Origin of the sequence: Streptomyces sp. NPDC051320, from assembly GCF_040682175.1 — a bacterium.
In the GTDB taxonomy this organism is placed as follows: domain Bacteria; phylum Actinomycetota; class Actinomycetes; order Streptomycetales; family Streptomycetaceae; genus Streptomyces.
The window spans coordinates 1-57671 of sequence record NZ_JBFBAL010000020.1; the positions used below are offsets into that span (position 1 = coordinate 1).

Below are 57671 nucleotides of genomic sequence, written 5' to 3' on the forward strand. Positions count from 1 at the left end.
TCAGACGGCTCGACGGATTCGACCTCAGTCACGTTGTCACTGGTCATCGATGCATCTTCCATGATCGGGAGTTACACCGAACGTTTTACAGTCCCGCCGATCCCCGACAGCCAACGGCAGGGCGCTGGGTCCAGCAGCGATAGCGGTGCTGCCACGGGGCGCGGCCGCGACGTTCAGGCTGGGGTGAGGCCCTTCATGTGCGATGGTGCACGCGGACAGTCGGGGTGGTGCGCCGAGGTGCTGGGCGCCCAGATTCCCGAGCCGTGCCACGAAGGGCTCGACCGGTCCGCAGCGCGCCCGAATCGCGCGCCACACCCTGCGAGAAGCCCCCCGACGACTCAAGTGAACGATCACAATCGGCGTCAGGGAGCGGCCCGGGAATATCTCACACCGGAGTGAGGCGCATCACGCAGCTTCCTGACCGGACAGTGAACTGTCAACTGTTAGCGCCAAAAAAGCGCAATCCTCAGAAGTCCCCGGGAGGCGAACCGCGTACAGGCTCAGCGCCCTTCCCCCGGTGCACCGGCGATGACGCTCATCCGCTGACCGTCGGTCGGTTCGGTGACGGAAGCGAGAACAGCAGGCCGCCGATCCGGAGGCAGCGCCCCTGAGCGTCGCGGTCGGGCCGAACCTCAGGGGGCGCGGCGCCGTGGCTCTGAGAAGGCGCTCGGCGGTGCAAGGCGACCGCCGCGACGACCCGCATCCGTCGGTCCCGGCGACCAATATGACGCAGGCACAAACGGACTGTTCGGCGAGGCCGGTCTCGATCCGGTGGACGGCATCCCGGCATCTGGCGGTGGGCGCCGACCGATGGTCAGGTGTGACTCATCCCGGCACTCATGCTGGCAATCGTGTGGGCCCTTACGTCGGGATGCTGCCTGTCTGAGAAGTGGGCGACTACGGCGCGGACATGATCCTGGGCCGATTGGGCCAGCCCGTCGTACACCGCGACACATACCGCCCGCGCCCGCGCCCGCGGCCATCCTTGCGGCAGGAGCTCGAGGGGAAGTACGGGGTCCAGCGCTGGGAAATGACGGAAGGTGTTGATCACCTCGGTGCGCGCACGGACCGCTGCGGCTCCGGTGATGCTACCGGCGGTGATTGCGGGCAACAGGCTGCCATACCGCACTATGAAGGCCTCGTACTGTTCGGCGATGCCAGCGAGGTCCCACGCTTGGACGGGGTCACGGTTGACTTCCGACTCGAGTTGTACCTGTTGGGCACGGAACACGCTCATCGACCCCAACGCCAAGTCAGCCAGGCCACTCCGCACATCGGGCGCCAGGGGGCGCGGCGACGCCCAAACGGCGTCGTACAGCGGTGCGTATCCCCATGATCTCAACGCAGTTCGCAGGGCGCGCCGCCGTGTGCTTTCGTGTTCCGGAACCGAGAAGGCGATGAGAGTCCACCATCCGTCCCAGGAGTCGCTATTCGTGGTGAACGCGGCGATCGAGCCACCACCGTCCAACAAATAGCCAGCATGCCGCTGCGTCAGCCGGTACGAACTGTTCCGTCCCTGCCGACGACTCTCGAGCACACCCCGACGCGCCAACCTGCTGAGGGTCGTGCGGGCTGCGCCGCTGGTCATCCCGAACTCGCCGAGCAGGGCCACGACCGCCCCCGACGGCAACCATGCGCGATCGGGGAGCGTGTAGTCGGCGACCAATATCTCCGCCAGTCCCTGCTGCGGCTGACTGGCCCGGCGCATCAACCACGCCGACACGGCGTCGTCGCCTGACGAGGGTTCCTCGGGGTTGGACACGCTTGCCATGGTCTGCTCCGGCACGGTCGGGTGGGATCCCGACCCACCCTAACTGGCCACGCGGCACGGACCACGCCCCCGTATGCAGCGGCCACGACGGACTGAGGGGTGTGCTGTCTCCCCCGGGTCCTGTCCAGTCGGTCTTGTCGGATCAGCCCGGGGCGTCTGGTGCGGTGCGTCGCAAGGCGCCGACGTGTCCGCAGGGTTTACGCGTGCGGGCGAATGCGTTGCCCTGCTGCACCGAACGGGCAGACGGTCTCGGCATTGGCGCGGAGATGCGGCGTACGGCAAGCGATCGGGGGCTGCCGGCTCGCACGGAAAATTTCTCCGTAGCAGGTGTTGCGCTTCGATAATTCGACTGCCATCGTCGGGCCCATCACCCGACTACGAGCGCCCGGCCTACTTGTCATCGGCATCGAAGCGCTTCGACAGAGAGGCGGTCGGACGGTCCCGCCATGCCGGGATTCGCCCACCGCAGTAGTCACGGCAACGAAATGGAGCCCCCCATGCGCGCAACTCTCCGCAGAAAGCCTCGAGCGATCCTTCTCGGCCTCATCGCCTCCGCGACCGCAGCGATCGGGCTGACCGCGGCACCGGCGTACGCCGCGACTTGGGCGTCCAGCGCTCAGTACGGCACGTGGTCCAACGGCGGCTACACGCTCTACAACGACGTCTGGGGCGGCGGCGCCGGTCCGCAGACGATCTGGGCCAACTCGTACAGCAACTGGGGTGTGTGGGCGAACCACCCCAACACCGGCGGTATCAAGTCGTATCCCAATGCCACCCGTTACGTGGGCAAGAAGCTCAGCGCCCTGCGCTCGGTCAAGTCCAGTTTCAACGTCAGCGTGCCCTCCAGCGGCGCGTACGAGACCACGTATGACATCTGGGACACCAACCACGCCTACGAGATCATGCTCTGGATGAACAAGACCGGCGCTGTCGGCCCGCTCGGTACCTCCCAGGGCAACGTCTCGGTCGGCGGCAGCACATGGACGGTCTACAAGGGAAGCAACGGCAGCAACGCCGTCTTCTCCTTCGTCCGCACCTCCAACACCAACTCCTCGACCGTCGACGTTCTGGCCGTCATGAACTGGCTCAAGAACAGCAAGCACTGGCTCGGCGACGTCACCCTCGCCGAAGTCCAGTTCGGCTACGAGATCACATCCTCCTCCGGCGGGCTGAACTTCAACACGAACTCGTTCTCGGTCTCCTCCTCCTGAACAGAGGCCCGTCTGTCACCCGCGTGCCCGCACCGGGACCGGACGGCTCTCTCCGACACTTCGGAAAAGCCGTCCGGGGCCCGGGCCGGCACGACCCAACCCCCACGTCCTGCGACAACTGCATTCGGGTGACCCTGGAAACCGCAGGGCGTCAGGCGGACGGGCGGTGTCTCGCCTACGACTTCCCCGACTACCGCCGACTCGTCAATCTGCCATCCGGGCGCCGGACCCTGGTCGATGTACCGGCCTTCCGGCAGTCGCTGGAGACCGGCCCGGTCCGCGCCGGCGAGGTGCGCGAGCAGGATGGGCTGTCGTACGACCTCAGTGTGCTCAGGGTGGCCGACGACGGCACGGTCGCCCTGTGCGCAAACCGTTCTCGATGCTGATGCCGGTCCGCCTTGCCGACTGACCGCCATACGCTCAGCGCAGGTACACCGGGAGTGTTTCGATGCCGTACACGATCGACAGCTTGCGGAAGGCCAGATCCTGGGGAGGGGTCGCCAAGCGCATCTGAGGGAACCTGCGCAGCAGGGCCGGATAGGCCGCGCGGAGTTCCATACGCGCCAGTTCGGCGCCGATGCAGCGGTGAATTCCGTAACCGAAGGCGAGATGCCCCGTAGTGTCGCGGTGCGGGTCGAAGCGGCCGCCGGCCGCGCTGTACGACGGGTCGCGGTTCGCGCCGCTCAGGGAGCAGAGGACCATGTCACCACGGCGGACGACCTGCCCGGCCACCTCGATGTCCTGGCGGGCGAAACGGGGGAAGGCGATCTGCACCGCGGTGAGGTAACGCAGCGCCTCCTCGACGAACGGCGCAGTCATCGCGCTGTCGGTCCGTATTCGCTCGAAGAGGTCCTGGTCCCGCAGGAGTACGAGTGAGCCGAGGGCGAGTGTGCTCGCGGTCGTCTCGAACCCGCCGGTGAGCACGCCGTCGGCGAGGCCGGCGAGTTCCTCGTCGTCGACACTGTTGCCATGCTCGCGCACGATCATGCCGAGCAGACCGTCGCCCGGCTCCGCCCGCTGCTTCTTGACGACATCCCGGAAGTAGCCGAGCGACGCGGACATGGCCCCGAAGGGGGCGGTCGATCCGGCGGCGAGGTCGAAGCGGTCCATGGCCAGCCGCTGGAAGTCGTGACGGTCCTCGTAGGGCACGCCGAGCAGTTCACAGATCGTCAGGGACGGGACGGGCAACGCGAATTCCTGCACCAGGTCGACGGGGCCCGTCAGGACCTCCATCGCGTCCAGGCGCTCCTCCACGATGGCGTCGATTCTGGGAGTCAGTCGCCTCAGCCGGCGCATCGTGAACTCGGGGGTAAGGATCCGTCGCAGCCGGGTGTGTACCGGAGGATCACTGAACCCTAGCCCGCCGGGGGTCTGTTCCGCCGTCACTCCGGCGTTCGCAGCGAGATGGGCGAAGTCGGTACTGAAGGCGTCGGCCGCGCCCAGGACGGCTTTCGACTCCTCATAACCGGTGACTATCCAGGCGTCCATGCCGAACGGCAGCGAGACCTTGGACACCGGCGTCTTCGCCTGCACCTTGGCCAGCCTGTCCACCGGATCCGTGCCGTCTCGGCGCATCAGCATCAGCAGATCTGGTGGCAACAGCCTGATGGTGGAGGGCCCGAGCCCGCGCTGCTGGATCCTGGACAGATAGGCGCGCCCGATCCGGGCGGTCATACGAGAACGGAATGTCGTCCTCAACGTGCACTCCAAGGGCTGGGCAGAAAGCGGGGTATCGAACGTGGGCGGGTGCGAGAACGGCGGCTGCGAGTGGTGTTACGTCCCGAACAAGGGAGACAGCCGACGGTACACAGTGGCGTGGGCGCCCCCGTCCGCGGCCTCCACCAGCTCGTGGGCGGAGGGCCGCCCGGGAATCCCGGCGGGCCCGGCCGTTGTCAGCTCTTGACGTCGCTCCCGGCCTGCGGATGAATGGCGCTCCGGGACAGCGGTCACTTGGCGAGCCGGGGTACATATGGGTCGTATGAGTCGAAGGGCACTGATCGCGGGAGGAACCGTGGCCAAGGTGGTGGCTGACCACTACGGGAGCCGGGTGAGGCCACCGCGCTGATGCCGGCCCCAGCGGTGGCGCGGACCACAGCCTCATGGTGCCTTTGCGTCAGTCCGTGTGACGCTGACAGGAGATGACGACCAAGAAGGGCCACAGCGCCTGGACGAAAGTCAGCGCACGCTCGGCAACGCCGGGCGCCCTGCCGGTCTGCAGTTCCAGGACGAACCACATCGCGCTCGCGCACATCAGCGCGCTCGCCGTGAGCGACACGCCGAACCGCAACCCCCACGGCACTGCTCGCCCCCTGCGGTCGGCAGCCAGCAGGGGCCACAGCGCCAACAGTACGAAGCCGACGCCGGCCACGGCCCCGTGTTTCAGCGCCCCGCCGCTACTCGGCGCAGGCACCAGCGTCAGCGCCAGTGCAGCCAGTCCGCCACCGGCCAGGGCCGCACGCCCGGCGAATGCCGCCGCCCGCAGCCCGTGTGCCGTGGCCACGTAGCAGGTCCCCAGCCCGATCAGTATCGCCGTCATCAGCCAATAGCTGCTGGCTCCGTAGGATGCCAGCACGCTGATGGTCTGCTTCTCGGGGTCGTACTTCGGACCTTGCCGCAGTTGCGCAATCGTCCAGGCACCGACCAGCAGCACAGGGGCGCACCCGGAAGAGAGCAAGGTCCACCGGGGGGCAATTCGCATCACACCACCATAGACCGGACGCAACCGTCACTCTCGGGTCCAGGCGGCGAGGCCCGTCCGGCACGGACACACGTCCAGGCCGGCCCGCGCGGGCCGGCCTGGACGCTGTGACCAGGATGCCGTGATCAGGAGGTCGTGATCAGGAGGTCGTGATCAGGCGACCTCGAACCGGTCGAGGTTCATCACCTTGTCCCACGCCGCGACGAAGTCCTTCACGAACTTCTCCTTCGCGTCGTCGCTCGCGTAGACCTCGGCCAGCGCCCGCAGCTCGGAGTTCGAGCCGAAGACGAGGTCGGCGCGGGTACCGGTCCACTTGACCTCGCCGGTGGCCGCGTCGCGGCCCTCGAACGTGGTGCTGTCCTCGGACGCCGGCTTCCACGTCGTGGCCATGTCGAGCAGGTTGACGAAGAAGTCGTTCGTCAGGGATCCGGGGGTCTCGGTGAGGACGCCCAGCGACGACTGCCCGTGGTTCGCGCCGAGGACGCGGAGACCGCCGAGGAGCACGGTCATCTCCGGCGCGCTCAGCGTGAGGAGGTTGGCCCGGTCGATCAGCAGGTACTCGGCAGGCAGCCGGCTGCCCTTGCCCAGGTAGTTGCGGAACCCGTCGGAGGCCGGCTCCATCTCGGCGAACGACTCGACGTCGGTCTGCTCCTGCGAGGCGTCCGTGCGGCCCGGGGTGAAGGGCACCTGCACCGCGAGACCGGCATCCTTGGCCGCCTGCTCGACCGCCGCGCAGCCGGCCAGCACGATCAGGTCGGCGAGCGAGATCTGCTTGCCGCCGGTCTGCTCGGCGTTGAACGACTTCTGCACGCCCTCGAGGGCGGTCAGCACGGTCGTCAGCACCTCGGGGTCATTGACCTTCCAGTCGCGCTGCGGCTCGAGGCGGACCCGGGCACCGTTGGCACCGCCGCGCTTGTCGCTACCGCGGAAGGACGCGGCCGAAGCCCACGCGGTGGACACCAGCTGGGCCACGGACAGCCCCGAGTCGAGGATCCGGGCCTTGAGCGACGCGATGTCCTGGGCGTCGACGAGCTCGTGCGTCACCGCCGGGACCGGGTCCTGCCACACCAGCGTCTCGGACGGGACCTCCGGGCCGAGGTAGCGGGAGATGGGGCCCATGTCACGGTGGGTCAGCTTGAACCAGGCGCGGGCGAAGGCGTCGGCGAACTGGTCGGGGTTCTCGAAGAAGCGCCGCGAGATCGGCTCGTAGACCGGGTCCATGCGCAGCGCGAGGTCGGTCGTCAGCATGGTCGGGGCCTGGCTCTTCGACGGGTCGTGGGCGTCGGGGATGGTGCCCGCGCCGGCGCCGTCCTTGGCCGTCCACTGCTTGGCTCCGGCGGGGCTCTCGGTCAGCTCCCACTCGTAGCCGAAGAGGGTCTCCCAGAAGGTGTTGTCCCACTTCGTCGGGGTGGGCGTCCAGGTGACCTCGACGCCGCTGGTGATCGCGTCGCCGCCCTTGCCCGAGTTGAAGGTGCTGCGCCAGCCGAGGCCCATCTCCTCCATGCCGGCCGCCTCGGGGTCGGCGCCCACGTGGTCCGCGGGGCCCGCGCCGTGGGTCTTGCCGAAGGTGTGGCCGCCGGCGATCAGGGCGACGGTCTCCTCGTCGTTCATCGCCATCCGGCGGAACGTCTCACGGATGTCGCGGGCCGAGGCGATCGGGTCCGGGTTGCCGTTCGGGCCCTCCGGGTTGACGTAGATGAGACCCATCTGGACCGCGCCGAGCGGGTTTTCCAGCTCGCGGTCACCGGTGTAGCGGTCATCGCCGAGCCAGGTGGACTCCGGGCCCCAGTAGACGTCCTCCTCGGGCTCCCAGACGTCCGCACGGCCACCGGCGAAGCCGAAGGTGGTGAAGCCCATCTCCTCCAGGGCGACGTTGCCGGCGAGGATCAGCAGGTCGGCCCACGAGATGTTCTGGCCGTACTTCTTCTTGACCGGCCACAGCAGGCGCCGTGCCTTGTCGAGGTTGCCATTGTCGGGCCAGCTGTTGAGCGGCGCGAACCGCTGCTGGCCGGCGCCGGCTCCGCCGCGGCCGTCGCTGACGCGGTAGGTGCCCGCGCTGTGCCAGGCCATCCGGACGATGAGCGGCCCGTAGTTGCCGAAGTCGGCGGGCCACCAGTCCTGCGAGGTGGTGAGCACCTCGGCGATGTCCCGCTTGACCGCGGGCAGGTCGAGGGACTTGAACGCCTCGGCGTAGTCGAAGTCCTCGCCGAGGGGGTTCGCCACGGCGGGGTTCTTGGCCAGGACCTTCAGGTTGAGCCGGTCCGGCCACCACTGGCGGTTACCGCCGCCCTGAGTCGGGTGCTGGGCGCGCACGTGCGCAACCGGGCAGCCGCTTGTGCCCTCCGTCTTCGCGTCTGTGACGATTGCGTCGTGGTTCTCGGACATGGGAATCCTTCCGGACTGGGCGAATCACGGTGCTGTGGAACTGCGGGCGGTGGAACTGCGGGGGCACGTCCGGGACGGCGTGCCCGACCGCGCCCTGCTCAAGGGCGGCCGTCACCTGTAGGCCGACACCGCGCAGCTCGGCGGTGGTCCCGTCACGTCTGTGTCTCCTGCCGTACTGGAATCTTCCCGTCCCTTGGCTATTGCCGTAACCGATCCTACGATGGACACAGTCCAAGTCAAGAAGTAGGCCAATCCCCTGTGCGATCCCCCACCGAACCTGAACGGGTGAACCGATGTGAGTGACCTGCTGGAGCGACTGCGAGGACGTGGCTGGCGGATGACCTCACAGCGGCGGGTCGTTGCGGAGGTCTTCGACGGCGATCACGTGCACCTCACCGCCGACGAGGTGCTCGCCCGCGCGGCAGAGCGGCTGCCGGAGATCTCGCGGGCGACCGTCTACAACGCCCTGGGCGAGCTGGTCAGCCTCGGGGAGATCACGGAAGTCTCCACCGACGGCCGTGCCAAGCGCTACGACCCCAACGCCCACCACCCGCACCAGCACCTGGTGTGCTCCGGCTGCGGCACCATCCGAGATGTCCACCCGGCGGGTAATCCGCTGGCCGACCTGCCGACGGAGGAACGCTTCGGCTTCGCCGTGTCCGGGGTCGAGGTCACCTACCGCGGACTGTGCCCGTCCTGCGCCTGACGCCGCACTACGAAGCTGTCGGCGCCCGGCCACCCCAGGCAACGGCGAAGCCTCCGCCCCTTCCGGGACGGAGGCTTCGCCGGGTCGGTCCCGGAACGGCTCCGGACAGGACCTAGCCGCAGGTCAGCGTCGGTGCCGCCCAGTCGCCGTGGTCGCTGCCGTTGCCGTCACCGGCGTCGCCCACCTTGAGGTCGACCACCTGCACCCCGGTAAGATCGACATCGATCGGCACCGCGGACTGCTTGCCCCGGACCGGGTCGGTGGTGACCAGGGTTTTGCCGTCGGCGATCACCGAGAACGTGACCGTCCCCGCACCACGGGTCTCGTCGTCGACTCCGACGTCCGCAGTGAGCCGCGAGCACTTCCCTGCCAGGTAGAGCTCGACGTCGCTGACCGCGTTGGTGCCGAGACCCTTCGGGTAGCCGACGCCGGCGATGGTGAGGGGACGGCCGTCCCCGGCCGCCTGCTCGCCGACGCTGCTGTCGCGCTCCACCGGGCCCCATCCGTTGGTGGAGGACAGGAACGGCAGATCGCTCACGGCGTCCTTCCCGGCCGGCGGGGCCGGCGGGATCCCGGCCACGATGCGCTCGTCACCGGCGGCGGCCGGCCGGCCTCGCTGCACGTAGTGCACCGTGGCGGTGAGGGCCGAGGCGGAGGGCAGCGTGCCGGCCGGCGGCTGTACCTTCCAGCTGAAGGTGGCCGAGCCGCCGGGCGGCAGCAGTTTCACCGACGCGGGGCTCGGCTCGCTCGCGCTCCAGCCGTCGGGCAGCGCGAGCGACCCGGTCAGCCGGGCGGCCGCCGGGCTTCCCGCCGGGACGCGCACCGTTGCCTCGGCCGTGAAGGACTGTCCCGATTCAGCGGCGTTCGGCACGTCCAGAGCCACATCCACCCCTGGCCGCTTCGGCATCGCATAGGTCGCCCTCCGGTAGCCGGGGCTGTCGTTCTGCGCGACCCGAAGGGAGGACGAGTAGCTGCCGTAGTTGGTGAGCGACACCTTTCCGAGCCCGCCGGTGCTGCCGTCCAGGTTCCACACGGCGATGGCGATGGTGTTGTGGCCGTCCGGATTCAGGATCCCGTTCGGTACCGGGAAGGTGTGCTGCGGCCCGAGGTAGTTGACGTAGTTGCCGACCTGCCAGCCGTTCACGAAGATCGTGGCACGGTATTTGCGCGCCGGGTCGTCCGTGAACGTCAACCCGAGCGAGGTGTCCTGGCCCTGCGGCAGTTTCAGCCTCACGTCGGTGCGATACCAGGAGACCCCGGGGCGGGTGTCGCTCGTGGGCAGGGACGTGGTGCTCCACTTGGCGTCCGGGTAGCCCGGCAGGGACCAGCCGGCCCGCTCGCCGTACAGCCCGCCCGTCGACAGCGCGCCGCGCGCCGTGTCCAGCAGATCCTCGCCACCACGCACGCCCTGCAGCCGCCAGGTGACGGGGGTCAGCGGCGCCCCGACCAGGGAAGCGCTGGTCAGGCCGCGCGCGGTCTTGTTGCCGTTGGTCGAGTTGTAGTCCTCTTCATGCCCCATGTTCACGGTCAGTACGGAGATGACGTTGTCACCGTCCGATTTGACCGCATCGGCCGGGAAGGTGAAGTCGGCACTGCCGGTGGTGGAGCTGCCGAGGAAGGTGCCGTTGAGCCAGGCGGAGAACGCCTGCGCCTTGCCGCCGGAGTCCGACACCAGGTGGATGCCCTTCTCCTTGCCGGTGGCGCGGAAGCGGCCGCGGTACCAGGTGTTGCCGGTGTGGAATCCGTAGTCGTCGGCGTAGAGCACCGGCAGCGAGTTGATGCCGGACACGCTGTTGGTCGTGGTCTTGTCGGCCACCTGCCAGGCGGAGTCGTCGAAACCGGAGGCCGCTTCGGGTGATTCCTCGGCACGCTTCCAGTTCGTCAGCGCCGGCAGGTGGATCGGGGCCGCGACCGGGATGGTCCCGGTGAGGCCGCTGGTCTCGACGGCCCGGGAACCCAGCGCGTCGCCGTTCCAGGTGACGTGCTCGGCGGAGGTGAACACCTCGAAGTTCTTGTCATCGGCGTTGTCGCCGGTGAGCGCCACGGTGTGGCCGTCGTCCAGGCTGGTCGCCGTCCGCAGCAGGTGGCTGCCGCGTACGAGAACCGGGCCGGTCGCCGTGTCCTGGCGCCAGAAGGTCTCCGCCGTCGCCTTGTCGCCGACGAGCAGCATCAGCGGGCGCGATCCGCCGCCGTTGATGCTGACGCGGATCAGGCCCTTGTGCGTGTAGTTCAGCCGCAGGTCACCACTGTCCTCGTCCCAGGTGGTCGTGACCGGGCCGCCGCTGCTGGTCACGGTGGGCTTGGAGGAGTAGTGCAGGACGGTCTCGCCGTCGCTGCCGGGATCGCCGTAGAGGACCGCGACGTCCCGGTTGCCGATGGTCGCGTCGGTCATGATCTCCGACGTCGAGTACTGCAACTGCGAGTCCCCGACCCGGTAGTTCGCCACGATCACGTGCGAGTCGCGGCCATCGAGCGTGATCGCGGTGCCCGGCTGTTGCGGCACGACCGGGTAGGTCGGCTTAGAGGCCGCGTCCGTGGGCACGTCGATCGCGTCGATGGACACGAAGTTGTCCGACGACGCCGAGCTGTGGGTGCCACCGACGACGATCTTCAACGTGTGCGCTCCGGGTGACAGACCTGTCTTCTGGAAGATCACCGCCTGGTCTTCGCTGCCGGAGTCATCGACCGTCGCCGCCTTGGTGCCGTCGAGATAGACATCGGCGTACCCGTGGTTGTTGGTCTTGGGCCCGATCCAGCGAACGGCGGTGCCGTCGAACGGGACGGTGACCGAGTCACCGGCCTTGTTGGAGAACGACTCGGTCTTCTTGTAGTCGCCGCCGGTGTAGCTCTCGTTCGCCACATGCGACCACGACCCGGTGTACTGCAGCGCGGAGTCGGTGTCGTCCCAGGTGTAGCTGGTGTCCGCGGACGGCTGAGCGTTGAAGTCCAGCGAGATGTGGGTCTTGTCGACCGCCGTGGAGGTGGAGTCGCCGTGCCGCAGGACATGGAACTGGGTCTTGGTGTCCGGGTTCATCCGGGCCGTGTCGACGACCGCCGCGTCATCCGGCCGCGCCGCCTTGATCGCGTCCGTCTTGGTCAACGGCGTGACCGCCTGTGTGAAGTACCCGATCAGCTTGTCCTCGTAGTACTTCGGGTCCAGCTGGCGGTTCTCGCGAATCGCCGCGCCGTAGTCGTAGGACGTGTAGTTCTCCGGCATGCCCAGCCAGCCCCAGTTGGTGCCGCCGTAGGTCATGTAGAAGCTCTGCGCGGTCGCCCCGACGGCTATGTTCTGCTTGTAGAACACGTTTGCGAACTGATCGTTGATCAACTGGGCGCACTTGTCATAGCCGGGGCCGCCCCAGGGGTCGAAGGCGCCGCCTTGGAACTCCGGAGAGTACAGCGGCTTCCCGGCCGGGTGGTCGTAGCCGATGTTCGGGACGCCGTTCCACTTGGCGGGGTTCGAGCAGTTGAATCCCTGGGGGTAGGAGTCCGGGCCGTCCACGTCGAGGGCGCCGTCGCCGGAGTTGAAGGTGCCGTTGTTGTTACCGGTCAGCGGGACCGTGATGCCGTCCGCACGGGCCTTGTCCTCCAGATGCCGCATATAGGCGCGGGCCGCCGTCGAGCCGTCGTAGTACTCGTTCTCCACCTGATAGGCGATCACCGACCCGGTGCCGTCGGTCAGCTGATGCCGGGCGATGATCCGGTCGATCTGCGTCAGCCACTCGTCGGCGTACTTCAGGAACTTCGGGTCGTTGCTGCGGTTCTTCCCGGCCTTGGTGGTCATCCATCCGGGCAGGCCACCGCCGTCGACCTCCGCGTTGATGTAGGGCGCCGGGCGCGCGATCACGTAGAGACCGGCTTCCTCGGCCATGTCGAGCAGCTTGTCGACGTCGCGCACTCCGCTGAAGTCGTACACGCCAGGTTTCGGCGAGTGGTATCCCCAGTCGAAATACAGGGAGGTGGCATTGAAACCGGCTGCCTTCATCTTCTGGAAGATGTCGCGCCACAGGTCGGGACTGGGAAGCCGGAAATAGTGGAACTCCCCGGACCAGAGGTAGGTGCGCTTGCCGTCGACGAGGAACGAGTAGCCGTCGAAACTCACCTTGTGCGCCTGAGAGCTGACGGCCGGTGCGGTAGCGGGCGTCTGCCTCCCGGTGCTCTCTGCCACGGCGGGCGCGGTCAGGCCCGCGAAGAGGGCGAGGGTCAGGGCTGTCGCGAGGATCGCCCACCACCGTCGACGGCGGGCGGGTCTCGCGCCCCCCGAACTGTCCCGATTCCGACTACCTTGCACTGCGGCCTCCACACTGCCTGAGGAATCAACACCCAACAGATTCGAGCGAAGTCGAACACTAAGGGCGCCCGAGAGGCAGCACAAGGGGTGGGACGGAGGTAGTCGCGATACGCCGCCGCAGCGGGCGGTGGAGCGACAGAAGTGGCTGACTCCCCCTCATGCGATGGGCAGGGCACGGCACCGACGCCGGCGAGCCGCCATGTGACCAACTGTTGAGTTTCGTCGCATTGTGTGCCATCGCCTTCGCCGACCTCGTCTTCGGGCCGGCCGATGGGCGTCGGTGTGGCCGGGTGACCTTGTCCGTCGGTACTCCATCGGAGGGCAAAGTCGGGGACTCGCCGTCAGCAGCGCCCGCACCGCCTGCTCCCTGCCTAGGTTTCGGATAAGGGGCGGGGCCTGTTTCAACCGGACCAAAGGAGACGATGACCGTGGCAGACCGTGCGACACGTCGACGAGGTTATCGGGAGGGTATCGGCGGCGAAATGATCGCCGAATTCCTGGGAACCTTCGTTCTTATTCTGTTGGGCGTCGGTTCGGTGGCCGTCGCTGTTGCCGGGCTCCCCGGATCGGGCCGCCAAGCAGCCCCCTTCGGGGCCGCCGACTGGCTCATCATCGCCTGGGGCTGGGGCTTCGGTGTCACCTTCGGTGTGTACGTGGCCGGAGGTGTGACCGGCGCGCACCTCAACCCGGCGGTGACGCTCGCTTTCGCGGTCCGACGCACCCTGGCCTGGCGGAAGGTCATCCCCTACTGGTTCGCCCAGCTCGTGGGTGCCTTCGTGGCTGCCGCGCTGGTGTACGCGTCGTACCGGTGGGCGATCGACTTCTTCGATCACAAGGCGGGTCTGTCCCGGGACAAGTCGCTTTCCACCTATTCCATTTTCGCCACCTTCCCCGCCGAATACTTCGGGAATTCGTGGTGGGGCCCGCTGCTCGACCAGATCGTCGGCACCGGCGTTCTGCTGCTGCTGATCTGCGCGGTCACCGACACCCGGAACACAGCAGTGCTGTCGAATCTCGCCCCCTTCATCATCGGCCTCGTCGTCGTGGTGATCGGGCTGGCCTTCGGCACGAACGCGGGGTACGCGATCAACCCCGCCCGCGACTTCGGGCCGCGACTGTTCACGTTCTTCGAGGGCTGGGGGAAGATCGCACTGCCCGGGACATATCAGTGGTTCAGCGGCTACTGGTGGATCCCCATCGTCGGCCCGCTCATCGGCGGAGTGATCGGCATGGCGGTCTACGACCTGCTGATCTCCCCCTTGGTCAAGGCCCGGTTCGGCCCGGAGCAGGAGGGCCACGTCTCGGAGGAACAGACGACCCAGCGCTGACGATTACCGGGCCCGTCGGCGTGCGCCGACGGGCCCGGGGCCGCCCCGAATGGCCGCCCTCCGCAGGCGATCCGTCCGCCCCGCACAGATGGTGGTGAGGGCGGCATCAGCATCGCCCGAACCGGAACGTGCCGTGGCGGCCGTCAAGCCGCCACCATCCCGGTGAGCCGGTCCGTTCGCGGACGTGTAGAACCAGGAGAAGGGGCGGCAGCGATGCCCGAATTCGTCGGTGCTGTGGACCAAGGGACCACCAGCACGCGCTTCATGATCTTCGACCACGCCGGCAACGAAGTGGCCCGGCACCAGCTCGAACACAACCAGATCCTCCCCCGTTCGGGGTGGGTCGAACACGACCCCGTGGAGATCTGGGAGCGCACCAGCACGGTGATCCAGAACGCCGTCCGGGCCGGTGGCCTCAGCGCCTCGGACCTGAAGGCCATCGGCATCACCAACCAGCGGGAGACCACGGTCGTCTGGGACCCGCGCACCGGACACCCGTACTACAACGCCATCGTCTGGCAGGACACCCGCACGGACAGCATCGCCGCCGCACTGGAACGCGATGGCCACGGAGACGTCATCCGGCGCAAGGCGGGTCTGCCTCCGGCCACCTACTTCTCCGGCGGCAAGATCAAGTGGCTGCTGGAGAACGTGGACGGGCTGCGGGCGGCGGCCGAAGCGGGCCACGCCCTGTTCGGCAACACGGACGCGTGGGTGCTGTGGAACCTCACCGGCGGACCGAACGGCGGGGTGCACGCCACCGACGTCACCAACGCCAGCCGCACCATGCTGATGAACCTGGAGACGCTGGACTGGGACGACGAGTTGCTGGGCATCTTCGACATCCCGCGGGCGATGCTGCCCAGCATTCACCCCTCCTCCCACGCGGAGGCGTACGGGTCCACCCGCACCTCCCGGCCGCTGAACGCGGCCATCCCGATCGCCGGTGTCCTCGGTGACCAGCAGGCGGCCACGGTCGGCCAGGTCTGTTTCGCACCCGGTGAAGCCAAGAACACCTATGGCACCGGCAATTTCCTCGTCCTCAACACCGGTACCGAGCTGGTGCGTTCGCAGCACGGGCTGCTGACCACGGTGGCGTACCAGTTCGGCGACAGCCCGGCGATCTACGCGCTGGAGGGCTCCATCGCCGTCACCGGTGCCGCCGTGCAGTGGCTGCGCGACCAGCTGAAGATCATCGGCAGCGCCCCGGATAGCGAGCCACTGGCCCGGTCGGTGGCGGACAACGGCGGGATGTACTTCGTACCCGCCTTCTCCGGGCTGTTCGCCCCGTACTGGCGCTCGGACGCCCGCGGCGCGATGGTCGGGCTGGCCCGCTACAACACCAACGCGCACATCGCGCGCGCCACCCTTGAGGCCATCTGCTATCAGAGCCGCGACGTGGTCGACGCGATGGAGCAGGACTCGGGTGTGCACCTCGACGTGCTCAAGGTGGACGGCGGTGTGACCGCCAACGACCTGTGCATGCAGATCCAGGCGGATGTGCTCGGCGTGCCGGTCAGCCGTCCGGTGGTCGCCGAGACCACGGCGCTCGGCGCCGCCTACGCGGCCGGCCTCGCCACCGGCTTCTGGCGGGACACCGACGAACTGCGCTCCCACTGGCAGGAGTCGAAACGGTGGGAGCCGCAGTGGAGCGAGGACCAGCGCCAGGAGGGCTACCAAGGCTGGCAGCGGGCGGTGGAGCGCACTCTGGACTGGGTGCAGGTGGATGCCGGCTGACCTCAGCGAACGCCGTCACCGGCCATGGCGGGCGCGGTGGGTACGCCGGCATGGCGCAGGGACAGGTCGAGCAGGACGTCCCACTGGGCGTCGATCGTCGCTGCGGTGGCTCGTTCCTCGTCCAGGTGATGCCTGATGAGCCGGGCCGTGGTGTCGTCGTGCATGCGGTCGGCCAGGTGGCCCAGCATCTCGTAACCGGCGATGGCCAGGTGGATGAGCACGTAGGCATCGCGGGCGTTCTTGCCCGCGTGGTCCCTCCTGGCCTTCGCGAGCAGCCCCTCGCCGAACGCCGCCAGTGCGAGACCGGTGTCCTTGACGGCCGACGGCCGCGCCTCGTGCGCGTGCAGCCGGTCGGTCAGGGCGTTCAGATGTTCTCGTGTCATCGAACGGTGGTGTTCGAGCGGGATGCGCAGCTCGGGTGCGTCGGTCGTACGGATGAGGGCGCCCAGCGCCGTGTCGATGAGACGCTCCAGTGCGTGGGCGTCCCGGAGATAGGTGACGAAGACGTCTTGCAGCGTTCGCTCACTCATGAGACAGCGGCGTCCTTCGAGTCGGTCCTGCGGGTGCGGAGGGCGGTCGGTGTCATTTCGGCGGCCTTCGGATCGCGCAGCAGGTCGGCGGTCAAGGAGTCCAGGAGACGCACGGCTTCACCGACCGCGGTGCGTACCGGGGCGCTGAGGCCCGCTGCGACCTCGGGTTCGTCGCCTCGCATGCGGACCAGCGGCTCACAGCCGAGGACCAGCACACGGGGAAGCCGCGCCTGGTCCGCGTCGCTCAGAGTGCGGGCGAGCGCGAGCACCTTGACCGGGTCCATTCCGTGCGCTTCGGGGACCTGCCGGGGGTCACCGTCCTCGAGGTCGGGTTCGATGACGTACAAGGTGCCCGGCTCCTCGCCGCGCGGTGCCGCGTCGACCAGTACCGCCACGTCGTAGCCGTCCAGCAGCCGGTAGGCCAGGTCCATGCCGCGGATGCCGAAATCCGCCACATGCACCCCGTCCGGCACCGGGCGGCCGCTCATGGCGGTGATGACCTCGGGGCCGAAGGCGTCGTCGGCCAGGAAGATGTTGCCGATGCCGGCGATCAGGATGCGCGGGCCCGGCCGCTCGGCGTCCGTGACGGGTCGGGCCGCTGTCATGCGTCACCCGGCTCGGCGGACCGCATGGGCGCCGGCTGCTTGTGTACGAACGCGGCACGGAGCGCGTGATACGGCTCATCGGGCGAGAAGAACGTCCGGCGCATCCTGGCCAGTTCCTCGTCCCGGTACACCGAGAGCGGCCGGACGGCCTCGTCTCGCTCCCGGGCCGCCTTCTTGTCCGTGATCCGCCGGTCGGTGGCTGATGTGCCGGCGAGGCCGGTGGCCAGCCGGGCCACCTCATCGGTGAACTCCCGCGGTGAGCCGGCCATCACCCGGTCGGCCAGGCCGAGGTCCTGTGCTGCGGAGGCGCTCATCGGAGCGGCATCGCGCTGCAGCGCAGCGGCCACCTCCGCGCCCACCCGCCGGGGCAGGGTGTACGTCCAGAACTCCGAGCCGAACAGGCCCATGAGGCGGTAGTGCGGGTTCAGTACGGTGCCCGCCCTGCACCACACCTCGTCGGCGGCGAGCGCCAGCATCGCCCCGCCGGCCGCGGCATTCCCGGCCAGGGCCGCGACGACCAGCCGGTCGGTCGTGGTCAGGACCGCCTCGACGAGGTCGTCCATGGCCTGGATATTGGCCCATGACTCGGCGGCGGGGTCGGCCGCGGCCTCGATGACGTTCAGGTGGATCCCGTTGGAGAAGAAGTCGCGTTCGCCGCCCAGGACCACCACGCGGGTCGGCCTGGTGCAGGCGAACCGGAAGGCGGCGAGGAGGCGGCGGCACTGCGAGGTGCTCATCGCGCCGCCGGGGAAGGAGAAGCGCAGGAACCCCACGTCGGACCGCTCGTGGTAGCGGATGTCGCGCCAGGTGCGACGGCTCTTCGGCAGTTCCAGCGGCGCGGGCATCTCCGGTACTCCGGTCAGCCGGTCGCCGAGCGCCGACCCGGCCGGCAGTTTGATGGTGGGCGGCCCGCCGGGCGTACGGCGCAGTCGCGCCTGCGGAATCCAGACGGCGCCGTCGACAGTGGCCCGGCAGATCGCCTCGTCCCGCGTCGCCAGGATGCTCCCCGGCTCGCCGCGCAGCCGGTCCTCGGGATGACCGCCGTGCAGGAAGCATTCGACACCCAGCAGTTCGTCGAGGACCCCGGGCTGCGAGTCGGCCGCACGCAGCGAGCGCAGGACCGACTCGGTCGGCCAGGACGTCCAGTCGATGCGGCGCTCGGGCTGTCGCAGGAACGGCCGGGACCGTGCCGTCATGCCGCGCTGCGACATCGGCAGGTAGGTGCCGGAGGCGTACCGCTCGACCGCGACCCGTACCGCCGTGAGTGCCGCGTCCGCGACCTCCCCGCGGTACAGGTCGCTCTTGGCGACCGGCGGCAGCGCGCACGGCTCCCAGGCCCAGATGTCGCCCGCGTCCATCTCGGCGTCCGCCTGCAGCACCGTCACACCCCACCGGCTCTCGCCGTCCTGCACCGCGCGGTCCAGCGAGGAGGGGCCCCGGTCACCGGGCGGGCCCGGATGCACGATCAGGCACACGTGCTGGGACCAGATGTCCTCGGGGAGCGCCGTCCGGAGCATCGGCGCGATGATCAACTGTGGTGCGTGGCGTTGAACGGCGGTCCGCACCGAGGCGTCGTCGGCGGCGAGGACGACGGCCATGCTGTGGCCGTCGTCGCCGAGTTCTGCGCGAACCCGCTGCGTCAGACTGTTGAACGCGCTCGCGATGAGCAGGATGCGCACCACAACCTCCAGGCGATCGGACTGCGGCGGACGGTCGGCCGCACGGCGCCGGATCCGTCCCACGTCGCACGCGATCCCACCGGCGCTCCCAGCACGCCGATCGTCACCCGGCGCGAGCGGATCCGACCGCGGCCCGCCCGTGAACCGCCGCCGGTTTGCGCCGAACGGAGGAACACCGGCGCGCACGGAGACCGGCTGCCGGAGTCGGGGCGGCGACCTTCCTACAGTGACGGCCGGCAGGACAACGCCGTGGCGTCGCCCGGCCTCACACCGTGGACGGGAGCGGCATGCACGAACTGTCGATCGCCACCGCGATCGTCGAACGGGCCGAAGAGGTGGCCCGTCAACACGGCGTTCCGGCCGTTTCCGCGGTGCGGGTACGGGTCGGCGAAATGGCGGGTGTCGTAGCGGACGCTCTGCTGTTCTCCTTCGAGGTCGCCCGGGAGGGAACGGTGGCCGGCACGGCACGGCTGCTCGTCGAGGACGTGGCCGCCCTCGCCCGGTGCGAGCCGTGCGGCGCCGACTTCGCGGTCGGCACTCCCCCGTTCCTCTGGTGCCCGGCGTGCGACCGGCCCGCATCCGGTCTGCTGAGCGGCCGGGAGCTGGAAATCACCGCTATCGAGTTCGAGGAGACAGCCGGATGATGTGCCGAGTGGTGGACGTACGGCAGGCGGTGCTGGCCAAGAACGACACCCTGGCGGCGACGCTGCGCGCCGAATTGACGGCCCGCGGGACCATCCTGGTCAACCTGTTGTCGAGTCCCGGCAGCGGCAAGACCGCCTTGTTGGAACGGGTACTGGCACGGGCTGCCGAGCGCGGGATCGGCGTCGCGGCGCTGACGGCCGACCTGGCCACCGAGAACGACGCCCGGCGCCTCGCCCGGTCCGGCGCGCCCGTCAAGCAGATCCTCACCGGCGGACTGTGCCACCTGGAGTGCGACCAGCTCCGGGCGCAGATCGACGGATGGCTGCCTGACGGTACCGAGGTGCTCTTCGTGGAGAACGTCGGGAACCTCGTCTGCCCGGCCTCCTACGATCTCGGCGAAAGCCTGCGAGTGGCGATGATGTCGGTGACCGAGGGCGAGGACAAGCCGCTCAAATACCCGACGGCGTTCGGCCTGGCGAACCTGGTCGTCCTCACCAAGACGGACATGGCGGGCGCGGCAGCCTTCGCTGACGACGAGTTCCGCGCCCATGTGGCGGCCGTGAACCCCGGTGTCGAGGTCCTGCCGACCTCGGCCCGTACCGGTGACGGTGTCGACGCGCTGGTGGACCGGGTCATGGCGGTGCGTCGCGGGGCGGCGGCGCACCAGCCGTTGCTCGCCGACCGGCACATGAGCGAACACGGTCACGACCACGGTGACGACGGCGGGCACGGCCATGGCCAGGAGGGCGGTCACCGTCACACGACTCTGAGCGTCGGGCCGTGACGGTGCGTCCGCAGGTCACGGAGCAGCCGCAGCAGAGCACCGTCGTTGCACCCGGCGTACCTGACACCGTCCGGGCCCGGCTCACGGTGAGCGGCATCGTCCAAGGCGTCGGTTTCCGCCCTTTTGTTCACGGACTGGCCGGTGAGCTGCGCCTCGCCGGATACGTCACCAACACGCCCGCCGGCGTGGTCGCGGAGATCGAGGGCCCGGTCGGCCCGGTGGGTGCCTTCTGCGAGCGGCTGCGCAGCGAGGCCCCGCCACTGGCTACGGTCTCCTCGGTGTCCCGGCTGGACCTGACGCCCCTCGGAGTCACCGGCTTCGCCATTCGGCCGTCCGAACAGGGACCGGGGCACACCCTGCTGCCACCGGACACCGCGCAGTGCGCCGCATGTCTCGACGAACTCGGCGACCCCGGGGACCACCGGTACCGCCATCCGTTCATCACCTGCACGCACTGCGGCCCCCGCTTCACGATCGTCACCGGCCTGCCCTACGACCGGGCGACCACCACGCTGGCGGACTTCCCCCTGTGCGAGCGGTGCGCCGGTGAGTACACCGATCCGAACGACCGCCGCTTCCATGCCCAGCCGGTGTCCTGCCGCCGGTGCGGCCCGCGCCTCCGACTCACGTCCGACCGGCCGACCCCACCCGACGGCGATGACGCCGCTCTGGCGGAGGCCCGTCGGCTCCTCACCGCCGGCGCGGTGGTCGCCGTCAAGGGCGTCGGCGGCTACCACCTGGCCTGCGACGCGGAGAACGGCGAAGCGGTCAGGAGACTGCGGGAACGCAAGGAGCGCGGCAGCAAGCCGTTCGCCGTGATGGCACCCGACGTATCCACCGCCGTCGCCATCGCCCCGGCCGGCGCGGCCGAACGCCGACTGCTCGAAAGCGGCCGTCGCCCGATCGTGCTGCTGCGGCGCGCCGCGCACTCCCTGCGTGATGCGCCGTCCGGTGGGCCGGTCCTGGCCGCAGGCGTGTGTCCCGGCAGCCCGGACATCGGGGTCATGCTGCCGTCCACACCGTTGCACCGGCTGCTGTTGGGGCTGCCCGGTGATCCGCCCGGCCCCCGGGTGCTGGTGATGACCAGCGGCAACCGCTCCGGCGAACCCATCGCCATCGACGACGCCGACGCCCGTACCCGGCTGGACGGCATCGCCGACGCCTGGTTGTGGCACGACCGGGAGATCCGGGTGCCCTGCGACGACTCGGTGATCCGGGTGCGGCCGGGCGGCGACAGCCTGCCGCTGCGCCGCTCCCGCGGTTACGTTCCGGAAGCGGTCACCCTGCCGTTCGACGTTCCGGACACCCTCGCCGTCGGGGGTGACCTGAAGAACACGTTCTGCCTGGCCCGGGGACGGTCGGCGTGGCTGTCGCAGCACATCGGTGACCTGGACCACCTCGCCACCGGACAAGCCTTCGACCACGCCCTCGCCCATCTCACCAGCCTCACCGGGGTGCGCCCCGGCCTGCTGGCCGCCGACCGGCATCCCGCCTACCGTTCCACCCGATGGGCCGAACGGCAGGCCGGTGGCCGGCCGTTGCGACTGGTCCAGCACCACCACGCGCACATCGCCTCCGCCATGGGGGAAGCCGGTCTGGACGGGAGCACGCCCGTCATCGGGGTCGCCTTCGACGGCACCGGCTACGGGGACGACTCCGCCGTGTGGGGCGGCGAGGTGATGCTCGCCGATTACGACGGATACCAGCGCCTGGCCCACCTGGCCTACGTACCGCTGCCCGGAGGCGACGCCGCCGTACGAAACCCCTGCCGGATGGCGCTGTCGCACCTGCGCTCCGCCGGCATCGAGTGGGACCCGGACCTGCCGTGTGTGGCCAGTTGCCCACCTGCTGAGCTACGGGTACTGGACCAGCAGTTGAGCCGGAACGTGGCCTGTGTGCCGACGTCCAGCATGGGCCGGTTGTTCGACGCCGTCTCGTCACTGCTCGGCATCTGTCATCGGGTCGGTTACGAGGCGCAGGCGGCTGTCGAACTCGAGGCGTGCGCGGCGCCCGCGATGGCCGGCTGCGGCAGCGGTTACACCTTCGGGGACCCTGACGGCCTGCTGGATCCCGCGCCGGTGCTGCGTGCCGTGGTCGCCGATCTGCGCGCCGGGACCGAACCGGCAGTGATCGCCGCCCGGTTCCACCACGCCGTGGCCGGCGCCGTGACAGCGGCCTGCCGGGCCGCCCGGCACCGGACAGGGGTGAGCACGGTGGCCCTGACGGGCGGGGTGTTCACCAACGCCCTGCTCGACGAGGCGTGCACGCGGCAGCTGGGCGCCGAAGGGTTCACCGTGCTGCGTCACCGGATCGTGCCGTGCGGGGACGGAGGCCTGGCCCTCGGTCAGCTCCTGGTCGCCGCCCGGCTGCAGAACCAGGTCGGCCCGCTCCGGACCGGCCCGGTGGAATCCACCCAGGGAAGAGGAGGTGCCCATGTGCCTGGCAGTGCCCGGCAAAGTGGTCGCCGTTGAGGAACGCGACGGTACCCGTATGGCTCAGGTCGACTTCGGCGGCGCCGTCAAGGAGGTGTGCCTGGCCTACCTCCCGGACATCGAGGTGGGTGATTACGCGATTGTCCACGTCGGTTTCGCGCTGCAGCGACTCGACGAGAAGTCGGCGCTCGCCACCCTCGAACTCTTCGCGCAGATCGGCGCACTCGACGAGGAGTTCGGTGACCCCTGGCAACGCGCCGCGGCGGAGGCCGGTACCGCGGTGCCCGCCTCGGTCTCATCACAGCCGCACGTCGTCTCCGAGGAGGCCTAGGTGAAGTACATCGAGGAGTTCAACGACCCGGCGCTCGCCCAGCGGTTGCTGGACGACATCCACGCCACGGTGACGCGGCCGTGGGCCATGATGGAGGTCTGCGGCGGGCAGACCCACTCGATCATCCGCCACGGCATCGATCAGTTGCTGCCCGAGGGGGTGGAACTGATTCACGGCCCCGGCTGCCCGGTCTGTGTCACCCCGCTGGAGATGATCGACAAGGCACTGGCCATCGCATCGCTGCCGGACGTCATCTTCTGCTCGTTCGGCGACATGCTGCGGGTGCCCGGTACCGACCGCGACCTGTTCCGGGTCAAGAGCGCGGGCGGCGACGTGCGCGTGGTGTACTCGCCGCTGGACGCGGTGGAGATCGCCCGACAGAACCCGGAGCGTCAGGTCGTCTTCTTCGGCATCGGTTTCGAGACCACCGCTCCGGCCAACGTGATGGCCGTCCACCAGGCACGGCAGCGAGGTCTGCGCAACTTCAGCCTGCTCGTCTCCCATGTGCGCGTACCACCCGCGATCGAGGCGATCATGACCTCCCCCGACTGCCGGGTGCAGGCCTTTCTGGCCGCGGGACACGTCTGCAGCGTGATGGGCCTGGCCGAGTACCCGGAACTGGCCGAACGGCACAAGGTGCCCATCGTGGTCACCGGCTTCGAACCGCTCGACATCCTGGAAGGCATCCGTCGTACGGTCCATCAACTGGAACGCGGCGAGCACCGGGTCGACAACGCCTACCCCCGCGCGGTCCGCGACGAGGGCAACCCCGCAGCACTGCGCATGCTCGCCGAGGTGTTCGAGACCACCGACCGGGCGTGGCGCGGGATCGGCATCATCCCGGACAGTGGCTGGCGGCTGTCGGAGGCGTACCGGGAGTTCGACGCCGAGTACCGCTTCCAGGTCATGGACATCAGCACCGAGGAGTCCCCGCTCTGCCGCAGCGGTGATGTCCTGCAGGGGCTGATCAAGCCGCGCGAGTGCGCCGCGTTCGGCACCACGTGCACCCCCCGCACCCCGCTCGGCGCCACCATGGTCTCCAGCGAGGGCGCCTGCGCCGCGTACTACCTCTACCGCCGTCTGGAGCCGGCGGCAGCCGCCCGTACCCCTGAGGAGGCGACCCCGGTTGTCTGACACGACCCTCGACCTGTCCGGCTGGACCTGTCCCGCGCCGCTCCGCGACCAGCCGGTCGTCGTCATGGGGCACGGGGGTGGTGGCGCGCTCTCCGCGGAGCTCGTCGACCATCTGTTCGCCCCCGCTTACGGCAACGAGATCATGGGCGGTCTCGCCGACTCGGCTGCACTGAACCTGGGAGGCGCCCGGCTCGCCTTCTCCACCGACTCCTACGTGGTGCGGCCGCTGTTCTTCCCGGGCGGCAGTATCGGTGATCTGGCCGTCAACGGCACGGTCAACGACCTGGCCATGAGCGGCGCCCGGGCGGCCTACCTGTCGTGCGCCTTCATCCTGGAGGAGGGCACCGACCTGTCGACCGTGGGACGGGTCGCGCAGGCGGTCGGCGCGGCCGCCGAAATGGCCGGCGTCACGGTGGCCACCGGCGACACCAAGGTCGTCGACGCCGGACACGGTGACGGGGTGTACATCAACACCTCGGGTATCGGCCTGATCCCCGACGGTGTGGACATCCGCCCGCAGCGGGCTACTCCCGGCGACGTCGTCATCGTGAGCGGTCCGATCGGTATGCACGGCGTCGCCATCATGAGCGTGCGCGAGGGCATCGAGTTCGGCGTCGACATCTCGAGTGACACGGCCCCCCTCGGCGGGCTGGTGGAGACCATGCTCGGCGTCACCGCTGATCTGCATGTGCTCCGGGATCCCACCCGCGGGGGTGTGGCGACCACGCTCAACGAGATCGCATCGGCTTCCGGCACCGGAGTGGTCATCACCGAACACGCCCTGCCGGTGCCCGAACCGGTGGCCAACGCCTGTGGGTTCCTCGGGCTCGACCCCTTGTACGTGGCCAACGAGGGCCGGCTGGTCGCCTTCGTACCCCGTCAGCATGCGGAGGCCGTGCTGGCCGCGATGCGCGCGCACCCGCTGGGCGCCGGAGCGGTGGCCATCGGTGAGTGTGTGACGGAGCACCCGGGCATGGTGGTGTCCCGCACGAGGTTCGGAGGGACCCGGGTGGTCGATCTGCCGATCGGGGAGCAGTTGCCGCGGATCTGCTGAGCTCGCCGTACCGGGGCGGTGGAAGGGGAGGCGCAGTGGGCGCGGTACAGCGGATCGACGCCTTCCAGCAGCGGCACACCTGGGTCGGGCAGCCGCTGGCGGTGGCGTACAAGTTCTTCGACGACGAAGGGGTCTACCTGGCAGCGCTGCTCACCTACTACGGCTTCCTCTCGCTCTTCCCGCTCCTGCTGCTGCTCATCACGGCGCTCAGTGCGCTGCTGGAGAACGATCCCGGCCTGCAGCAGCAGGTGCTGCATTCGGCTCTGCGGCAGTTTCCGGTGATCGGGGATCAGCTCCAGAACAACATTCATTCCTTCCGCGTCAACGGTCTCGCCCTTGCCGCGGGCGTGGTCGGCAGCCTGTACGGCAGTCTGGGTGTGGCCCAGGCCGCGCAGCACGCGCTGAACGCGATCTGGGCCGTACCGCGGCACCTTCGGCCGAATCCGATCCGCTCGCGTATGAAGGGCCTGGTGTTCCTGGCGATGGTGGCCGTCGGACTCGGCGCTGCCACCGGGCTGTCGATCATGGCATCGGCGACCAGCGCCTTCGGGTTCAACCTCGGAGACGAGTTCCGATTTCTGGCGACCGTGCTGGCGATTCTGCTCAACGCGTCGTTGCTGCTGATGACTTATCGGATACTGACCCACCGCGAGGTCGCGTTCAGGAAGTTGTGGGCCGTGGCGCTGGGTGGCGCGTGTGTCTGGCAGGTGCTGCAGTGGGCCGGGGCCTACTACGTCAGGCACGCTCTGCGGGGGGCCAGTGCCACGTACGGGATGTTCGCGATCGTGCTCGGCCTGATCGCCTGGCTCTATCTGGGCGCCCTCATCTTCGTCACGGCCGCCGAGGTGAGCGCGGTGCGGGCGCACCGGCTGTGGCCCCGCAGCCTGCTGACGCCCTTCACCGACGACGTCCAGCTCACTCCGGCCGACCGGCGCGCGTACACCTCGTATGCCACCACCGCGGCGTTCAAGGGATTCGAGGAGGTCCGCGCCGTGTTCCACCAGGAGACCGGGGAAACCGGCGAGCCGGACACGTCCGAGGACGATTGACGGACCCACGGGTAGGGCGACCCGACACGGGGGCGGTCCTTCGATGTCGAGCAGATCGCCAAGGAAGCCGGTGTGCGCCAGGAGCTGTGACCGCCGGGTGGACGGTGTCATCGGTTCCCGGCGAAGAGGCGGGCGAGCTCCCGCAGGTCGCTCGCCGTGTGGTTCGGCGCGGACATAACAGCGGGGTAGCCGGTCGCGGACCGGCTGAGCCACGCGGCCTGCAGACCCGCGCGGCGCGCGCCGTCGATGTCCCACGGATGGACGGCGACCAGCAGCGTCTCGGCCGGCGCGACGCCGAGGAGATCAGTGGCGTACCGGTAGGCCGCGGCAGCCGGTTTCCACGCCCGCGGCGCGCTGACGTCGAGATGCGCCTCGAAGCAGCCGCCCAGCCCGGCCCGGGACACCAGGCCGTCGGTGGTGGCGGTGGACCCGTTGGTCAGGGTGGCCAGCCGCAGGCCCGCGGCGTGCAGCGCCGGTATCCCCTCGCGGACGTCCGGATGTACGTCGAGATCGCCGAAGCCGTCCAGTACGTGTGCAGCGGCGGCCCCGGGGTCGTCGCACCGGATGTCCGGACCGGCCAGCAGCCCCCGCAGCCCGGCCTCGCCCACTTCCCGGAAGTCGGCGTACCCGCCGGCTGCGGTCAAGGCGATTCCGTCCCGCAGCACACCGGCGAACCAGGTCGCCAGCAGGTGACCGGGGGCGCCGGCCTCCTCGAACCTGGCCCGCAGCGGGGCCAGGTCGCTCAGCGTCTCGTTGACGTCGAAGAGCACCAGCCGCACCGGCGCGGCAGCCGCATCGGACGTGTCGCCGATACTCAGGGCAGCCGCCGCTCGACTGCTTCCCGGCCCTTCTCGGCCAGTTTGCGGCGGGCCCAGTCCAGATTCACCGGTGTGACGTCCCGCCCACTGGCGAGGACGAGATCCTCTGCCGACACCTCTCCCTCGGCGCCGGTGTGCAGGTCGGAGTCCGGGGTGACATCGGAGGGTTTCGGGGTGAGCCGTCGGTCGCTCTCCTCCACGCCGCCACCGCCGAATCGCCGTTCGAACTTCTCGATCTGACCGGCGGAGTCGACGGCTCGCGCCTCCCCCGTGTAGAACGGGTGGCTCTCCGCGGAGATCTCCACGTCGATCACCGGGTAGCTCCGCCCCTCCTCCCAGTCGATCATCTCCTCACTCGTGGCGGTGGACCGGGTGAGAAAGGCGTACCCGGCGGCGCGGTCCCGGAAGACCACCGGCTGGTACGAGGGGTGCTTGTCCTGTCGCATACCTGCTCCTTGCTGCTGACCGGAGTGCGGCGCGTGCCCTGGGCTCCACGCCTCGCCCACGGCGTATGAGCGAGCGCGGCGGCGCACACGGGCGGCGGGAGGACCGGGGGCTGCGGGTCCGTGCACCTCGCGCCGCGACTTTCTGCGCTTCGGGTTCCGGCGATTCGGGTTCCGGCGATTCGGCTTTCCGCGATTCGGGTTCCCCCATCATCGCGCAGAGACACCTGGTCCGCCCGAGGAGACTTGCTCTGTCCCGTCCGGCCGGGCAACCGGTACCGTGACTCGTTTGCATCGCTCGACTGATCCCTGCCATTGACCACGGTCACGGACAGGTCATAGCGTAGAGACCGGTTTCCATACCGCTCTCTCAAGGACATCACCTGTGACCCAGCGACCGGTGGCGCTGTTCGCCATGCGTTCCCGTGATCTGCCAGACGTCTTCCCGCCCCACGTCCTGCGGCAGCTGCGCGAGGCGGTGACCATCGACCCGGACCTGATCGCCGAGCGCTTCGACGATCCGCGGGTGCTCGGGGTGCTCGCGTCGGCCGAGATCCTCATCACCGGCTGGGCCAGCCCGGTGATCGACGCGAAAGTGCTCGCGGCCGCGCCCCGGCTGCGTTCCGTCGTGCACTGGGCCGGGTCCGTGAAGGGCCACCTGTCCGACGACTGCTGGGACCGCGGGCTGCAGATCTCCTCAGCCGCGGAGGCCAACGGCGTACCGGTGGCCGAATACTCCCTCGCCGCGATTCTCTTCGCGGGCAAGGGCCTGTTCGCCCTCCGTGAGCGCTACCGCGCCGACCGGGCGTTCACCCTGGCCGCGGTCGAACCAGGCGTGGGGAACTTCCGCCGCCGGGTGGGCATCATCGGTGCCTCGCGCATCGGCCGCCGAGTGATCGAGCTGCTCCGCCCCTTCGACTTCGAGGTCTTCCTGGCCGATCCGTACGTCGAGGCATCCGAGGCGGCGGCGCTCGGCGTCACCCCGGTCGACCTCGACACCCTCCTGGCCTGCTGCGACGTGGTGAGCGTGCATGCCCCGGCCACCCCCGGCACCCGCAACATGCTCAACCGCGACCGGCTGGCGCTGATGCGCGAGGGTGCCACCCTCATCAACACCGCCCGCGGGGAACTGGTCGACACCGAGGCCCTCACCGACGAGGTGGCCCGGGGCAGGCTCTCCGCGGTGCTCGACGTGACGCATCCCGAGCCGCTGGACCCGGAGTCCCGGCTCTTCGATCTGCCCGGTGCGTTTCTGACCCCGCATGTCGCCGGCTCGCACGGCAACGAGCTGGAGCGCCTGGGCCGGAGCGCGGTCGGTGAGGTGGAACGACTCGTCTCGGGCCTGCCGCTCGCGTATCCCGTCCTCCGTGAGCAGCTCAGCCGCAGTGCGTGAACCCATGGCGGGCGTCAGGTCGTAAGCTGCGGGCTGTCCCGCCGGGGGACGCGAAGGAGAACGCGAGCCAGTGGCCAAGAAGCAGACACCGCAGAGCGGCGGGCGCGCCACCGTGCGGGATGTCGCGGCCCGCGCCGGGGTGTCCCCCGCGACCGTTTCCCGGGTGCTCGGCGGCACCTATCCGGTGGCCTCCGCCACCCGAACGAAGGTCCAGCGGGCCATGCGTGACCTCGACTACGTGGTCAACGCCCAGGCCAGGGCGCTGTCCGGCGGCACCACCAAGACGGTGGCCTTCATCGTCGACGACGTGACCGGAGCCTTCTACGCCCATATCGCACGCGGCGTGGAGGAACAGGCGGCGCAGGAGGGCCGGCTCTGTCTGCTCTGCACGACCCAGGGCGACCCGGAACGCGTGCTCGCCGTCGTCGAGTTGATGCGGGAGCAGCGTGCGGACGCGGTGATCGTGGTGGGCGGCGCCTGGGAGGACCCGGTCCACCACGAGCGGATGACCCGCTTCGCGTACGCACTCGAGCAGGCAGGCTCCCGGCTTGTCCTGGTGGGCCGTCCGCCGCTGGGCGAGGACGTGCCGGCGACGGTCGTGAACTATGACAACGAGGGCGGAGCCTACGCGGCGACCAGCCATCTGCTGGCGGCGGGCCACCGCAAGGTCGTGTACGCCGGCGCCATGGCGGGCCTGGTCACCAGCACCGAGCGGCTCCGGGGATTCCGGCGCGCGCACCGGGCGCACGGCTTCGAGGCCGACGCCTCGCTGATCGTGCCCGGCGACTTCAGCCGTGCGGACGGACGCCGGATGATACGCGAACTCCTGGCCCGGAACGCAGAGTTCACCGCCGTGATGGCCGCAACGGATGTGGTGGCGGCCGGTGTGCTGCTGGAACTGCGGGAGGCGGGCCTGCGGGTCCCAGCTGATGTCGCCGTGGTCGGCTATGACGACATTCCGCTGGCGTCGGATCTGTATCCGGCACTGACCACCGTCCATGTGCCGCAGGAGGAACTGGGTCGCACCGCGGTACGGCTCGCGCTGCAGCGGGATGCGCGGTCCGGAGCACGGGAGCAGCAGGTGACGCTGGGGACGCATGTGGTGGTACGGGAGTCCGCGCCTCCGCCGGGGAGCCTGCGCATCTGAGGCGCGCCAGGAGCGGAGACGACGCGCAGACGGAGTCGGGGCGACGGAAACTTTCGGTGTCGGGGGAATCCGGGCGCTGCGCTCGCCGGCCGGGCACGATCCGCACCATGAGCGCACTCACCGTCAACGGCGTCACGCTGTCCTTCACCGATCACCCGGGCCCTGCCGGGCCGCCGCCGCTGTTGCTGGTGCACGGCTGGGGCGGCAACGGGGCGGAGTGGCGGGAACAGGTCCGGTCGTGGGCCGGCCGGCGCCGGGTCGTGGTGCCCGATCTGCGCGGCCACGGGAAGTCCTCGGTACCTCGCGACGGGTACCGCCCGCGCGACCTCGCCGCTGATCTCGCGTGCCTGCTGCGGGAGTTGGGCACCGGCCCGGTGGTCGCTGTGGGGCACTCGATGGGCGGCCAGGTGACAACCGCACTGGCCGTGGAACACCCTCGTCTGGTAGCGGCGCTGGTGGTCCTGGACCCGGCGTACGGCGCCGATGAGGCGGAGGCGGCTCGGCTGCCCGCCGAACAGGAGGCACTCCGGCGTAAGGGGGCGCGGTGGGCCGTGCGGTTCGTGAACCGGGGGTTCGGCCCCGGCTCCCCCACCGATGCCCGCCACCGCCATACGGAGTTGATGGCCGCCATGTCCCCGGACGTGCTCCTGCGGTGCAGGGAAGGGATGTACCTGGCTCCGGACGCCTTCGGTTTCCAGCCCGCCGCCATGGAGTATCTGGCACGCCGCCGCTGCCCGGTGCTCGCGGTGTACTCCACGTCCGGCGCGGCGGACTGGGAGCGGAGCACCCGGCCGCCTGCCGGTTCACGCACGGTGGTGTGGACGGGCTGCGGTCACTACCTCCACGAGGAGCGGCCTTCGGAGCTGGCGGCACTGGTCGACGAGTGGAGTGGCCGCCTGCCGTGACCCCGCAGCAGGAATCGGTCTTTCACCGGGCGGGCGCCGTACTGCTGCGCTCGATGAGCCGGGTGGACAGCTCGGTCCGAACGCCGTCGGGACGCTCGCCGTCCATCATCCGGCCGAGCAACCGCAGCGCCGTGGCGGCCATTTCGGACAGCGGCTGCCGTACGGTCGTCAGTGCCGGTGTCGCCCAGCGGGCCTCGGGCAGGTCGTCGAAGCCGACCACGCTGATGTCGTCGGGTATCCGCAGACCCTGCTCGGCAATGGCCTCGTACACCCCCAGCGCCATGGGATCGGAGCAGACGAAGACGGCGGTCGGCCGGTCCGGGAGTGCAAGGAGGTCGCGCATCCGCTCACGCGCCGTGACCTGGTCGAAGTTGCCGTACCTGACGTAATCGGAGCGGTGCCGGACACCGGCCGCGGCCAGAGCGGACCGGTATCCGGCCACCCGCGCGCTGCTGCACATCTTGCGGCGGTAGCCGCCGATCACGGCGATCCGCTCGTGGCCGAGGGAGAGCAGGTGCTCGGTCGCGCTGACGCCGCCCTGCCAGTTGGCCGCGCCCACCGAGACCACGCCGGGCGACGGTTCGACGACCGGGTCGATCATGACGTACGGGATGCTGTGCTGGTCGAGCCAGGCGTACTGGGTGGCGGTGAGCTCGGCCAGGTTGAACAGGACGCCCGCGGAACCCCGCGCACAGAGTTTGTCCAGCCAGCCCCGCTCGGGCCGGCCGCCGCGGGTGCGGGTCAGGCCGGCGGAGACCACCACCTCCAGTCCCGCGTCGTGCGCGGCCATTTCCACCCCGTGCAGGATCGCTCCCGACCAGGAGCTGTCCAGCGAGTGCACCACCAGATCCACCAGCGCGGGCGGCTTGTTGGCCTGGAAGCGCGGCCTTCGTACGTAACCGAGCCGGTCCAGCACTTCGGTGACGCGGCGGCGTGTCTCGGGGGCGACGTCCTCACGGCCGTTGACCACCTTGGACGCCGTGGGCACCGAGACTCCCGCCTCGCGGGCGATCACGGACAGAGTGGGGCCCATCGCGGTTGCGGATCCGGCCATCGGTCTCCCCCTGGCGTTCGAAAATTTCGAGTAACGGCTGTAGCCCGGCAGAAACATTGACCCGGCAGCAACCGGTTCCTACATTAAACGCGCTGTGAACACGCAGGGAAGACCTGGGAATTCGCCGGACCGACCCAGCTAAAACTTTCGAAATATCGAACACGGAACCATCCCGGACTCCCTGAGAGGTGACCGCGCCATGCATGTCTCCACCCACCGGATACGCATCGCAGGAGCAGCGGTGGTGGCGGCGGCCATCACCTTCACGGCGAGCGGCTGCGGCAGCTCATCGGGCAGCGGCAACGGAGGGACCATCACGCTGAAGGTCACCACTCAGGTCGACTACGGCTATCGGAAGTCGCTCTACAAGGAGTACGAGAAGACCCACCCCGGCATCAAGATCAAGGAGGTCCTCATCGACGACCTTCCGAAGAAGCTGGTCACCCAGCTCGCCGCCGGGCGCGGGGCCTCCGACGTGGTGGGGCTGGGCGACGACACCATCACCAAGTTCATGCCCAGCCACGACAAGTTCCTGAACCTCGCCGACTACGGCGTCGACAACGTCAAGGACCCCTGGGTGGACTGGGCGTACAAGGCAGGCACGGCGGAGAACGGCAAGTTCGTCATGGGCCTGCGCACCGACATCGGCGGCATGGGCATCTGCTACCGCACCGACCTGTTCAAGAAGGCAGGACTGCCGACGGATCCGGCGAAGGTGGCGGCTCTCTGGCCCACCTGGCAGAAGTTCACCAGCGTCGGCGAGCAGTTCGGCACCAAGGTGAAGAACGCCTCCTTCACGGCCAACACCGGGGACGTCTGGGTGGCCATGGGCAACCAGATCAAGGAGACCTTCTTCGCCGAGTCGGACGACTCCTTCATCGCTGACAAGAACACCGCGCTGAAGGCCGACTTCATGGAGGCCGCCGCCATGTCGGTCAAGAAGGTCAGCGGTGGCTACCCGCCCTTCACCCCCGAGATGGCGAACGCGCTCAAGACCGGCAGGACCGCGACCGCGATCTGCCCGGCCTGGAAGCTCGACCGTACGAAGGAGGCCTCGGGCGCTGAGAACTCCGGCAAGTGGTCGGTGGCCGCAGCCCCGCTGGGCGGCAACTGGGGCGGCTCGTACCTGACCGTGCCCAAGCAGACCGCGCATCCGAAGGAGGCCGCCGCGCTGGCCCGCTGGCTGACCGCATCGGCGCAGCAGAAGAAGCTCTTCCTCGACGCCGGCTATCTCTCCAGCCACCCGTCGGTCTACAACGACCCGGCTGTGCAGGCCAAGAAGGACCCCTACTTCTCCAACGCTCCCACCGGCAAGATCTTCGCCCAGGCGGCCGACGCCATGAAACCGATCTATCGCGGCACCAAGGACAGTGACGTGCAGAGCGCGTTCATGAACGCGCTGCTCCGGGTCGAACAGGGCAAGCAACAGCCCGAAGCCGCCTGGAACCAGGCCGTCTCCGACGCCAAGAAGGCCATCGGCTGATGACCGTCACCGAGACCCGTCCCGCGGCGGAGGCCCCCGAGGCCCCCGCCGCGGGGCGCTCCCCCTGGCGCACCCGGCTCTCCCGCTTCGACCTGCGCTACACGCCGTATCTGTTCATCGTCCCGTTCTTCGTCGTCTTCGGCTTCTTCGGAGTCTGGCCGCTGCTCTACACCGGCTGGATCTCGTTCCACAAGTGGGCCATGATCGACGGCGACCAGGGCTGGGTCGGCCTCGACAACTACACGGCGCTGTTCAAGGACGCGTACTTCTGGAACGCCCTGCTGAACACGGTGCTGCTGTTCCTGCTCGGCACCGTCCCCCAGCTCTTCGCCGCGCTGGGGCTGGCCGCGCTGCTCAACCGCAAGCTGCGGGCCAGTTCGCTGTGGCGCGCCTCGGTGCTGCTCCCGCACGTGGTGTCGGTCGTCGCGGTGACGCTCGTCTTCGCGCAGCTCTTCGGCCACAACACCGGTCTGGTCAATGACGCGCTGGGACTATTCGGCATCGACCGCATCGACTGGCAGGCCAATCGCTGGTCCGCGATGATCGGCATCAGCACCATCATCATCTGGCGCTACACCGGCTACAACACCCTGATCTTCCTGGCGGCGATGCAGAGCGTCCCGCACGAACTCAAGGAAGCCGCGATGCTCGACGGCGCGTCACGGTGGCGCGTCTTCCGGTCGATCACCGTGCCGAGCATCCGGCCCACCATCATCTTCGTCGTCATGATGTCGTCCATCGGCGGCATGCAGATCTTCGCCGAACCACAGCTCTTCGACGTGGCGGGCACCGACGGTACGGGCGGCAGCGACCGTCAGTTCCAGACGCTGATGATGTACCTCTACGAGAAGGGCTTCCGGGACTTCAACGCGGGTTACTCCGCCACCCTCGCCTGGGTGATGTTCCTGCTCATCGCCGTGGTCTCCGGCATCAACTACGCACTGTCGCGGCGTATCGCGACCAAGGGGTGACCGCGTCATGTCCACCACCGCAACCGCCCGGCCGGAACGCCTCAAGCAGCAGACATCCCCGCTCAGCCGGCGGCCCGGCTTTCTCACCTACGCCGTACTGATCGCGGCGCTGCTCGCGTCCGTCTTCCCGCTCTACTACTCCTTCGTGGTGCCCACCCGGGACAACTCCGTCATCGGGGACTCGGCACTGAGCCTGACCCCCGGCGGCCACCTCTTCGAGAACATCCACCGGGTCTTCGACAAGGTCGACTTCTGGCTTGCGATCCGCAATTCGCTGATCATCTCCACCACGGTGACGGTCTGCTGCGTGCTGCTCGCCTCGCTCGCCGGCTTCGCCTTCGCCAAACTCCCGTTCCGGGGGCGGGGTGCGCTCTTCCTCATCGTGGTGATCACCGCGATGCTGCCGACCCAGCTCGGTGTCGTGCCGCTCTACATGCTGATGGGGCACCTCGGCTGGATCGCCACCCTGCCGGCCGTGATCGGCCCGGCGCTCGTCTCCGCGTTCGCGGTGTTCTGGATGCGCCAGGCGTGCGAGGAGTCGGTTCCGTACGAACTCGTCGAGGCGGCCCGGATCGACGGGTGCTCCACGCTCGGCACGTTCTGGCATGTCGCGCTGCCCGCCATCCGTCCGCAGGCGTCGGTGCTCGCCATGTTCACCTTCATGGGTGCGTGGAACGACTTCATGTGGCCGCTGATCGTGCTCGATCCCTCGGAGTCACCGACCGTGCAGACCGCCCTGTCCTCGCTGGCCGCCGGCTACTCACTGGACTACACGCTCATCCTGTCCGGCGCCGCGCTCGGTGTGCTGCCACTCATCGTCATCTTCATCCTGCTCTCCCGGCAGATCGTCGCCGGTGTGATGCAGGGAGCCGTGAAGGGCTGAGCCCTCCGGAGCACTCCTGAGCGCCTCTCCCCCGCACGCACTCGTACATACGAAAGGACCTGCATGTCCGCGGGCCAGATACACAACCCCGTGCTGCCCGGATTCCATCCGGATCCCAGCATCGCGCGGGCGGGCGACCACTACTACCTCGCCACCTCCACGTTCGAATGGTTCCCCGGGGTGCCGCTGCACCGCTCCGCGGACCTGGTGAACTGGGAGCTCATCGGTCATGCGCTGGACCGTACGGAGCTGATCGACCTGCGCGGGGTCCCCGATTCGGGCGGGGTCTGGGCGCCCTCGCTCTCGTACTCCGACGGTCAGTGGTGGCTGATCTACAGCATCGTGCGGACGGTCGGCGCCCCGTACAAGGACGTCGACAACTACCTGGTCACCGCTCCGGACATCGAAGGCCCCTGGTCGGAGCCGGTCTTCCTGAACTCGTCCGGCTTCGACCCGTCCCTCTTCCACGACGAGGACGGGCGGAAGTGGCTGGTCAATCTGCAGTGGGACCACCGGGCCGGCCGACAGGCCTTCGCCGGCATCGTGCTCCAGGAGTACGACGCGCGGAAGCAGACTCTCGTCGGGCAGCCGTGCAACATCCTGCGCCACGACGAGCTCATCGAGGGACCGAACCTCTACCGCAGGGACGGCTGGTACTACCTGATGCTGGCGGAAGGCGGTACCGGCTGGAACCACGGCGTCCTGATGGCCCGCTCGCGCCGGCTCACCGGCCCGTACGCGTTCGATCCGAACGGCTCCCTGCTGACCACCCGGGACGATCCCGACGGGCCGCTGCGCAAGGCAGGCCACGGCGAACTGGTGGAGACGCCCGACGGCGAGTGGTTCCTCGCGCATCTCGCCTCCCGGCCGGTGGACACCCCTGACGGGCCGCGGTGCATTCTGGGACGGGAGACCTGTCTGCAGCGGGTCGGCTGGACCGACGACGGCTGGTTGCGGCTGGTGGGCGGCGGCAACAAACCGCTGACCGAGGTGGCGGCGCCGCGCGGGACGCCGCACCCCGTACCGGAGCCGGCGGCGCGTGACGACTTCGGCTCGCTCGCGCTGGACCCGAGCTGGAACACCCTGCGGGTCCCGCTGGGTCCCGCACGGCTCACCCTCGCGGAGCGTCCCGGCTGGCTGCGACTGCGCGGGCGGCAGAGCTCGCACTCGGCGTTCCAGCAGAGCCTGGTCGCCAAGCGGCTGCGGTCGGTGCGCTGCGAGGCGACGACCGTACTGGACTTCCACCCCACGCACTTCTCGCAGATGGCCGGCCTCATCTGCTGGTACGACACCACCACCCATTTCTATCTGCGGGTGACCCATGAGGAGGGACGGGGCAGGGTCCTCGGCATCGACCTGACCGACGACGGCAGTTACCAGGAACTCACCTCGAGTGCCGTGCCCGTCGACGACTGGCCGCTGATTCACCTGCGGGCCCGTTTCCAGGGCGCCGAACTCCGGTTCTCCGCCTCCCCCGACGGCACGGCCTGGCAGCGGATCGGCCCGGTCCTGGACGCCGGCAAGCTCTCCGACGACTACGGAACGCGGCTGCGCTTCACGGGAGCGTTCGTCGGGGTCTGCGCCCAGGACCTCGGCGGCACGAGCGCACCCGCCGACTTCGACTGGTTCGAACTGCGGGACGTGTGACCACGGGTGGCCCCGGCGCGCCCCCGTTCGATGTCATCCCTTCAAGCCGGCCGACGCCATGCCTTCGACGAAGTAGCGCTGCGCGACGAGGAACAGGGCGATCATGGGGAGGGTGGCCAGGGCCGTGCCCGCCATGAGGTAGTTCCACTGCACCTCGATGTCTGCCTTGCTGAAGACGGCGAGGCCCAGCTGGATGGGCCGCATACGGTCGGTGCGGGTGGCGAGGAGCGGCCACAGGAAGTCGTTCCAGGACGACTGGAACTGGAAGACCGCGATGGTGATGACCGCCGGCTTGATCAGCGGGGTCATCACCCGTGCCCAGATGCCGATCTCGGAGAGACCGTCGACCCGCGCGGCGTCGGCCAGTTCGCCGGGCAGGTCGATATAGAACTGCCGGGCCAGGAAGACGTACAGCGGGGCCAGGGCTCCCGGGACGATCAGCGCCCACCAGCTGTCGAGCCAGCCGGTGCCGCCCTGGCCGAACCAGTTGTTGCCGCCGAAGAACGGAATCGAGCGGACGATGAGGAACTTCGGGACGAGGATGACGTATGCCGGGACCATGATCATGGCCACCGTGAAGCCGAAGACGATGCCGCGGCCGCGGATCGGGGTCCGGGCGAGCGCGTAACCGGCCGCGCAGGCGAAGACCACGGTGATCAGGGTCTGGCCGGCCGCCATGATCACACTGTTGCGGAAGTACAGGTCGAAGGGCGCTGCCTGGAACGCGTCGGCGAAGTTGCCCCACTGGATGTGCTTCGGCAGCCAACTGCCGCTGCTGAGCTCGGCCTTCGGCTTGAGGGCGGTGAGTACCATCCATCCGAAGGGAGCGAGCATGGCGAGCGCGCCCAGTGTCAGGACGGTGTAGAGCAGGCCACGCGCGGCAACCCCGTTCCTGGTCGCGGTCCTAGTCACGTCGGGCCCCCTTGTTGAGCAGCATCACCGCGGCCGTCACCATGCCGATGACCAGCAGGAAGACGATCGACTCCGCGCAGGCGTAGCCGAACTTCAGCCGGGTGAAGGCGTTCTGGTAGATGTCGTAGGTCAGGACGAGCGTGCTGTTGATGGGACCGCCCTGGGTCATCACGTAGACCTGCTCGAAGACCTGGAACGAAAAGATCACCGAGGTGACGAGGACGAAGAGATTGGCCGAGGAGATCGAGGGCCAGATGACATTGCGGAAGACCTGCACACGGTTCGCACCGTCGAGCTGCGCCGCCTCCTTCAGTTCCGGTGGCACGGTCTGCAGAGCGGCGAGGTAGATCACCATCTTGGTGCCGAGACCCTGCCAGATGCCCAGCACCATGATCGCCGGCAGCGACCACTGCGTACTGCCGAGCCAATTGACACGGGCGATGCCGAAGAGGGCGAGGAACTCGTTGACCGCACCTAGGTTGGGATCGAGAAGCCAGAGCCAGACCACGGCGATCGCCACGGTCGCGGTCATATGCGGCAGGTAGTAGGCGGTGCGGAAGAATCCGCGGAACCTGATCTTCTGGTCGAGGGCGAGCGCGATGAGCAGGGCCAGGCCCATGCCGACGGGCACCACCACGACGGTGTAGACGACGGTGTTCCACAGGGCGGTACGGAAACGGTCGTCTTCCAGCAGGGTCGAGTAGTTCTGCAGCCCGATCCACTGCGGGGCCTGCAGGAAGTCGTACCGGAAGAAGCTGAAGCCCAGCATCATCAGCACCGGTGCGGCGACGAAAAGCCCCATGTGCGCGAGACTCGGTGTGAGCAGGGTCCACCCTGCCCTGCGCTGGCCGCGGGTGAGACGGCGGGACGCCGGCGATGTGCCGACGGTCCGGCCCCGGGGTTTCGAACCGGCCGGGGTGCGGGGTGCGGTAATCGTGCTCATCACATCGCCCCCGCCTTCTTGGCGAGGATGTCCAGCCCCTGTTGCGGACTGCGACGGCCCATCAGCACCTCATCGAGCGCCGGGGTGAACGCGTTCTGCAGGTCGAGCCAGTTCGGTGCGCCGCCCGCATATGCGGAGGCCGCAGTGGACTTCGCGGCGAACTCGCTCGCCGGATTGGACTTCTCCACCGCGGATCCGACAGCCGCTTCCGCAGCGGGTATCGCGAGGTTGAGTCTCGCCAGGTCCTGTTCGGCCGCGGGCGAGGTGAGCACTTTCAGCAACTGGTAGGAGGCACCGGGGAGTTTGGTGCGTGAGGACAGGGAGACGATCTGTCCGCCCATGAACATCGACTCCTCGGAGCCAGTGATATTGAAGAACCCCAGGTCGTCACAGGTCTTCTTGCCGATTCCGGTCGTGTTGTCACAGTCCACGTAGGCACCGGCGAAGCCCATCGCCGCCCGGTCGGAGAGGACGAGCGGGCTGCCGTCGGCCGCTCCGGTGGCGAAGTCCGTGGCACGGTCCTTGCTGATCAGGTCGTCCATCACCTGGAGAGCCTCGACGCCCTTCGGTTCGTTGAAGGCCGCTGCCCCACCGCTGTCGTACATCCGGCCGCCGGTGGCCTTGAGGAAGGTGACGTAATCCTGGATGTACTGGTGCTGGACCGGGTTGACCCAGAAGTCGAAGCCCGAGCGGACCAGTTTGCCGCCCTTGCGGATCGTGAGCTTCCTGGCGTAGGAGCGAAGCTCGGCCAGGGTCCTCGGTGGCTTGTCGGGGTCGAGCCCGGCCGCCCTGAAGTCGCTCTTGCGGTACGCGATGACTTTGGCACCGCCGATGTTCGGTACCCCGTACACCTTGCCGTCGTACACGGCGGGCTGCACGAAGCCGGGCCGGACCTGTTGTGCGAGCGTCGTGGGGGTGAGGCCGAAAGCGGAGAGGTCGGCGAAGGCGCCCTTGTCCGCGAAGGGCGGGATCCAGCCGACGCCGGTGACCATCACGTCCGGCATGTCCCCCGCCGCGATGGAAGTGGTGACCTTCTCGCTCAGATGCGAGAAGGAGGCGAGGTCGGTCTCGACCCGCACCTTGGGATACGTCCGGTGAAAGGTGTCGATGACCTTCTTGAGGGCCGCCTTGCCCTCCGGCGTGGTCGGATAGCCGGGTGTCATGAAGTGCAGTGTTCCGCTGACCTGGGACGGGTCCTTGTCGAGCGAGAAGCTGCCGGCCGCCGATGTGCGGTCCGCGCATCCGGTCACGGACAGCAGGCCCATGAGGGCCAAGGCCGCAGCCAGACACCGCGCCGAGCTGCGCATGTCTGTCTCCCGGGATGGATAGAAACCGGTTGTCGGAGAGAGCATAGGTACGGCCTTGGAGTCCGACAAGACTCTGGGCAGAGGTAATGACAACCGGTTTCTACGCGTTCCTCCTCGACGCCGGCCGGCGGCTGCGTCTCAGGATCGACGGAACAGACGGTGGAGCAGCAGCGCGGGTGCGCTGATGCCGTACACCGGCGCCAGGCCCGGAAGCCGCCACAGCACCGCGGCCCAGGTCCCACAGGCGACCAGCGCGAGCAGGCAGCGACCCGGACGGGTGACGGCCGGCAGCAGCGCGGCGCGCACCAGACCCCCGAACGAGCCATCGGCCCTGTCCTCGTGCGATGCCACCTCGAAGAGGGTGAGGTGACCGATCAGCACCAGTACGGCCAAGGGCACGAGCGCGACTGCGGCCACGGCGAGCAGCGGACCGGGGGCGCCCAGCCAGAACGAGGCAGCGCACCACAGTCCTGCCAGCAGCGGCAGACCGGTGGCCGCGAGCGGCAGCGAACCGCGCAGCCGAGCCCGGAACTCGGTGACGAAACGCACGCTCGGACGGGTCTCACCCTCTTCGCGCCAGGCACGCAGGCTCGCATGCAGGGCGATTCCCGCCCCGTAGGAGGTGATCAGCGGTAGCGCGGCAAGCAGCCAGCACAGGTTCAGCACCGCCAGCTGGGCGGGGAATTCGAGCCACCTCAGGAGCCGGGCGCCGCCCGCCCTGTCAGCACCATCGGAGTCGGCGTTGCCGGCGGCTTCGGCCGTCACCGACGGCCCACCGGCGCTCATGTCACGCCGCCGCCCGGCCGAGTTCCGGCCGGCCGAGTTCCGACCGGCTGCTCGGCCGGCGGCTGCCCCGGCCGATCGACGCCCGCCGCCCCGCCCGAGTCCCGCAGGTCACGTACCGAGTCCCGCACCACCACGTGCGTGCCGAGGAGCCGGTGCTCATTCCGCGCCGTAGGACTGCGATCCAGTGCGGTGCTCACCGCGATCCGCCCCAGTTCTTCGTACGGCACATGCACCGTGGTCAGCGGCGGATACAGATCGCGGGCGAAGGCGATGTCGTCGTATCCCGCCAGCGAGACGTCCTCGGGCACCCTCAGTCCGGCCTCGCGCAGAGCCGTCAGGGCTCCCGCGGCCACCATGTCCGTCGTCGCGAAAACCGCCGTGAAGTCCAGCCCCGCGGCGAGCACTTCACGCACCCGCCGGTGCCCGCCGTCCCGGGTGAAATCGCCGGTCCTGATCAGTGCGGGATCCGGGTCGATGCCACGCGCCGCATACGCCCCGCGGTAACCGCGCTCGCGGCCGTCCGCGGTCATATGGCCGCGGATGCCGCCCAGGAAGAGGATCTTGCGGTGCCCCTGGGACAGCAGGTGGCTGCAGAGGGCGAACGCACCTCCTTCGTTGTCGTACTCGATCACCGTGCCCGGAACGTCCGGTCCCAACGGGGGCCTACCGCACAGGACGAGCCGTGATCCCGCGGACTGCAGGGATCGGGCGATCCCGGACATGCGCTCGTGGTATTCGGGGCTCTCGACCGTGCCGCCGACCAGGATGACGGCTGCCGCACGCTGCGCGCGCATCACTTCGACGACGGCGAGCTCGCGTTCGGGGTCGCCCTCCGTCGTGCACACCTGGCATAGGTGTCCGCGCCTGCTCGCTTCCCGCTCCACGCCGTGCGCCATCTGCGCGAAGGACGGGCCGGTGATGTCGTCGAGGACGAAGGCGACCGTGCTCGCCCCAGCGCCGGCGATGGCCCGGGCGCGGGCATCAGCCACATAGTCCAGTTCCTTCACGGCGTGCATCACGCGGGTGCGCGTCGCCGCGCTCACCGGGTAATGGCCGGCCAGGACCCGCGAGACGGTGGAGGCCGACACCCCGGCTCGGGCTGCGACATCGCGGATGGTGTGGCGCCCTGCGGCGTCGGCGCTCTTCCTGGTCAAGACCCTACCCCTGTCGGCAACCGGTTTCTGAGCGGAGGCTAGCAGTGCTGAGCTCAGGAAGGGAGAGGTTTCGCCGATGGGTCTGGACCACTTCTGCGGAGGTGGGCTGGGGGTGGGACGGCACGCGATATTCGAAAGTTTCCTGTCCGCACGGAGGGGTGTCGTGGCTGCCGGGCGGGCCTAACATCCGGGATGCACGAGCCGTGGCAACCGGTTGTCCGCTCTCACTCCGGCGGTTCCCGATTCAGTGAGCCTCCGGTCTTCCGACCTGTCAGACCAAGGCGCACCGATGCTTTCGAAGGTACGTCAAGGGTGTTGACGCACTGTGGGGACGGCAGCGGGATCCGGCCACTCAGGTTCCACCCCCGGGGGTGCCCTGCGGACCTTCGACGTGAAGAGGAAGAGAGGCGTTCATGCGCTCACCTGCCGGCGCTCCGATGAGTCGCCGCCGGTTCCTCGCGCTGTCGGCAGCCGGAGCCGCTGCCGGAGCGGCGACGCTCAACGGCTGCACCCTGCATACCCGCCGGAAACCGAACCGGTGACCTGCGAGGAGTGGCTGGAGAAGGCCGAACGTCTCGCCCAGCGCGAGAACGGCCCGACCCTACGTCAACGCCACCGGAGCCCCTCTCAACAAACTGGTGGCTGCCGGCGCCGTGATGTACGTCGTGCTCCTCCCGCTGATCTTCCTGGTCGCCCGGCGCGGCTTCGTCAGCGGCGCGGCCACCACCGGCCTCACATGGCTGCCCGCCCCCGCTCGTTCCCCTTTACCCCGCTGTTCCCCTTTACAAGGAGTCATGCGTGAACATGCCCCTGTCCCGCCGCACCGCCCTCCAGGCGGCGGGTGCCACCGCGCTCGCTGCCGGTTTGTCCGGCCTGACGGTCACAGCGGCCCGGGCGGACGACGGTCCCTCCGTGCCGAAGCTGGTCACCTACCCACGCCCGTCCGCCATGCCGACCAACACCAGCTTCAAGGTGCGGGTCCGGGTCGCCCCCGACGGCGATTGGCAGACCCTGGACATCTACCGGCCCCAGCTGGAGGAGATCAACGCCACCACCGGCTCGGGCAAGGTCTACAACACGTCGATGGTGTACTTCGACTTCCAGGGCTCCGTCGAGCTCGAAATCACCTACCTCAAGGGCGGTACCAGCAAGGCCCGCGTGCGACCCGACGCGCTCGGCATCAAGCCCGAACTGCTCGGCGACACCCTCCGCTTCACCCTCGACGAGCCGCGCGACGTCGTCGTCCAGATCAACGACGAGATCTTCGACTGTCTGCACGTGATCACCAACCACATCGACCACCATCCGCCCGCCGCCGACGACCCGGACGTCATCTACTTCGGTCCCGGCATGCACAGCATCACCGGCAACGTCCTCACCGTCCCCAGCGGCAAGACCGTCCACCTGGCCGGCGGCGCCGTGCTGACCGCGCAGGTGTACTTCAAGAACGTGGAGAAGGCCTCGCTCACCGGCCACGGCATGCTCACCGCGGGCCCCGGCGCCATTCTGTGCGAGGGCAGCAAGAACATCCGGGTCGAGGACGTCATCCTCATGAACCCGAACGGCTACGCCGGCACCTTCGCCGAGAGCGAGAATGTCCATATCAAGAAGGCGCGTTCGTTCAGCTCGAAGGGCAACGGCGACGGCTTCGACGTCTTCTCCTCCACCGGCGTCGTCTTCGACGGCTGCTTCATGCGCAACTCCGACGACTGCATCGCCATCTACGCCCACCGCTGGGACTACTACGGCGACACCCGCGACATCACCGTCCAGAACTGCACCCTGTGGGCTGATGTCGCCCACCCGATCAACGTCGGTACGCACGGCAACACCGACGCCCCCGAGGTGCTGGAGAACCTGGTCTTCAAGAACCTCGACATCCTGGACCACCGGGAACCCCAGATGGGCTACCAGGGCTGCATCGCCCTCAACCCCGGCGACTCCAACCTGATCAGGAACGTGCACATCGAGGATGTCCGCATCGAGGACTTCCGCCAGGGCCAGGTGATCCACATGCGGGTCATGTACAACACGAAGTACAACACCTCGGTCGGCCGCGGCATCGAGGACGTCTACGTCAAGAACCTCAGCTACACCGGCACGCACGCCAACCCGACGCTGCTCCTCGGCTATGACGCCGACCACGCCATCAAGAACGTCACCTTCGAGAACCTGGTCATCAACGGCACGGTCGTCGCCGACTCGATGAAGAAGCCCACCTGGTACGCGACCACCGACACGGTCCAGTGGTACTCCAACGAGCACGTCCTGAACCTGACGTTCCTCACCACCGCCGAGGCCGAGGCGGTCGCCGCGTCATGAGCCTTCCCACCACGAGCCGCCGAGGCTTCCTCGGTGGCGCCGCGGCCCTGCTGCTGGCTTCGGGCGCGAGCGGACTGCTCGTGCCCGGCACGGCGCGGGCCGACGGCCGCACTTCGGCCGGCCTCCGGGCCTTCTCCCACCCCGGGCTGCTGCACAGCGCCGACGACCTGGCCCGTATGAAGGCCGCCGTCGCCGCCAAGGAATCGCCCATCTACGACGGGTACGCCGCGCTCGCGGCACACGCGCGCTCCTCGTCGACGTACGCCGTGCAGAACACCGGACAGATCACCTCCTGGGGACGTGGCCCTTCGAACTACATGAACCAGGCCGTCGCCGACTCCGCCGCGGCCTACCAGAACGCCCTGATGTGGTGTGTCACCGGCGAACGCGCCCATGCCGACAAGGCCCGCGACATCCTCAATGCCTGGTCCGCCTCGCTCACCGCGGTGACCGGCGCCGACGGCCAGCTCGGCGCGGGCCTGCAGTGCTTCAAGTTCGTCAACGCGGCCGAACTGCTGCGCCACAGCGGCTATGACGGCTGGGCGGAGGCCGACCTGGCCCGCTGCGAGGAGTCCTTCCTCCGGGTCTGGTATCCCTCCGTGTCCGGCTACATGTTGTACGCCAACGGCAACTGGGACCTGACGGCCATCCAGACCATCCTCGCCATCGCCGTCTTCTGCGAGGACCGCACACTCTTCGAGGACGCGCTGCGCTTCGCCGCCGCCGGTTCGGGTGACGGCAGCGTGCCGCACCGCATCATCACCGACGCCGGCCAGGGCCAGGAGAGTGGGCGGGACCAGGGCCACGAACAGCTCGCCGTCGGCCTGCTGGCTGACTCCGCGCAAGTCGCCTGGAACCAGGGCGTGGACCTGTACGGCTACCTGGACAACCGGATCCTGAAGAACGTCGAGTACGCCGCCCGCTACAACCTCGGCGACGACGTGCCTTTCACCGCGGATCTCGACCGGACGGGCAAGTACATCAAGACGGCCGTGTCGGCCACTTCCCGGGGCAACCTGCCGCCCATCTACGAGATGGCGTACGCCCATTACGCCGGCGTGCGCGGGCTGGAGACACCGAACACGAAACGGGTGCTGTTCCGCGGTACCGGCGGAACCCGTGCGGTGGAGGGGAGCAACGACGACCTGCCGTCCTGGGGGACACTGACATACGCCGGAGCACACGCTTCCCCCGCCGCGCCGACAGCGCCGGCCGGGCTCTTCGCCGCCGGTGAGGACAAGGCGGTCCAGGTCTCCTGGCTGCCGTCCGCGTGGGCGACCGGCTACACCGTACGGCGATCGACCGGACCGGGCGGACCCTACGAGCAAGTCGCCACCGGGATCACGACCGCTACGTACACCGATGAGGCGGTGCACGCGGGCCGGACGTACTACTACACCGTGTCGGCCACGGACTCGTCCGGCGAGAGCGCGACGTCGTCCGCCGTCGCCGCCACCGCGGGGCTCCCCGGGCACTGGCGGGCGCAGGACGTCGGGGACGTACGCAGGACGGGCAGTACCGTCTTCGACGGTGAGCGATTCGTCCTGGAGGCGGGCGGCGCCGACATCGGTGGCACTGCCGACGCCCTGCGCTTCGTTCATCTGCCGCTGCACGGGGACGGCGTGATCACGGCGCGTGTGGTGTATCCGCTCAGCTCGCAGTACTCCAAGGTGGGCGTCGCAGTCCGCGGGTCGCTGGCAGCGAACGCCGCGCACGCCACGATGCTGATCCAGGGCCTGCCGCTGCACACCTGGAGCGGCGTATGGACCACCCGGCCGTCGCCGGGCGGGCCGACCACGGGCACCGGCAGCACACCGGTCGCACCGTCCCAGCAGCAGACCATCACCACCAGCGCCTCGTTCCCCATCTCCGACCTCGGATCGCTCCCCGAGTCGGCGACACCGCTGACCGCGCCGTACGTGGAGGCGGCCGGTGACGGTTACCGACTGCGCAGGCCGTACTGGGTGCGACTGGAGCGCCGCACGGACCGTATGACCGGATCGATCTCCCCCGACGGCGTCAGCTGGACGGAGGTGGGCTCCACCGAGGTCGAGTTGGGCAGGAACGCGCACGTCGGTCTGGTGTTCAGCTCCTGTCTGGGCGTCGACGCCTCATACGCCGAGACCGGGACCGCCGCGTTCGACAACGTCAGCGTGCAGGCCCCGGTGGGAGGCGGCTGGACGGTATCCCGACCGGCCGGCACCGCCACCGGTCTGCGGGCCGAAGCAGCGGCCGACGCGGTGGAACTGACCTGGACCGACCCGGACCTTTCGGCCCGGTACACGGTGCTCAGGGCGACCCGCGCCCCAGGACCGTACGAGGAGATCGCCACCGCGGTGGGCCCCATCGGTTTCGGCGCCCGCACCCGGTACACCGACGCGACCGGCACACCGGGACGGAGCTATTACTACACCGTCGCCAAGGCCAACACCGCGGGGACCGGCCCCCGCCCCGACCCGGTGAGCGCCGTCATGCCGAACCCCGCGGCTCCGGAGGGCGTCGCCTCGGCCACCGCCTACGCAAACCGGGGGGCCCCCTTCGAGTACCGCATCAGCGCCTCGCACGAGCCGACCCGCTTCTCCGCGGCGGGGCTGCCGACGGGTGTGAACCTGGACAGGAGGACCGGTCTGATCTCCGGAACACCCACCGGAACCGGCGAGTTCGCGGTCCGCACGACGGCCGGCAACGCGACCGGGAAGGCCGGTACGGCTCTGGGGCTCACCGTCGGCACACCACCACCCGCACCCTGGACGTACGGCGACGTCGGCGACTTCGTTCTCGACGAGCGACAACTGGGCACGTACGGTGTGGCGGCCGTCCGCGCGCCCGGGATCACCGGTTACGAGAGCGGCAGCTTCACCGTCCGTGGTGCCGGGAGCGATCTGAACGTCAACGGGCAGGGGATGACCGGCCAGTTCGCGCGCCTGCCGGTGACCGGCGACTGCGAGATCACCGCGCGGATCGTCTCACGGGCGGGCTCCGTCAGGGCGGACCGGGTGGGGCTGCTGATGGCCAAGTCGCTGTCACCGTTCGACCAGGCAGCCGGTGCGATCGTGACGAGCAGCGGCAACGCCACCGCCGGTACCCCACAACTCCTGCTGCGCAAGACGGTGGCAGGCCGCACCACCTTCACCGGTGGCACCCCGGCCCCGCTGTCCCTCTGGTTGCGGCTGCGGCGCACCGGCACCACCTTCACCGCGGCCGTCTCCCCCAACGGCGTCACCTGGACCTCTCTCGGCCGGGACACCGTCCCGGACTTCGGTGACGCCCCCTACTACGCCGGGCTCATGGTCTGCTCCCGGGATCCGATGACCCTCACCACGACGGTCTTCGATCACGTGAGCGTCAGCTAGAGCCGGGAGCGGCACTGGAGCCGCGGGTCCGGGACGAGAGCCCCCCATCCGAAGAGTCCCGCAGGGACTCGATGATCTCGCAGAATGGAGACACCCCACGTATGAACTCCATCGACCGCGACACCGCACACCGTCAGCGCAACCAACACAGGATGAGTCGCCGCAGCCTGCTGCGGACCGCCGGCGGCGTGGCCGCCGCCGGCGCCCTGGGGGGTGCTGCCACCGTACTGACCCGTGGCAGCGCGAACGCCGCGCCCGCGACGTTCACCCACCCCGGTGCGCTGCACGCCTACGGCGAACTGAACCGCGCCAAGGTCCGGGTGGCCGCGGGTGACAACCCGTGGCTGTCCGGCTGGCAGCGCATCACCGCCAACTCCCACTCCGCCGGAACCTGGAAGGCGAACCCGCAGGCCACCATCATCCGTGGCGGCACCGGCCAGAACTACGGCATTCTCTACAACGACATCCACGCCGCCTACCAGAACGCCCTGCGCTGGAAGATCGCGGGGACCTCGGCCAACGGTGACGCCGCCCGCGACATCCTCAACGCCTGGTCGGCCAAGCTCACCACGGTCACCGGCAACGCCGACCGCTTCCTGGCCGCCGGGATCTACGGCTACCAGTTCGCCAATGCCGCGGAACTGATGCGCGGATACGGCGGTTTCGACCTCGACCGGTTCCAGACGATGATGCTCGACGTCTTCTACCCGCTCAACAACCAGTTCCTCACCGGTCACAACGACGCCTGCATCACCAACTACTGGGCGAACTGGGACCTGTGCAACATGAACTCCATTCTGGCCATCGGCATCCTGTGCGACGACGGTGCCAAGTACGACCAGGCTGTGAACTACTTCAAGACCGGGGCCGGCAACGGCTCACTCGGCCATGCCGTCCCCTTCCTGTACGACAGCGAGGGCCTCGCGCAGTGGCAGGAGAGCGGCCGCGACCAGGGCCACAGCATGATGGGCATCGGCCAGATGGGCGCGTTCTGCGAAATGGCCTGGAACCAGGGTGACGACCTGTACGGCCACGACAACAACCGGTTCATGAAAGCCGCCCAGTACGTCGCCAAGTACAACCTCGGCCAGGACGTACCGTTCACCAAGTACACCTGGGGCACCGGGCAGAGTTGTGCGTACAGCGAGCAGACCGTCATCTCGTCCGGTTCTCGCGGGCAGCTCAGACCGGTGTGGGACATCCTGCACTACCACTATGTGGGGCGGCGCAAGCTGTCCGTCCCCTACATCACCGCGATGGCCGAGAAGGTCCGTCCCGAGGGAGGCGGCGGAGACTACGGATCGACCAGCGGAGGTTTCGACCAGCTCGGCTTCGGGACGGTGATGTACGCCAAGTGAACCGCTCATCCCTCAAGGCACCGCGGTGACAGGGGTGTTCGCGCCCTGACCTGCGGGCAGGACCGTGCGATAGATTTTGCGTCTCCTTGACCGCGAACACTCGACCAGTGGAGACACGCTTCCCGATGAACGACATCGTCAACGGACTTGGCCGCGCCGCCGTCTACGGAGCCCTCGGAGTGGTGCTGCTGATTCTCGGCATCGTCCTGGTGGACCTGCTGACCCCCGGAAAGCTCGGCCGGCAGATCTGGGAGGAACGCAACCGCAATGCCGCCACGCTGCTCAGTTCGGCGCTGCTGGGCATCGGCGGGATCGTGTTCACGTCCATATGGACGACGTACGACGATTTCGGCAAGGGCCTGGCGTCGACCGCGCTGTTCGGTGTGCTCGGCCTGGTGATGATGGCGGTCGCCTTCCTGATCGTCGACCTGGTCACCCCGGGAAAGCTCGGCGCGACGCTGGTCGAGCAGGAGCCGCACCCCGCGGTATGGGTCACCGCCTCGTGCAACATCGCGGTCGCGGCCATCATCTCAGCGTCCATCGCCTGACCGGAGCTCACCGACCGCAGGTGGCGGCGCCAGGCCATGGCGCCGCCACCGCTGTCATTCGGCGTCGGCCTCGCTGTCCGCCGCGGCGACCGCCGCGGCCTGCGCCCTGATCCGCTTCCCGAGCACGGCGACGACTGCGAGCGCGCTGCCCGCGAAGGCCACGCCGACCGTCCACGGCTGGTCGAACCGATGGCAGGTCGCGCGGTCGAGGGAGAGACGGCCCGGACCCGTCAGTCCGATCACGGCGGCGGTGAAGCCGAGGAAGGCGGGATACTCGTAGCCGCCGCTCTGGGCGAAGAAGCCGGCCGGGGCATGGACCGCGACGGCTCCGGCCATGGCTCCCGCAGCCGCCGCCCCGGCAGCGGGCGTCGCCAGACCGAGCGCCAGCAGCGCTCCGCCACCCGCCTCACCGAGCCCGGCGGCGATCGCGCTTCGGCGGCCCGGCAGGAAGCCCATGTGTTCCATTCCGGCCGCCGTCCCCGCGAGTCCGCCGCCGCCGAACCAGCCGAACAACTTCTGGGCCCCGTGCGCGCCGAGCACCGCGCCGGTACCGAGCCGCAGCACCAGCAGGCCGAGGTCATGTCGGTTGATGCAGGTCATCAGGGCTCCAGGTGTGTGGGCTGCGGACAACGGATACGGGCGTACCTCTCCACTCTCGGCGCAATGGACCGCACAGCCGTACCGGTGCTGGGCCATCCGGGCGGCCCCGGCCGACGAACGTGTCACCCGGGGGGATTCCGGGCTCCTACAGTGGCCTCCATGGAGACACCCGCCGACGAGACAGCAGCCCGCGCGATACAGGACGAACTGCGTACCCGTGTGGTGCTGGACGAGCCCGGCCCGCCGCCGGGCACCGGTCTGATCACCGGTGTCGATGTGGCGTACGACGACGAGCGGGACGTGGTGGCCGCCGCTGCCGTCGTGCTGGACGCCGCCACCCTGGTGGTCGTCGACCGGGCAACCGCTGTGGACCGGGTCGCGTTCCCGTACGTTCCGGGGCTACTGGCGTTCCGGGAGATCCCGACCGTGCTGGCGGCGCTGGACTCGCTCACCGCGGACCCGGGTCTCGTGGTCTGCGACGGTTACGGCCTGGCGCACCCCAGGCGTTTCGGCCTGGCCAGCCATCTGGGCGTACTGACCGGGTTGCCGGTGATCGGCGTCGCGAAGAGCCCCTTCGCCTTCTCGTACGAGCAACCGGGTGCCCGGCGCGGTGAGTTCACCGCGCTGATCGCCGACAACAGCGAGGAGGTGGGCCGGGCGTTGCGCACTCAGGACGGTGTCAAGCCGGTCTTCGTCTCGGTCGGCCACCGGGTCGGCATCGACAACGCCTGCGCCCACACACTGCGCTTGTCTCCCCACTACCGCCTTCCGGAGTCCACCCGCAGCGCCGACACACTCTGCCGCCGGGCGCTGCGGGAGGCCACCGGGGTACGGCCCGGTCAGGTCCTGTCCGGCCCGCCGACCCGCCGTACGACCCGGAGCAGATACCCCTTGCGATCGAGGGGATCGTGGTCCGTACGCGGCCGGGACGGAATCTCCGCGCCGGCGAGCTGATAGTGGTCGAATGCGGACTCCAATACGCCCTCACCGCTGGTCAGGGTCGGCAGTTGCTGTCCCAGCCGGTGCACCGACGCCGCCGGGATGTCACCCTCCAGGAGGTACGAGGCACCGTGTACGGACTGGGTGTGCGGAACGGCGCGCAGCCGGCCCAGCACCGGCAGCACCGCACCGAAGGCGTCGGCCGGGACCTCGAGCCGGAAGCGGTGCATCGGCTCGTGCACCGTGGTGCCGGCCTGCCGCAGCGCGTCCATCAGTACCAGCGGTGTCAGATTGCGGAAGTCCCCAGCGGTGCTCGACATGCTCTTGTCGAAGGTGCCGTGCGCGTGGCTCTGCCGCGCCCAGTAACCGGAGTGCGTCAGGGTGACCGTGCAGTCGGTGACCTGCCATCCGCACATCCCCTGGCCCAGGGTTTCCTTCACGGTGTCTTCGACCGCCTTGATCAGAGCGTAGGGCATGGAGCCGAGTTCGACCGCCAACCGGAATTCCACGCCGCTGCCGACCGGCGCCGGTTCGATACGCAGTCCCACGGTGGCGAGAAAGGGATTGGGGTTCTTCGCAATGTATTCGACGGCGTTTCCGGTTCCGGCCGGCCTTTCGATACAGATGGGGGTGGTCTCCCGGAAGGAGACGGCCAAGCCGAATTCACTCTCCAGCGTTGCCTGGATCACCTCTTTCTGCACCTCCCCGTAGAGCGAAACAGAGATCTCCTGCCGCATCCCGTCGTGCCGGAGGTTGATCAGTGGGTCCTGCTCGGCGAGCTGCGAGAGTGCTGTGTGCAGCGTCCCCTTCTCGGCCGGGTGACCGGGGATGACGACCGTCTCCAGGGTGGGCGGGGCGAAGTGGTGACGCGGTGCGGCGCCCTCGCACGGTACGCCGATCGCATCACCCACCTGAATGCCGCCGAGCCCGCGGATCGTCGCGATCTGCCCCGCGGACACCGATGCGCGCCTCACCACCGAACCTCGCTCGAAGACACCGATCGCGGTGACTTTCGCCTCGCCGTCCCGGCCGAACCGCAGCAGCCGACGCGTATGGACCGTCCCGGAGAACATGCGTACCTGCGCGATCCGCTCGCCGGCCGGGCCCCGTTCGACCTTGAAGACGGTGCCCGACACCGGGCCGTCCACGTCGCCTTCGGAGGCGGGCAGCAGTTCCCTGACCCCGGCGATCAGCGCGTCCACACCCGCACCGGTCAGGGCCGATCCGAAGTAGACCGGGTGCACCAGTGCCCGGCGGGTCTGCGCAGCCAGTACGCTCCGCAGCTCGCTGTACGGCACCGGCGTGCGGTCGTCGACGCAGGCGGCGAGAAACGCGTCATCGCTCTCGGCGAGCAGGTCGGTCAGGGCGTCCGTGAAGGGGGTGTCGTCGGCTCCGTAGGGCGTGAAAGCGGCTCGCCGTGTGCCGAGTTCACTGGGCGAGCCCATCGCGACGGCGGCGCTGCTCAGTTTCCCGGAGATGTCCCGCAGGGTGCTGTCGCCCTGGGCGCCGGAGCGGTCGATCTTGTTCACAAAGATGAGCGTGGGGATACGCAGGCGTTGCAGTGTCCGCATCAGTACGCGGGTCTGTGCCTGCACGGCCTCGACCGCGGACACCACCAGCACGGCGCCGTCCAGCACGCGCAGCGCGCGCTCCACTTCGGCGATGAAATCCGGATGTCCCGGAGTGTCGATCAGATTGACCGTGACATCGTCGATGACGAAGGAGACGACAGCCGACTTGATCGTGATCCCGCGCTGCCTCTCCAGCGCGAGCGTATCGGTACTGGTATTTCCCTCGCTCACGCTGCCGATCTCTTCGATGACGCCCGTGGCATACAGCAGCCGCTCGGTCAGGCTGGTCTTACCGGCATCGACATGGGCGAGAATTCCCAGGTTCAGAGTGCGCACGAAGTTCCATGTCCTCGAGATAGGGGTGAATTCCTGTCCGAATGAACATGAAAGATCCGCGCATGATCAGCTCCCAGGTCGCGTTACCGGTAAAGACCGCAGCCCGGCAGAACCGCGGCCCGGCGAAAGGCAGTACAGCAGGGGCCGCCCCGGTGGGCAACCGATTTGCCCGAACGGCGGAGCAGTGGACAGCCGGGGGCCGATCGCTATGCTGCGACAGACGCTCAGTCGAAGCGTTCAAACAGACAGTGCGCAGCGGTGCGGCGAGGGGGCCAACAGCATGCGGGAGCCGGTCGAACTCAGGCGACAGCGAATCCTCGCCGTGGTGCAGTCACGCGGCACCGTCAAGGTCAGCGCGCTCGCCGCTGAACTCGAGGTCTCGGTGGTCACCGTCCGGCGTGATGTCGAGGAGCTGACACTGGCCGGAAAGCTACGGCGCGGACACGGGGTGGCCCGACCGGTGGATGACATCGGCGAACTGCCCGCCGTCCCGGCCGCACGCCCCGGGGAACCGGCCGGTGCATCCGCGGGGGAACCGACGGGGGACGGCGGCGCGGTCGCCCTGGTGGTGCCGGAACGGCATTCGTACCTCTACGAGACCCTGCACGGCGCCCGTAGCGTCCTGGAGGAATCCGGAATGCGGATCGCGCTGCATATCGCCCCGCAGTCTGCGGGCGCCGAACACCCCCTGGTGGAGCGGGCGTTGGCGAGCGGGGCGCGTGGCCTGCTGATCGCGCCGCGGTGGCGCAGCGCCGTCTCGGAGGAGGCTGACTACGGTTGGCTCGCGGATGTGAAGGTGCCGACCGTGCTGATGGAGCGGCGCCCGCGGCCGGGCAGCGCCCTGCACGCCCTGGACTCGGTGTGCTCGGACCACTGGTACGGGGTACATCTCGCGGTCGACCACCTGGTGTCGCTGGGGCACCGTCGTATCGTGCTGGCCGCCCGCGACGACAGTCCCACCGCCCGCACCGTCCGTGCGGCGTTCGCGGAGATCGCGTCCGCCAGGCCCGAGGTGGAGGACTGGACCGTGGTGCTCAGCACCCCGAACGCAGTGCCCGGACCGGGTCGCGCCCCCGGGCAGACGGCCGTGACGACGCCGGCCGGCGCCCCGGCCGCGCCGCTCGACCTGGCCGCGCTGCTGCGCGAACGCGGGGCCACCGGCGCGGTGCTGCACGGTGATGTGGACGCACTGATGCTGGTGCAGCGACTCGCCGAGAGCGGTGTGCGGGTGCCGCAGGACTGCTCGGTGGTGGCGTACGACGATGTGGTCGCTGCACTGGGCAGCACGCCGCTGACGGCCGTCTCCCCGCCGAAGGCGGAGATCGGCAGGGCCGCAGCCGAACTGCTGCTGCACCGGCTGTCCCGCCCGGTGGGCGACAGCGGCCCGGTGCGCCGGACGGAACTGCTGCCGACGCTGAAGGTACGTGGTTCGGCACAGGCCCCCACAGACTGATCGTTTGACCGCTTCAACTTTCTTCTGATCGGTCTATTGACCTGCTCCGATCAGCCGATCAGTATTCCCGTGTCTCGACTCAACAGCTCGACGCAACAGCCGCGGGAGGCGCCCATGCCCGGCCCACAGAGCCGTCGATCCGTGCTCGCCACGATCGCCGCGCTGCCCCTGGCGGGGGCGCTGAGCGCCTGCAGTGGTGGTGACGGATCTGCGCAGTCGGGCAGCACCGGTACGGCCGGCGCCGTCAGCCGCAGGAAGGCGAAGAACGCCACGCGGATCACTTTCTGGTCCGCGCTGCGCGGCAGCCAGCAGGTGGTGGACGCGTTCAACCGCACCCACGCCACGATTCAGGTCGACTTCCAGCAAATACCCACCGGCGGCCAGGGCGGCTACGCGAAACTCAGCAACGCGGCCCGGGCCGGAAACGCCCCGGACGTCGCCACCATCGAGTACCCCCAGCTCCCCGGCTTCGCCATCGATGGTGTCGCCCGCGACATCACCGGCCTGGTCAGCGACAGCCTGCGCGCCAAACTGCTGCCGCAGTCACTCGGCCTGACCACCTTCGAGAAGCGAACGTTCAGTCTGCCGCTGGATGTCGAACCGATGGTGATGCACTACCGCAGCGACCTCTTCCAGAAGTACGGGATCGAACCCCCGACCACCTGGGACGAGTTCGAGGAGGCGGCCAAGGCGGTGCGCCGTACGGGCGGCGGCCGCAGGATCACCACGTTCCCCACCGACGGCGCCCCACAGTTCGCGGCGTGGGCCTGGCAGGCCGGCGCACAGTGGTTCGACACATCGGGCGGCGCATGGAACGTGTCGCTCACCGACGTGCCGAGCCGCCGCATCGCGTCGTACTGGCAGCGCCTCATCGACCAGGACCTGGTCTTCGTGAACGCGGTGGACAGCCAGCAGAACGACGCGCAGGTCGGCGGCGGGCTCGTCCTCACCAGGCTCAGCGGGGCCTGGGACGCAGGGGCGCAGATGACCGCTCATCCCGGGCAGAAGGGAAAGTGGACCATCGCCCCACTCCCCCAGTGGGATCCGGCCGACCCCGCCATCGGCACCCATGGCGGCTCCACCTTCGCGGTCACCGAGAGCAGTACGCACCCGGAGGCGGCCCTGGAGTTCATCGAGTGGCAGGTGGCGCACCCCGACGCGTTGCGCGCCCGGCTCGCCAGTGGTGCGAGCAGCCAGTACCCCGCTGCGCCCGGACTGGTCGGCACCGGGCGCAAGGCCTTCGACCGCGCCTACTACAGCGGCCAGGACATCTACGCCCTGTTCGAGCAGGAAGCGCACAAGATCCGGGACGGCTGGGTCTGGGGGCCGCGGATGACCGCGACCGGAAAGGTGATGCAGGACGGCTTCGCACGGGCGAGCGGCGGCCAGGGTTCCCTGATCGATGCGGTACGCGCGGCACAGCGAGGCACCATGCCGGACCTCAAGGCGCTCGGCCTCGCCACCACCGAGCGCGGCAACTGACCCGTAATCCCCTTCCAGCAGCAGAGAGGCAGGTGACACTCATGACCAGCCCCGCCACCACCCCCGCTTCACTCCCGCCCGGCACCGCGGCCCGTCCGTCGCACGCGCCTTCGGCCGCCGGGCCCGCGCCGCGCTCCACCCGAAGGCCGGCCAGGCGCCGCGAACTCGGCGCCTGCGGCGTCCTGATGACGCCGTTCTTCATCCTTCTCGTCACGATTTTCCTCATCCCGGTCGGGACCGCAGTGTGGCTGAGTTTCTTCAGTGACGACGAGCCGGGACTCGGATTCGGCCCGGAACGCCGGGTCTTCGTCGGACTGCGCAGCTACTCCGCGGTCCTGACCGACCCGACCTTCCTCGGCGCGCTGGGCACCATCGTGTTCTACAGCGTGATCTACATCCCGCTGCTGGTGATCGGCTCGCTGGCGCTGGCGCTGCTGCTGGACTCCGGCGTGGTGCGACTGCGCTCCTGGGCACAGCTCGGTCTCTTCCTGCCGCACGCGGTGCCCGGCATCATCGCCGCCATCATCTGGCTGTACCTCTACACTCCCGGCCTCAGCCCGGTGATCGATCTGCTCGGCAGGGCCGACATCACCGTCGACTTCCTCGGTGTGCACACCGTGGTCCCGGCGATCGCGAACATCGCGCTGTGGAGCAACCTGGGCTACAACATGGTGGTTTTCTACGCGGCGCTGCAGGCCGTGCCGCGCGAGATCATCGAGGCGTCGCACGTCGACGGGGCGGGCCCAGTGCGTACGGCCCTCCAGGTCAAAACCCCGCTGGTGCGGTCGTCGATCGTGATGGTGGCGATGTTCACGCTCATCTTCGCGCTCCAGCTGTTCACCGAGCCGATCCTGCTCAGCCAGTCCAGCCCGATGATCAATTCCCGCTTCTCACCCAGCATGTACATCTACGACGCGGCGTTCACCCGCAACAACTACGGTCTGGCGGCAGCCGCTTCGGTGGTGCTGCTGATCTGCACGATCGCGCTGTCCTACGGAGTCACCCGATGGACCAATCGCGCCAACGCCCCCGAGGAGGCAGCCCGATGAGCGCGACGAGCTCCACTCGCACCGCGGCCGCCCTGCGGCCCCGGCTGCTCGGCCGTTCGGTGGTCAATCTGGTGGTGGGCATCTCGGTGCTGTACACCGTGCTGCCGGTGCTGTGGCTGGTGCTGGCCGCGGCGAAGGACCAGGACTCACTGTTCGGCAGCAAGCTGCTGTCGCTCAATCACTTCTCCTTCCTGCACAACCTGAAGAACCTCTTCGCGATGGACGGCGGCCAGTACGTCCGGTGGTACGGCAACAGCCTGCTGTACGCGGTCCTCGGCGCCGCACTCGGCGCCCTGCTAAGCGTTGCCTGCGGCTATGCCTTCGACAAGTACCGCTTCGCCCACAAGGAGAAGCTGTTCGGTCTGGTCCTCGCCGCGGTCATGGTGCCGCAGACCGTACTGGCGCTGCCGCTCTATCTGATGGCGTCCGCGACCGGTGTGGTGA

At 69.0% G+C, this 57671-nt stretch carries 44 protein-coding genes and 3 pseudogenes (1 of these 47 running past the window's edge); 29 read left to right on the plus strand and 18 right to left on the minus strand.

What is annotated here, in order from left to right; translation table 11 throughout:
• Positions 1-814: 814 nt before the first annotated feature.
• Positions 815-1771, minus strand: coding sequence for a PaaX family transcriptional regulator C-terminal domain-containing protein (locus AB0M87_RS30370; protein WP_365858781.1), 957 nt, complete (start codon positions 1769-1771; stop codon positions 815-817).
• Positions 1772-2268: 497 nt separating this feature from the next.
• Between AB0M87_RS30370 and AB0M87_RS30375 the strand changes: the two genes are divergently transcribed.
• The gene (locus AB0M87_RS30375) at positions 2269-2982 is read left to right on the plus strand and encodes a hypothetical protein (protein ID WP_365858651.1); all 714 of its coding nucleotides are present in this window, start codon (positions 2269-2271) and stop codon (positions 2980-2982) included.
• Between the two features lie 125 nt (positions 2983-3107).
• A pseudogene (locus tag AB0M87_RS30380) lies at positions 3108-3353 on the plus strand (DNA polymerase III subunit beta); the annotation flags it as partial.
• Between the two features lie 49 nt (positions 3354-3402).
• Here AB0M87_RS30380 and AB0M87_RS30385 read toward each other — a convergent pair.
• The 3 genes from AB0M87_RS30385 to katG all read right to left on the minus strand — a co-directional run bounded on the left by AB0M87_RS30385 (position 3403) and on the right by katG (position 8065).
• On the minus strand, positions 3403-4656 hold the full coding sequence (locus AB0M87_RS30385; RefSeq protein WP_365858654.1) for a cytochrome P450: 1254 nt from the start codon (positions 4654-4656) through the stop codon (positions 3403-3405).
• Between the two features lie 439 nt (positions 4657-5095).
• Positions 5096-5680, minus strand: a complete 585-nt coding sequence (locus AB0M87_RS30390) for a DUF998 domain-containing protein (protein ID WP_365858656.1) — start codon at positions 5678-5680, stop codon at positions 5096-5098.
• A gap of 153 nt (positions 5681-5833) precedes the next feature.
• Positions 5834-8065, minus strand: coding sequence for a catalase/peroxidase HPI (katG, locus tag AB0M87_RS30395; RefSeq protein WP_365858658.1), 2232 nt, complete (start codon positions 8063-8065; stop codon positions 5834-5836).
• Here katG and AB0M87_RS30400 point away from each other — a divergent pair.
• Both AB0M87_RS30400 and AB0M87_RS30405 read left to right on the plus strand, forming a co-directional pair.
• Positions 8064-8186 carry a hypothetical protein gene (locus AB0M87_RS30400; protein WP_365858660.1) on the plus strand — a complete coding sequence of 41 codons (123 nt, stop codon included), beginning with the start codon at positions 8064-8066 and terminating at the stop codon, positions 8184-8186. The genes katG and AB0M87_RS30400 overlap by 2 nt on opposite strands.
• A gap of 174 nt (positions 8187-8360) precedes the next feature.
• The gene (locus AB0M87_RS30405; protein WP_365858662.1) at positions 8361-8771 is read left to right on the plus strand and encodes a Fur family transcriptional regulator; all 411 of its coding nucleotides are present in this window, start codon (positions 8361-8363) and stop codon (positions 8769-8771) included.
• Between the two features lie 112 nt (positions 8772-8883).
• Here AB0M87_RS30405 and AB0M87_RS30410 read toward each other — a convergent pair whose 3' ends face one another.
• The gene (locus AB0M87_RS30410; RefSeq protein WP_365858664.1) at positions 8884-13062 is read right to left on the minus strand and encodes a beta-galactosidase; all 4179 of its coding nucleotides are present in this window, start codon (positions 13060-13062) and stop codon (positions 8884-8886) included.
• Positions 13063-13544: 482 nt separating this feature from the next.
• Between AB0M87_RS30410 and AB0M87_RS30415 the strand changes: the two genes are divergently transcribed.
• A complete protein-coding gene (locus tag AB0M87_RS30415) occupies positions 13545-14390 on the plus strand; it encodes an MIP/aquaporin family protein (RefSeq protein ID WP_365858666.1) in 846 nt (281 codons plus the stop codon).
• A gap of 213 nt (positions 14391-14603) precedes the next feature.
• Positions 14604-16127 carry a glycerol kinase GlpK gene (gene glpK / locus AB0M87_RS30420; protein ID WP_365858668.1) on the plus strand — a complete coding sequence of 508 codons (1524 nt, stop codon included), beginning with the start codon at positions 14604-14606 and terminating at the stop codon, positions 16125-16127.
• Positions 16128-16129: 2 nt separating this feature from the next.
• Here the strand turns inward: glpK and AB0M87_RS30425 are convergent, their stop codons facing one another.
• The 3 genes from AB0M87_RS30425 to AB0M87_RS30435 are packed head-to-tail and all read right to left on the minus strand — an operon-like array spanning position 16130 to position 18941.
• Positions 16130-16657, minus strand: a complete 528-nt coding sequence (locus AB0M87_RS30425) for a DUF892 family protein (RefSeq protein ID WP_365858670.1) — start codon at positions 16655-16657, stop codon at positions 16130-16132.
• Positions 16654-17262 carry a hydrogenase maturation protease gene (locus AB0M87_RS30430; protein WP_365858672.1) on the minus strand — a complete coding sequence of 203 codons (609 nt, stop codon included), beginning with the start codon at positions 17260-17262 and terminating at the stop codon, positions 16654-16656. Before AB0M87_RS30430 ends, AB0M87_RS30425 begins: the two co-directional genes overlap by 4 nt.
• Positions 17259-18941 carry a hydrogenase maturation protein gene (locus AB0M87_RS30435; protein ID WP_365858674.1) on the minus strand — a complete coding sequence of 561 codons (1683 nt, stop codon included), beginning with the start codon at positions 18939-18941 and terminating at the stop codon, positions 17259-17261. The genes AB0M87_RS30430 and AB0M87_RS30435 overlap by 4 nt, the downstream gene beginning before the upstream one ends.
• A gap of 287 nt (positions 18942-19228) precedes the next feature.
• On the opposite strand from AB0M87_RS30435, the gene hypA reads away from it, so the two are divergent.
• The 7 genes from hypA to AB0M87_RS30470 all read left to right on the plus strand — a co-directional run bounded on the left by hypA (position 19229) and on the right by AB0M87_RS30470 (position 26370).
• A complete protein-coding gene (gene hypA, locus AB0M87_RS30440) occupies positions 19229-19585 on the plus strand; it encodes a hydrogenase maturation nickel metallochaperone HypA (protein ID WP_365858676.1) in 357 nt (118 codons plus the stop codon).
• Positions 19585-20370, plus strand: coding sequence for a hydrogenase nickel incorporation protein HypB (gene hypB / locus AB0M87_RS30445; RefSeq protein ID WP_365858783.1), 786 nt, complete (start codon positions 19585-19587; stop codon positions 20368-20370). The genes hypA and hypB overlap by 1 nt, the downstream gene beginning before the upstream one ends.
• 86 nt (positions 20371-20456) lie before the next feature.
• Positions 20457-22841 (plus strand): carbamoyltransferase HypF, encoded by a 2385-nt coding sequence (hypF, locus tag AB0M87_RS30450; protein ID WP_365858785.1) that lies wholly within the window; start codon positions 20457-20459, stop codon positions 22839-22841.
• Entirely contained in the window at positions 22804-23133 is a 330-nt protein-coding gene (locus tag AB0M87_RS30455) for a HypC/HybG/HupF family hydrogenase formation chaperone (RefSeq protein ID WP_365858678.1), read from the plus strand. The genes hypF and AB0M87_RS30455 overlap by 38 nt, the downstream gene beginning before the upstream one ends.
• Positions 23134-24267, plus strand: a complete 1134-nt coding sequence (gene hypD / locus AB0M87_RS30460; protein WP_365858680.1) for a hydrogenase formation protein HypD — start codon at positions 23134-23136, stop codon at positions 24265-24267.
• Positions 24260-25321 (plus strand): hydrogenase expression/formation protein HypE, encoded by a 1062-nt coding sequence (gene hypE, locus AB0M87_RS30465; RefSeq protein WP_365858682.1) that lies wholly within the window; start codon positions 24260-24262, stop codon positions 25319-25321. Before hypD ends, hypE begins: the two co-directional genes overlap by 8 nt.
• Positions 25322-25356: 35 nt before the next feature.
• Positions 25357-26370, plus strand: a complete 1014-nt coding sequence (locus tag AB0M87_RS30470) for a YihY/virulence factor BrkB family protein (protein ID WP_365858684.1) — start codon at positions 25357-25359, stop codon at positions 26368-26370.
• Positions 26371-26477: 107 nt separating this feature from the next.
• Here the strand turns inward: AB0M87_RS30470 and AB0M87_RS30475 are convergent, their stop codons facing one another.
• Positions 26478-27140 (minus strand): haloacid dehalogenase type II, encoded by a 663-nt coding sequence (locus AB0M87_RS30475; RefSeq protein ID WP_365858686.1) that lies wholly within the window; start codon positions 27138-27140, stop codon positions 26478-26480.
• A 251-nt stretch (positions 27141-27391) separates the two neighbouring features.
• Positions 27392-27634 (minus strand): annotated as a pseudogene (locus AB0M87_RS30480) (type B 50S ribosomal protein L31); the annotation flags it as partial.
• A 382-nt stretch (positions 27635-28016) separates the two neighbouring features.
• On the opposite strand from AB0M87_RS30480, the gene AB0M87_RS30485 reads away from it, so the two are divergent.
• The 3 genes from AB0M87_RS30485 to AB0M87_RS30495 all read left to right on the plus strand — a co-directional run bounded on the left by AB0M87_RS30485 (position 28017) and on the right by AB0M87_RS30495 (position 31076).
• Positions 28017-29024, plus strand: coding sequence for a hydroxyacid dehydrogenase (locus tag AB0M87_RS30485; RefSeq protein WP_365858688.1), 1008 nt, complete (start codon positions 28017-28019; stop codon positions 29022-29024).
• Positions 29025-29094: 70 nt separating this feature from the next.
• Positions 29095-30171 (plus strand): LacI family DNA-binding transcriptional regulator, encoded by a 1077-nt coding sequence (locus AB0M87_RS30490; RefSeq protein WP_365858690.1) that lies wholly within the window; start codon positions 29095-29097, stop codon positions 30169-30171.
• A 107-nt stretch (positions 30172-30278) separates the two neighbouring features.
• On the plus strand, positions 30279-31076 hold the full coding sequence (locus tag AB0M87_RS30495) for an alpha/beta hydrolase (protein ID WP_365858692.1): 798 nt from the start codon (positions 30279-30281) through the stop codon (positions 31074-31076).
• Positions 31077-31098: 22 nt separating this feature from the next.
• Here AB0M87_RS30495 and AB0M87_RS30500 read toward each other — a convergent pair whose 3' ends face one another.
• Positions 31099-32130 (minus strand): LacI family DNA-binding transcriptional regulator, encoded by a 1032-nt coding sequence (locus tag AB0M87_RS30500; RefSeq protein ID WP_365858694.1) that lies wholly within the window; start codon positions 32128-32130, stop codon positions 31099-31101.
• Positions 32131-32329: 199 nt separating this feature from the next.
• Between AB0M87_RS30500 and AB0M87_RS30505 the strand changes: the two genes are divergently transcribed.
• The 4 genes from AB0M87_RS30505 to AB0M87_RS30520 all read left to right on the plus strand — a co-directional run bounded on the left by AB0M87_RS30505 (position 32330) and on the right by AB0M87_RS30520 (position 37114).
• Positions 32330-33613, plus strand: a complete 1284-nt coding sequence (locus AB0M87_RS30505) for an extracellular solute-binding protein (protein ID WP_365858696.1) — start codon at positions 32330-32332, stop codon at positions 33611-33613.
• Positions 33613-34584 carry a sugar ABC transporter permease gene (locus tag AB0M87_RS30510; RefSeq protein WP_365858698.1) on the plus strand — a complete coding sequence of 324 codons (972 nt, stop codon included), beginning with the start codon at positions 33613-33615 and terminating at the stop codon, positions 34582-34584. Before AB0M87_RS30505 ends, AB0M87_RS30510 begins: the two co-directional genes overlap by 1 nt.
• 7 nt (positions 34585-34591) lie before the next feature.
• Positions 34592-35467, plus strand: a complete 876-nt coding sequence (locus AB0M87_RS30515; protein WP_365858700.1) for a carbohydrate ABC transporter permease — start codon at positions 34592-34594, stop codon at positions 35465-35467.
• Between the two features lie 63 nt (positions 35468-35530).
• Positions 35531-37114 (plus strand): glycoside hydrolase family 43 protein, encoded by a 1584-nt coding sequence (locus AB0M87_RS30520; RefSeq protein WP_365858702.1) that lies wholly within the window; start codon positions 35531-35533, stop codon positions 37112-37114.
• 33 nt (positions 37115-37147) lie between these two features.
• On the opposite strand, the gene AB0M87_RS30525 is transcribed toward AB0M87_RS30520, so the two are convergent.
• The 5 genes from AB0M87_RS30525 to AB0M87_RS30545 form a co-directional block, all read right to left on the minus strand.
• Positions 37148-38026 (minus strand): carbohydrate ABC transporter permease, encoded by an 879-nt coding sequence (locus tag AB0M87_RS30525; RefSeq protein ID WP_365858704.1) that lies wholly within the window; start codon positions 38024-38026, stop codon positions 37148-37150.
• Entirely contained in the window at positions 38019-38969 is a 951-nt protein-coding gene (locus AB0M87_RS30530; RefSeq protein ID WP_365858706.1) for a sugar ABC transporter permease, read from the minus strand. The genes AB0M87_RS30525 and AB0M87_RS30530 overlap by 8 nt, the downstream gene beginning before the upstream one ends.
• Positions 38969-40276 carry an extracellular solute-binding protein gene (locus AB0M87_RS30535; RefSeq protein ID WP_365858708.1) on the minus strand — a complete coding sequence of 436 codons (1308 nt, stop codon included), beginning with the start codon at positions 40274-40276 and terminating at the stop codon, positions 38969-38971. The genes AB0M87_RS30530 and AB0M87_RS30535 overlap by 1 nt, the downstream gene beginning before the upstream one ends.
• 138 nt (positions 40277-40414) lie before the next feature.
• Positions 40415-41062: a DUF624 domain-containing protein gene (locus AB0M87_RS30540; RefSeq protein WP_365858710.1), complete on the minus strand. Its 648-nt coding sequence runs from the start codon at positions 41060-41062 to the stop codon at positions 40415-40417.
• On the minus strand, positions 41059-42216 hold the full coding sequence (locus AB0M87_RS30545; RefSeq protein ID WP_365858712.1) for a LacI family DNA-binding transcriptional regulator: 1158 nt from the start codon (positions 42214-42216) through the stop codon (positions 41059-41061). The genes AB0M87_RS30540 and AB0M87_RS30545 overlap by 4 nt, the downstream gene beginning before the upstream one ends.
• 798 nt (positions 42217-43014) lie before the next feature.
• Here AB0M87_RS30545 and AB0M87_RS30550 point away from each other — a divergent pair.
• The 4 genes from AB0M87_RS30550 (at position 43015) to AB0M87_RS30565 (ending at position 49797) form a co-directional block, all read left to right on the plus strand.
• The gene (locus AB0M87_RS30550; RefSeq protein WP_365858714.1) at positions 43015-44538 is read left to right on the plus strand and encodes a glycosyl hydrolase family 28 protein; all 1524 of its coding nucleotides are present in this window, start codon (positions 43015-43017) and stop codon (positions 44536-44538) included.
• Positions 44535-47891: an alginate lyase family protein gene (locus AB0M87_RS30555; protein ID WP_365858716.1), complete on the plus strand. Its 3357-nt coding sequence runs from the start codon at positions 44535-44537 to the stop codon at positions 47889-47891. Before AB0M87_RS30550 ends, AB0M87_RS30555 begins: the two co-directional genes overlap by 4 nt.
• A gap of 152 nt (positions 47892-48043) precedes the next feature.
• Positions 48044-49249 carry an alginate lyase family protein gene (locus AB0M87_RS30560; RefSeq protein ID WP_365858718.1) on the plus strand — a complete coding sequence of 402 codons (1206 nt, stop codon included), beginning with the start codon at positions 48044-48046 and terminating at the stop codon, positions 49247-49249.
• Positions 49250-49374: 125 nt separating this feature from the next.
• The gene (locus AB0M87_RS30565) at positions 49375-49797 is read left to right on the plus strand and encodes a DUF350 domain-containing protein (RefSeq protein ID WP_365858786.1); all 423 of its coding nucleotides are present in this window, start codon (positions 49375-49377) and stop codon (positions 49795-49797) included.
• 54 nt (positions 49798-49851) lie between these two features.
• Here AB0M87_RS30565 and AB0M87_RS30570 read toward each other — a convergent pair whose 3' ends face one another.
• Positions 49852-50397 (minus strand): DoxX family membrane protein, encoded by a 546-nt coding sequence (locus tag AB0M87_RS30570; RefSeq protein WP_365858720.1) that lies wholly within the window; start codon positions 50395-50397, stop codon positions 49852-49854.
• A gap of 159 nt (positions 50398-50556) precedes the next feature.
• Here AB0M87_RS30570 and AB0M87_RS30575 point away from each other — a divergent pair.
• Positions 50557-51222: pseudogene (locus AB0M87_RS30575) on the plus strand (endonuclease V); the annotation flags it as partial.
• A 14-nt stretch (positions 51223-51236) separates the two neighbouring features.
• Here the strand turns inward: AB0M87_RS30575 and AB0M87_RS30580 are convergent.
• The gene (locus tag AB0M87_RS30580) at positions 51237-53243 is read right to left on the minus strand and encodes a translation factor GTPase family protein (protein WP_365858722.1); all 2007 of its coding nucleotides are present in this window, start codon (positions 53241-53243) and stop codon (positions 51237-51239) included.
• 280 nt (positions 53244-53523) lie between these two features.
• Here AB0M87_RS30580 and AB0M87_RS30585 point away from each other — a divergent pair, with 280 nt between their 5' ends.
• From AB0M87_RS30585 to AB0M87_RS30600, 4 genes are all read left to right on the plus strand, one after another.
• Positions 53524-54696 (plus strand): substrate-binding domain-containing protein, encoded by a 1173-nt coding sequence (locus tag AB0M87_RS30585; RefSeq protein WP_365858724.1) that lies wholly within the window; start codon positions 53524-53526, stop codon positions 54694-54696.
• A 114-nt stretch (positions 54697-54810) separates the two neighbouring features.
• Entirely contained in the window at positions 54811-56178 is a 1368-nt protein-coding gene (locus AB0M87_RS30590) for an extracellular solute-binding protein (RefSeq protein ID WP_365858726.1), read from the plus strand.
• Positions 56179-56219: 41 nt separating this feature from the next.
• The gene (locus AB0M87_RS30595) at positions 56220-57227 is read left to right on the plus strand and encodes a sugar ABC transporter permease (RefSeq protein WP_365858728.1); all 1008 of its coding nucleotides are present in this window, start codon (positions 56220-56222) and stop codon (positions 57225-57227) included.
• Positions 57224-57671, plus strand: partial view of a carbohydrate ABC transporter permease gene (locus AB0M87_RS30600; RefSeq protein ID WP_365858730.1) — the 5' portion only. 428 nt of this gene lie beyond the right edge of the window; the window shows 448 of its 876 coding nt (coding positions 1-448); the start codon lies at positions 57224-57226; its stop codon lies beyond the right edge, outside the window. Before AB0M87_RS30595 ends, AB0M87_RS30600 begins: the two co-directional genes overlap by 4 nt.

What these genes read in the sequence shown, in the direction of transcription:
- AB0M87_RS30560 (WP_365858718.1), top strand. Translation starts at nt 48,044, where the DNA reads ATGAGTCGCCGCAGCCTGCTGCGGACCGCCGGCGGCGTGGCCGCCGCC.
- AB0M87_RS30530 (WP_365858706.1), bottom strand. Translation starts at nt 38,969, where the DNA reads ATGAGCACGATTACCGCACCCCGCACCCCGGCCGGTTCGAAACCCCGG.
- AB0M87_RS30455 (WP_365858678.1), top strand. Translation starts at nt 22,804, where the DNA reads ATGTGCCTGGCAGTGCCCGGCAAAGTGGTCGCCGTTGAGGAACGCGAC.
- AB0M87_RS30385 (WP_365858654.1), bottom strand. Translation starts at nt 4,656, where the DNA reads ATGACCGCCCGGATCGGGCGCGCCTATCTGTCCAGGATCCAGCAGCGC.
- AB0M87_RS30515 (WP_365858700.1), top strand. Translation starts at nt 34,592, where the DNA reads ATGTCCACCACCGCAACCGCCCGGCCGGAACGCCTCAAGCAGCAGACA.
- AB0M87_RS30535 (WP_365858708.1), bottom strand. Translation starts at nt 40,276, where the DNA reads ATGCGCAGCTCGGCGCGGTGTCTGGCTGCGGCCTTGGCCCTCATGGGC.
- AB0M87_RS30590 (WP_365858726.1), top strand. Translation starts at nt 54,811, where the DNA reads ATGCCCGGCCCACAGAGCCGTCGATCCGTGCTCGCCACGATCGCCGCG.
- AB0M87_RS30540 (WP_365858710.1), bottom strand. Translation starts at nt 41,062, where the DNA reads ATGAGCGCCGGTGGGCCGTCGGTGACGGCCGAAGCCGCCGGCAACGCC.
- AB0M87_RS30390 (WP_365858656.1), bottom strand. Translation starts at nt 5,680, where the DNA reads ATGCGAATTGCCCCCCGGTGGACCTTGCTCTCTTCCGGGTGCGCCCCT.
- AB0M87_RS30510 (WP_365858698.1), top strand. Translation starts at nt 33,613, where the DNA reads ATGACCGTCACCGAGACCCGTCCCGCGGCGGAGGCCCCCGAGGCCCCC.
- AB0M87_RS30500 (WP_365858694.1), bottom strand. Translation starts at nt 32,130, where the DNA reads ATGGCCGGATCCGCAACCGCGATGGGCCCCACTCTGTCCGTGATCGCC.
- AB0M87_RS30520 (WP_365858702.1), top strand. Translation starts at nt 35,531, where the DNA reads ATGTCCGCGGGCCAGATACACAACCCCGTGCTGCCCGGATTCCATCCG.
- AB0M87_RS30370 (WP_365858781.1), bottom strand. Translation starts at nt 1,771, where the DNA reads ATGGCAAGCGTGTCCAACCCCGAGGAACCCTCGTCAGGCGACGACGCC.
- katG (WP_365858658.1), bottom strand. Translation starts at nt 8,065, where the DNA reads ATGTCCGAGAACCACGACGCAATCGTCACAGACGCGAAGACGGAGGGC.
- AB0M87_RS30430 (WP_365858672.1), bottom strand. Translation starts at nt 17,262, where the DNA reads ATGACAGCGGCCCGACCCGTCACGGACGCCGAGCGGCCGGGCCCGCGC.
- AB0M87_RS30570 (WP_365858720.1), bottom strand. Translation starts at nt 50,397, where the DNA reads ATGACCTGCATCAACCGACATGACCTCGGCCTGCTGGTGCTGCGGCTC.
- AB0M87_RS30495 (WP_365858692.1), top strand. Translation starts at nt 30,279, where the DNA reads ATGAGCGCACTCACCGTCAACGGCGTCACGCTGTCCTTCACCGATCAC.
- AB0M87_RS30505 (WP_365858696.1), top strand. Translation starts at nt 32,330, where the DNA reads ATGCATGTCTCCACCCACCGGATACGCATCGCAGGAGCAGCGGTGGTG.
- AB0M87_RS30375 (WP_365858651.1), top strand. Translation starts at nt 2,269, where the DNA reads ATGCGCGCAACTCTCCGCAGAAAGCCTCGAGCGATCCTTCTCGGCCTC.
- glpK (WP_365858668.1), top strand. Translation starts at nt 14,604, where the DNA reads ATGCCCGAATTCGTCGGTGCTGTGGACCAAGGGACCACCAGCACGCGC.
- AB0M87_RS30400 (WP_365858660.1), top strand. Translation starts at nt 8,064, where the DNA reads ATGGGAATCCTTCCGGACTGGGCGAATCACGGTGCTGTGGAACTGCGG.
- AB0M87_RS30585 (WP_365858724.1), top strand. Translation starts at nt 53,524, where the DNA reads ATGCGGGAGCCGGTCGAACTCAGGCGACAGCGAATCCTCGCCGTGGTG.
- AB0M87_RS30555 (WP_365858716.1), top strand. Translation starts at nt 44,535, where the DNA reads ATGAGCCTTCCCACCACGAGCCGCCGAGGCTTCCTCGGTGGCGCCGCG.
- hypA (WP_365858676.1), top strand. Translation starts at nt 19,229, where the DNA reads ATGCACGAACTGTCGATCGCCACCGCGATCGTCGAACGGGCCGAAGAG.
- hypB (WP_365858783.1), top strand. Translation starts at nt 19,585, where the DNA reads ATGTGCCGAGTGGTGGACGTACGGCAGGCGGTGCTGGCCAAGAACGAC.
- AB0M87_RS30415 (WP_365858666.1), top strand. Translation starts at nt 13,545, where the DNA reads ATGATCGCCGAATTCCTGGGAACCTTCGTTCTTATTCTGTTGGGCGTC.
- AB0M87_RS30425 (WP_365858670.1), bottom strand. Translation starts at nt 16,657, where the DNA reads ATGAGTGAGCGAACGCTGCAAGACGTCTTCGTCACCTATCTCCGGGAC.
- AB0M87_RS30565 (WP_365858786.1), top strand. Translation starts at nt 49,375, where the DNA reads ATGAACGACATCGTCAACGGACTTGGCCGCGCCGCCGTCTACGGAGCC.
- AB0M87_RS30595 (WP_365858728.1), top strand. Translation starts at nt 56,220, where the DNA reads ATGACCAGCCCCGCCACCACCCCCGCTTCACTCCCGCCCGGCACCGCG.